At 69.8% G+C, this 50,522-nt stretch carries 51 protein-coding genes, 5 tRNA genes and 2 pseudogenes (1 of these 58 only partly in view); 18 read left to right on the top strand and 40 right to left on the bottom strand.

Features of this window, described 5'->3' with window-relative positions; all coding sequences use genetic code 11:
* Nucleotides 1–133 (top strand): annotated as a pseudogene (locus tag ACZ7L9_RS18745) (IS982 family transposase); the annotation flags it as partial.
* A 19-nt stretch (nucleotides 134–152) separates the two neighbouring features.
* Here ACZ7L9_RS18745 and mutM read toward each other — a convergent pair.
* The 9 genes from mutM to ACZ7L9_RS18700 form a co-directional block, all read right to left on the bottom strand.
* Nucleotides 153–1,016 carry a bifunctional DNA-formamidopyrimidine glycosylase/DNA-(apurinic or apyrimidinic site) lyase gene (gene mutM / locus ACZ7L9_RS18740; protein ID WP_471416239.1) on the bottom strand — a complete coding sequence of 288 codons (864 nt, stop codon included), beginning with the start codon at nucleotides 1,014–1,016 and terminating at the stop codon, nucleotides 153–155.
* Nucleotides 1,017–1,098: 82 nt separating this feature from the next.
* Nucleotides 1,099–1,923, bottom strand: coding sequence for a ribonuclease III (gene rnc, locus ACZ7L9_RS18735; protein WP_471416238.1), 825 nt, complete (start codon nucleotides 1,921–1,923; stop codon nucleotides 1,099–1,101).
* Nucleotides 1,924–1,942: 19 nt separating this feature from the next.
* Entirely contained in the window at nucleotides 1,943–2,116 is a 174-nt protein-coding gene (rpmF, locus tag ACZ7L9_RS18730) for a 50S ribosomal protein L32 (protein ID WP_003965982.1), read from the bottom strand.
* 2 nt (nucleotides 2,117–2,118) lie between these two features.
* Nucleotides 2,119–2,790: a YceD family protein gene (locus tag ACZ7L9_RS18725; RefSeq protein ID WP_471416237.1), complete on the bottom strand. Its 672-nt coding sequence runs from the start codon at nucleotides 2,788–2,790 to the stop codon at nucleotides 2,119–2,121.
* 180 nt (nucleotides 2,791–2,970) lie between these two features.
* A complete protein-coding gene (locus ACZ7L9_RS18720; protein ID WP_471416236.1) occupies nucleotides 2,971–4,050 on the bottom strand; it encodes a cell division initiation protein in 1,080 nt (359 codons plus the stop codon).
* A gap of 109 nt (nucleotides 4,051–4,159) precedes the next feature.
* Nucleotides 4,160–4,639, bottom strand: coding sequence for a pantetheine-phosphate adenylyltransferase (gene coaD / locus ACZ7L9_RS18715; RefSeq protein ID WP_471416258.1), 480 nt, complete (start codon nucleotides 4,637–4,639; stop codon nucleotides 4,160–4,162).
* Between the two features lie 26 nt (nucleotides 4,640–4,665).
* Nucleotides 4,666–5,250, bottom strand: a complete 585-nt coding sequence (gene rsmD, locus ACZ7L9_RS18710) for a 16S rRNA (guanine(966)-N(2))-methyltransferase RsmD (RefSeq protein ID WP_471416235.1) — start codon at nucleotides 5,248–5,250, stop codon at nucleotides 4,666–4,668.
* Nucleotides 5,251–5,346: 96 nt separating this feature from the next.
* Complete coding sequence (gene recG / locus ACZ7L9_RS18705; RefSeq protein ID WP_471416234.1) at nucleotides 5,347–7,617, bottom strand: ATP-dependent DNA helicase RecG; 2,271 nt, start codon at nucleotides 7,615–7,617, stop codon at nucleotides 5,347–5,349.
* Nucleotides 7,618–8,070: 453 nt separating this feature from the next.
* Nucleotides 8,071–9,690 carry a DAK2 domain-containing protein gene (locus ACZ7L9_RS18700; protein WP_471416233.1) on the bottom strand — a complete coding sequence of 540 codons (1,620 nt, stop codon included), beginning with the start codon at nucleotides 9,688–9,690 and terminating at the stop codon, nucleotides 8,071–8,073.
* A gap of 260 nt (nucleotides 9,691–9,950) precedes the next feature.
* On the opposite strand from ACZ7L9_RS18700, the gene rpmB reads away from it, so the two are divergent.
* Nucleotides 9,951–10,136, top strand: coding sequence for a 50S ribosomal protein L28 (gene rpmB, locus ACZ7L9_RS18695; RefSeq protein WP_030928661.1), 186 nt, complete (start codon nucleotides 9,951–9,953; stop codon nucleotides 10,134–10,136).
* An 86-nt stretch (nucleotides 10,137–10,222) separates the two neighbouring features.
* On the opposite strand, the gene thiD is transcribed toward rpmB, so the two are convergent.
* Nucleotides 10,223–11,029, bottom strand: coding sequence for a bifunctional hydroxymethylpyrimidine kinase/phosphomethylpyrimidine kinase (gene thiD, locus ACZ7L9_RS18690; RefSeq protein WP_471416232.1), 807 nt, complete (start codon nucleotides 11,027–11,029; stop codon nucleotides 10,223–10,225).
* Between the two features lie 9 nt (nucleotides 11,030–11,038).
* Nucleotides 11,039–12,010: a thiamine-phosphate kinase gene (locus ACZ7L9_RS18685; protein WP_383751448.1), complete on the bottom strand. Its 972-nt coding sequence runs from the start codon at nucleotides 12,008–12,010 to the stop codon at nucleotides 11,039–11,041.
* Nucleotides 12,011–12,337: 327 nt separating this feature from the next.
* On the opposite strand from ACZ7L9_RS18685, the gene ACZ7L9_RS18680 reads away from it, so the two are divergent.
* Nucleotides 12,338–12,571, top strand: a complete 234-nt coding sequence (locus tag ACZ7L9_RS18680) for an Lrp/AsnC family transcriptional regulator (RefSeq protein WP_093899132.1) — start codon at nucleotides 12,338–12,340, stop codon at nucleotides 12,569–12,571.
* A gap of 20 nt (nucleotides 12,572–12,591) precedes the next feature.
* A complete protein-coding gene (locus ACZ7L9_RS18675) occupies nucleotides 12,592–13,074 on the top strand; it encodes a DUF3515 domain-containing protein (protein WP_471416231.1) in 483 nt (160 codons plus the stop codon).
* A gap of 48 nt (nucleotides 13,075–13,122) precedes the next feature.
* Here ACZ7L9_RS18675 and ACZ7L9_RS18670 read toward each other — a convergent pair whose 3' ends face one another.
* The 3 genes from ACZ7L9_RS18670 to ACZ7L9_RS18660 form a co-directional block, all read right to left on the bottom strand.
* Nucleotides 13,123–14,280 (bottom strand): D-alanine--D-alanine ligase family protein, encoded by a 1,158-nt coding sequence (locus ACZ7L9_RS18670; RefSeq protein WP_471416230.1) that lies wholly within the window; start codon nucleotides 14,278–14,280, stop codon nucleotides 13,123–13,125.
* Between the two features lie 104 nt (nucleotides 14,281–14,384).
* Nucleotides 14,385–15,395 carry an NAD(P)H-dependent glycerol-3-phosphate dehydrogenase gene (locus ACZ7L9_RS18665; protein ID WP_471416229.1) on the bottom strand — a complete coding sequence of 337 codons (1,011 nt, stop codon included), beginning with the start codon at nucleotides 15,393–15,395 and terminating at the stop codon, nucleotides 14,385–14,387.
* Nucleotides 15,392–16,144, bottom strand: a complete 753-nt coding sequence (locus ACZ7L9_RS18660; RefSeq protein WP_471416228.1) for a lysophospholipid acyltransferase family protein — start codon at nucleotides 16,142–16,144, stop codon at nucleotides 15,392–15,394. The genes ACZ7L9_RS18665 and ACZ7L9_RS18660 overlap by 4 nt, the downstream gene beginning before the upstream one ends.
* 149 nt (nucleotides 16,145–16,293) lie before the next feature.
* Between ACZ7L9_RS18660 and cofC the strand changes: the two genes are divergently transcribed.
* Both cofC and ACZ7L9_RS18650 read left to right on the top strand, forming a co-directional pair.
* Entirely contained in the window at nucleotides 16,294–16,977 is a 684-nt protein-coding gene (gene cofC, locus ACZ7L9_RS18655) for a 2-phospho-L-lactate guanylyltransferase (protein WP_471416227.1), read from the top strand.
* Between the two features lie 10 nt (nucleotides 16,978–16,987).
* Nucleotides 16,988–17,191 (top strand): hypothetical protein, encoded by a 204-nt coding sequence (locus ACZ7L9_RS18650; RefSeq protein WP_351074089.1) that lies wholly within the window; start codon nucleotides 16,988–16,990, stop codon nucleotides 17,189–17,191.
* Nucleotides 17,192–17,285: 94 nt separating this feature from the next.
* On the opposite strand, the gene ACZ7L9_RS18645 is transcribed toward ACZ7L9_RS18650, so the two are convergent.
* From ACZ7L9_RS18645 to leuC, 4 genes are all read right to left on the bottom strand, one after another.
* A complete protein-coding gene (locus ACZ7L9_RS18645; RefSeq protein WP_471416226.1) occupies nucleotides 17,286–17,939 on the bottom strand; it encodes an HU family DNA-binding protein in 654 nt (217 codons plus the stop codon).
* 143 nt (nucleotides 17,940–18,082) lie between these two features.
* Nucleotides 18,083–18,310 (bottom strand): SCO5555 family protein, encoded by a 228-nt coding sequence (locus ACZ7L9_RS18640; protein ID WP_471416225.1) that lies wholly within the window; start codon nucleotides 18,308–18,310, stop codon nucleotides 18,083–18,085.
* Between the two features lie 104 nt (nucleotides 18,311–18,414).
* Nucleotides 18,415–19,008, bottom strand: coding sequence for a 3-isopropylmalate dehydratase small subunit (leuD, locus tag ACZ7L9_RS18635; protein WP_471416224.1), 594 nt, complete (start codon nucleotides 19,006–19,008; stop codon nucleotides 18,415–18,417).
* Nucleotides 19,009–19,013: 5 nt separating this feature from the next.
* The gene (gene leuC / locus ACZ7L9_RS18630) at nucleotides 19,014–20,438 is read right to left on the bottom strand and encodes a 3-isopropylmalate dehydratase large subunit (protein WP_471416223.1); all 1,425 of its coding nucleotides are present in this window, start codon (nucleotides 20,436–20,438) and stop codon (nucleotides 19,014–19,016) included.
* A 175-nt stretch (nucleotides 20,439–20,613) separates the two neighbouring features.
* Here leuC and ndgR point away from each other — a divergent pair, with 175 nt between their 5' ends.
* Nucleotides 20,614–21,330 carry an IclR family transcriptional regulator NdgR gene (gene ndgR / locus ACZ7L9_RS18625; protein ID WP_030928691.1) on the top strand — a complete coding sequence of 239 codons (717 nt, stop codon included), beginning with the start codon at nucleotides 20,614–20,616 and terminating at the stop codon, nucleotides 21,328–21,330.
* 150 nt (nucleotides 21,331–21,480) lie between these two features.
* Here ndgR and ACZ7L9_RS18620 read toward each other — a convergent pair.
* The 7 genes from ACZ7L9_RS18620 to ACZ7L9_RS18590 all read right to left on the bottom strand — a co-directional run bounded on the left by ACZ7L9_RS18620 (nucleotide 21,481) and on the right by ACZ7L9_RS18590 (nucleotide 24,011).
* Nucleotides 21,481–21,553 (bottom strand) — tRNA-Glu (locus ACZ7L9_RS18620).
* Between the two features lie 25 nt (nucleotides 21,554–21,578).
* Nucleotides 21,579–21,650 (bottom strand) — tRNA-Gln (locus ACZ7L9_RS18615).
* 12 nt (nucleotides 21,651–21,662) lie between these two features.
* A tRNA-Glu gene (locus tag ACZ7L9_RS18610) sits at nucleotides 21,663–21,735 on the bottom strand.
* Nucleotides 21,736–21,795: 60 nt separating this feature from the next.
* Nucleotides 21,796–21,868: transfer RNA gene (locus ACZ7L9_RS18605), tRNA-Glu, on the bottom strand.
* A gap of 25 nt (nucleotides 21,869–21,893) precedes the next feature.
* Nucleotides 21,894–21,965 (bottom strand) — tRNA-Gln (locus ACZ7L9_RS18600).
* Nucleotides 21,966–22,052: 87 nt separating this feature from the next.
* Entirely contained in the window at nucleotides 22,053–22,772 is a 720-nt protein-coding gene (locus ACZ7L9_RS18595; protein WP_471416222.1) for an HAD family hydrolase, read from the bottom strand.
* 123 nt (nucleotides 22,773–22,895) lie between these two features.
* A complete protein-coding gene (locus ACZ7L9_RS18590; RefSeq protein ID WP_471416221.1) occupies nucleotides 22,896–24,011 on the bottom strand; it encodes a YeiH family protein in 1,116 nt (371 codons plus the stop codon).
* Between the two features lie 85 nt (nucleotides 24,012–24,096).
* Between ACZ7L9_RS18590 and ACZ7L9_RS18585 the strand changes: the two genes are divergently transcribed.
* Nucleotides 24,097–25,026, top strand: a complete 930-nt coding sequence (locus ACZ7L9_RS18585) for a LysR substrate-binding domain-containing protein (RefSeq protein WP_471416220.1) — start codon at nucleotides 24,097–24,099, stop codon at nucleotides 25,024–25,026.
* Between the two features lie 21 nt (nucleotides 25,027–25,047).
* Here ACZ7L9_RS18585 and ACZ7L9_RS18580 read toward each other — a convergent pair.
* The 4 genes and pseudogenes from ACZ7L9_RS18580 to ACZ7L9_RS18565 all read right to left on the bottom strand — a co-directional run.
* Nucleotides 25,048–25,233: pseudogene (locus ACZ7L9_RS18580) on the bottom strand (HAD family hydrolase); the annotation flags it as partial.
* A gap of 17 nt (nucleotides 25,234–25,250) precedes the next feature.
* Complete coding sequence (locus tag ACZ7L9_RS18575; protein WP_471416219.1) at nucleotides 25,251–25,940, bottom strand: type I restriction-modification enzyme R subunit C-terminal domain-containing protein; 690 nt, start codon at nucleotides 25,938–25,940, stop codon at nucleotides 25,251–25,253.
* A gap of 48 nt (nucleotides 25,941–25,988) precedes the next feature.
* Nucleotides 25,989–26,186: a DUF397 domain-containing protein gene (locus ACZ7L9_RS18570; RefSeq protein ID WP_471416218.1), complete on the bottom strand. Its 198-nt coding sequence runs from the start codon at nucleotides 26,184–26,186 to the stop codon at nucleotides 25,989–25,991.
* A 12-nt stretch (nucleotides 26,187–26,198) separates the two neighbouring features.
* Entirely contained in the window at nucleotides 26,199–27,101 is a 903-nt protein-coding gene (locus ACZ7L9_RS18565; protein WP_471416217.1) for a helix-turn-helix domain-containing protein, read from the bottom strand.
* A gap of 92 nt (nucleotides 27,102–27,193) precedes the next feature.
* On the opposite strand from ACZ7L9_RS18565, the gene ACZ7L9_RS18560 reads away from it, so the two are divergent.
* Together ACZ7L9_RS18560 and ACZ7L9_RS18555 are read left to right on the top strand one after the other, a co-directional pair.
* Nucleotides 27,194–27,523 (top strand): hypothetical protein, encoded by a 330-nt coding sequence (locus ACZ7L9_RS18560; RefSeq protein WP_471416216.1) that lies wholly within the window; start codon nucleotides 27,194–27,196, stop codon nucleotides 27,521–27,523.
* A 152-nt stretch (nucleotides 27,524–27,675) separates the two neighbouring features.
* A complete protein-coding gene (locus ACZ7L9_RS18555; protein ID WP_471416215.1) occupies nucleotides 27,676–28,593 on the top strand; it encodes a DUF3800 domain-containing protein in 918 nt (305 codons plus the stop codon).
* A 63-nt stretch (nucleotides 28,594–28,656) separates the two neighbouring features.
* On the opposite strand, the gene ACZ7L9_RS18550 is transcribed toward ACZ7L9_RS18555, so the two are convergent.
* The 5 genes from ACZ7L9_RS18550 to ACZ7L9_RS18530 form a co-directional block, all read right to left on the bottom strand.
* Complete coding sequence (locus tag ACZ7L9_RS18550) at nucleotides 28,657–29,028, bottom strand: PIN domain-containing protein (RefSeq protein WP_471416214.1); 372 nt, start codon at nucleotides 29,026–29,028, stop codon at nucleotides 28,657–28,659.
* Nucleotides 29,025–29,288, bottom strand: coding sequence for a hypothetical protein (locus tag ACZ7L9_RS18545; protein WP_471416213.1), 264 nt, complete (start codon nucleotides 29,286–29,288; stop codon nucleotides 29,025–29,027). Before ACZ7L9_RS18545 ends, ACZ7L9_RS18550 begins: the two co-directional genes overlap by 4 nt.
* 77 nt (nucleotides 29,289–29,365) lie before the next feature.
* Nucleotides 29,366–30,838, bottom strand: a complete 1,473-nt coding sequence (gene gltX, locus ACZ7L9_RS18540) for a glutamate--tRNA ligase (RefSeq protein ID WP_471416212.1) — start codon at nucleotides 30,836–30,838, stop codon at nucleotides 29,366–29,368.
* The gene (locus tag ACZ7L9_RS18535; RefSeq protein ID WP_471416211.1) at nucleotides 30,831–31,607 is read right to left on the bottom strand and encodes a fumarylacetoacetate hydrolase family protein; all 777 of its coding nucleotides are present in this window, start codon (nucleotides 31,605–31,607) and stop codon (nucleotides 30,831–30,833) included. The genes gltX and ACZ7L9_RS18535 overlap by 8 nt, the downstream gene beginning before the upstream one ends.
* Nucleotides 31,608–31,704: 97 nt before the next feature.
* Nucleotides 31,705–31,893, bottom strand: coding sequence for a hypothetical protein (locus ACZ7L9_RS18530; protein WP_384458540.1), 189 nt, complete (start codon nucleotides 31,891–31,893; stop codon nucleotides 31,705–31,707).
* Nucleotides 31,894–32,474: 581 nt separating this feature from the next.
* On the opposite strand from ACZ7L9_RS18530, the gene ACZ7L9_RS18525 reads away from it, so the two are divergent.
* The 8 genes from ACZ7L9_RS18525 to ACZ7L9_RS18490 all read left to right on the top strand — a co-directional run bounded on the left by ACZ7L9_RS18525 (nucleotide 32,475) and on the right by ACZ7L9_RS18490 (nucleotide 42,948).
* On the top strand, nucleotides 32,475–36,236 hold the full coding sequence (locus ACZ7L9_RS18525; RefSeq protein ID WP_471416210.1) for a sensor histidine kinase: 3,762 nt from the start codon (nucleotides 32,475–32,477) through the stop codon (nucleotides 36,234–36,236).
* Nucleotides 36,237–36,659: a roadblock/LC7 domain-containing protein gene (locus tag ACZ7L9_RS18520; RefSeq protein WP_003966009.1), complete on the top strand. Its 423-nt coding sequence runs from the start codon at nucleotides 36,237–36,239 to the stop codon at nucleotides 36,657–36,659.
* A 132-nt stretch (nucleotides 36,660–36,791) separates the two neighbouring features.
* Entirely contained in the window at nucleotides 36,792–37,199 is a 408-nt protein-coding gene (locus ACZ7L9_RS18515) for a DUF742 domain-containing protein (RefSeq protein ID WP_003966010.1), read from the top strand.
* Nucleotides 37,180–37,761: a GTP-binding protein gene (locus ACZ7L9_RS18510; protein ID WP_072487286.1), complete on the top strand. Its 582-nt coding sequence runs from the start codon at nucleotides 37,180–37,182 to the stop codon at nucleotides 37,759–37,761. The genes ACZ7L9_RS18515 and ACZ7L9_RS18510 overlap by 20 nt, the downstream gene beginning before the upstream one ends.
* A 347-nt stretch (nucleotides 37,762–38,108) precedes the next feature.
* Nucleotides 38,109–41,249: a nitrate- and nitrite sensing domain-containing protein gene (locus ACZ7L9_RS18505; RefSeq protein WP_471416209.1), complete on the top strand. Its 3,141-nt coding sequence runs from the start codon at nucleotides 38,109–38,111 to the stop codon at nucleotides 41,247–41,249.
* 10 nt (nucleotides 41,250–41,259) lie between these two features.
* Nucleotides 41,260–41,673, top strand: a complete 414-nt coding sequence (locus ACZ7L9_RS18500) for a roadblock/LC7 domain-containing protein (protein WP_073771622.1) — start codon at nucleotides 41,260–41,262, stop codon at nucleotides 41,671–41,673.
* Nucleotides 41,674–41,762: 89 nt separating this feature from the next.
* Entirely contained in the window at nucleotides 41,763–42,386 is a 624-nt protein-coding gene (locus tag ACZ7L9_RS18495) for a DUF742 domain-containing protein (protein ID WP_471416208.1), read from the top strand.
* A complete protein-coding gene (locus tag ACZ7L9_RS18490; RefSeq protein ID WP_014048542.1) occupies nucleotides 42,367–42,948 on the top strand; it encodes a GTP-binding protein in 582 nt (193 codons plus the stop codon). Before ACZ7L9_RS18495 ends, ACZ7L9_RS18490 begins: the two co-directional genes overlap by 20 nt.
* Before the next feature lie 99 nt (nucleotides 42,949–43,047).
* Here the strand turns inward: ACZ7L9_RS18490 and ACZ7L9_RS18485 are convergent, their stop codons facing one another.
* From ACZ7L9_RS18485 to ACZ7L9_RS18460, 6 genes are all read right to left on the bottom strand, one after another.
* Nucleotides 43,048–43,251, bottom strand: a complete 204-nt coding sequence (locus ACZ7L9_RS18485; protein WP_471416207.1) for an acyl-CoA carboxylase subunit epsilon — start codon at nucleotides 43,249–43,251, stop codon at nucleotides 43,048–43,050.
* A 66-nt stretch (nucleotides 43,252–43,317) separates the two neighbouring features.
* Entirely contained in the window at nucleotides 43,318–44,901 is a 1,584-nt protein-coding gene (locus tag ACZ7L9_RS18480) for an acyl-CoA carboxylase subunit beta (protein ID WP_471416206.1), read from the bottom strand.
* A 153-nt stretch (nucleotides 44,902–45,054) separates the two neighbouring features.
* Entirely contained in the window at nucleotides 45,055–46,290 is a 1,236-nt protein-coding gene (locus tag ACZ7L9_RS18475; protein ID WP_471416205.1) for a carbohydrate ABC transporter substrate-binding protein, read from the bottom strand.
* Nucleotides 46,287–47,306 (bottom strand): hypothetical protein, encoded by a 1,020-nt coding sequence (locus ACZ7L9_RS18470; RefSeq protein ID WP_471416204.1) that lies wholly within the window; start codon nucleotides 47,304–47,306, stop codon nucleotides 46,287–46,289. The genes ACZ7L9_RS18475 and ACZ7L9_RS18470 overlap by 4 nt, the downstream gene beginning before the upstream one ends.
* Entirely contained in the window at nucleotides 47,306–48,712 is a 1,407-nt protein-coding gene (locus ACZ7L9_RS18465; protein ID WP_471416203.1) for a hypothetical protein, read from the bottom strand. The genes ACZ7L9_RS18470 and ACZ7L9_RS18465 overlap by 1 nt, the downstream gene beginning before the upstream one ends.
* 36 nt (nucleotides 48,713–48,748) lie before the next feature.
* Nucleotides 48,749–50,522 carry the 3' portion of a serine/threonine protein kinase gene (locus ACZ7L9_RS18460; RefSeq protein WP_471416257.1) on the bottom strand. It continues 293 nt past the right edge of the window, so only the last 1,774 of its 2,067 coding nucleotides appear in the window; its start codon lies off the right edge, out of view — the gene reads right to left on this strand; its stop codon occupies nucleotides 48,749–48,751.

Raw genomic sequence — 50,522 nt, 5'->3', positions numbered from 1 at the left:
GCACGGCGGACGGACCTTCGAGGGCGTCGCCGTCCGCGTCGCCCAGCGCATCCTCGCGATGGCAGCCGCGATCTGGCGCAACCACAAGACCGGCGCCCCGACCATGCGGTCGCTGATCGCATTTGATCACTGAACACATCGGACTTACTCGCCTAGGTGCGTGGCGGCCGCTGGCAGCGCGGGCAGAAGTAGCTGGAACGGTTCATCCACGCTTGGCGGCGTATCGGCGTACCGCAGCGGTGACACGGCTCGTCCTCCCGCCCGTACGCGTCGAGGGAGCGGTCGAAGTAGCCGGACTCGCCGTTCACATTGACGTAGAGGCTGTCGAAGCTGGTGCCGCCCTGGTCGAGCGCCGCGTTCATCACGTCGCGGGCGTGGCCCAGCAGCTCGGCCGACTTGGGGCGGGTGAGGGTCGAGGTCGGGCGGTCGTAGTGCAGCTTGGCGCGCCAGAGCGCCTCGTCCGCGTAGATGTTGCCGACTCCGCTGATCAGCGACTGGTCGAGCAGGGCGCGCTTGATCGTCGTACGGCGCAGTCGCAGGGCCGCGTGGAACGCCGTGTCGTCGAAGGCCGGGTCCAGGGGGTCGCGGGCGATGTGCGCGATGGTGTCGGGCAGCCCGTCGGTGCTGTCGGCGGCGCATTCGTGGAGCGAGAGCCCCCCGAACGTCCGCTGGTCGACGAAGCGCAGCTCGGTGCCGAGCGAGTCCTGGAAGCGGATCCGGATGCGCAGATGCTTCTCGTCGGGGGCGTCCTGCGGCTGTACGAGCAGTTGGCCGCTCATGCCGAGGTGGCCCAGCAGCGAGCTCGACGCATCGTTCAGCGGCACCCAGAGGTATTTGCCGCGCCGCATGGCCGGGCCGAGGCGGGCGCCGCCCAGCCGGGCCGCGAAGTCCACACCGCCCGCGAGGTGGCGACGGACCGCACGCGGGTGCAGCACCTCGACGTCTCCGACGATCCGGCCGGTGACCCAGCGCTCAAGACCCCGCCGTACGACTTCGACCTCGGGCAGCTCGGGCACGGTGTGGCTCCTCAGGGACGTTTCCAGGGTATCCGGGCAGCGAAAACCCCCCGATGCGCTGGGCACCGAGGGGATTTCCGGGTCAGGCGGGAGCGACGTCCGGGGACGGCGACGGGTCGGCAGGGGTGTCGGCGGCCCCTCCGCCGGCAGCGGCCTTCGCCGCTGCCTCCCTCGCTTCCGCGGCGGCGCTGATCTCGCGCCAGGCGGACTCCGCCGCCTGCTGCTCCGCTTCCTTCTTGCTACGGCCGGTGCCGGTGCCGTACGAGACACCACCGACGCGAGCAGCAGCAGTAAAGGTCTTCTCGTGGTCCGGGCCGGTCTCCGTGACGAGGTACTCGGGGACGCCGAGGCTCTCGCTCGCGGTGAGTTCCTGGAGGCTGGTCTTCCAGTCCAGGCCGGCACCGAGGTTGGAGGACCTGTCGATCAGCGGGTCGAAGAGCCGGTGGACCAGCTCCGAGGCCGCGCTGAGGCCCTGGTCGAGATAGACCGCGCCGATCACCGCTTCAAGGGTGTCGGCGAGGATGGACGCCTTGTCCCTGCCGCCCGTGCCCTCTTCACCGCGGCCGAGCCGGATGAAGGAGCCGAGTTCGAGGCCGCGGCCCACTTCCGCAAGTGCACGCGAGTTGACCACCGCGGCCCGCAATTTGGCCAGCTGGCCTTCGGGCAGGTCGGGGTGGGTGCGGTACAGCGTGTCCGTGACGACCAGGCCGAGCACCGAATCCCCGAGGAATTCGAGCCGCTCGTTGGTCGGCAGACCGCCGTTCTCGTACGCGTACGAACGATGGGTCAGCGCACGCACCAGAAGGGCGGACTCGAGGTGATACCCGAGCCGCCCTTCCAGAAGCGTGTGGGACGAGGCTGTGTTGACGTTGTCTGCCTGCTTCTTGGCGTTGGACAACTCAGACATCGGGCCTCTCACCAGCCGCTCAGACCTCGAGGACCTGGCGCTTGTTGTACGTGCCGCAGCTGGGGCACGCGATGTGCTGCAGCTTCGGCTCCTGGCAACGCTCGCACGAAACCAGGGTGGGGACCGCAGCCTTCCACTGCGACCGGCGGTGGCGCGTGTTGCTGCGCGACATCTTCCGCTTCGGAACAGCCACGGCTACTTCTCCTGCTTCTCGTCGACGCCCGCTTCGGCGCCGCCCATGTTGTCCTTCTCGCCGTCCTGAACGGTGTCGGCGAGTCCTTGCAGTGCCGCCCAACGGATGTCGACGGCATCGTGGTGGTGACCGGGATTCTCGTCCAGCCTGATTCCGCATTCGGAACACAGGCCGGCACAGGACTCCCGGCACACCGGCTGCATCGGCAGTGCGAGCACCACCGCATCGCGCAGCACTGGTTCGAGGTCGAACAGGCCGTCCTCGATGAAGAGCCTGTCCTCGTCTTCATCGGCGTCGTCGGCCGGTTCCGCCTTGTGGCTGCGGCCCCGGTCATCGGCGTCAGGGTACGAGAACATCTCCTGGAAGTCCGCCGCAACCTCGTGGCGCAGCGGCTCCAGACACCTTACGCACTCCCCCTCGGCCGACGCACGGGCGGTGCCTGTGACAAGCACCCCCTCCATGACCGATTCGAGACGGAGTTCCAGCTCCACGGGTGCGCCTTCCGGCACACCGATGACCTCGTCGATGCCGAGGGCCGGTGAGCCGGGTGCGTCCACCGTGCGGGTCAGCCGCTGCAGGGCACCGGGACGCCGACCCAACTCGTGCGTGTCGAACACGAGGGGGTTTCGGTGGTCGAGGTGGCCGTTCAGGGCTTTTCCTGCTTTCGAAATCATGTGCATCACACAGCGTGGGGAGGGCCGCCCGGTTTCGGATGCGAAACGGGCAGCCTGAATCGCGGACATACGCGACCGAAGGGTCCAGGATACTGGACGCGTCGCCCAGCTCCCAATCCGGTCCAGCGGACTCCTGTGCGGCCCGGACCGGCGTGGCGACCGGATCGTGGTCGCGAACGGTCAGCGTTCCTGCTCGTACCGGCGCAGCTGGTCCAGGTCGATCATGCTGGTGTCGAACAGGCTGGTCTCGTCGAGGGCGCTCTCGCCCTGTGGCTGGAGCGCCTGCTGGGGCTGCATGGGCTGCTGCTGCCAGCCGTCGTACCCCTGGACCGGGATCTGGACCTGGGCCTGGCTCTGGTCGTAGCCCTGTTGCTGATAGGCGGCGTACGGGTCGGGCTGCTGCTGGTAGCTGTAGACGTCCTGCTGCGGCTGCTCCTGGTACGCGTACGTCTCCGCGTAGTCTGGCCGGTCCTGGGCGGGGTAGTGCGGCTGGAGTTGCTGATGGACCGGCTGCGGCTCCGGGGTGGCGAGCTCGGCGAGGCCGGCCCAGTGGTCCTCGTCGCTCATGCGGACCTGGTTGCCCGCCGCGTCCTGGGCGGCCATGTGCGCGCCGAGCTCGTCGGTGGCGACCCGGCCGTGCAGCTTCTGCCGGCCGCGGCCGACCGCCTCCAGGGTCTTGGCGAGCACGGCCTCGAAGGCGCCGAGCTTGGTGTCCACGTACTCGTCGGCGCGGCGCTGGAGCGTGGCCGGGTCCGTGCTGCGCTCGGGGGCCTCGGCGAAGTCCGGGTCCTCGTATCCCTGCTCGTCGAAGGCCTGGCCGCGGCCGAGGAGCTTCTCGCGGCCCCGATCGACGGAGCCGATGGTCTTGGTGAGGACGACCTCGAAGTTGGCGAGCTTGCTGTCGACGTACTCGTCGGCCTCGGCGCGGACCTCCTCGGCCTCCCGGCGGGCCTCGCCGAGGATGCGGTCGGCCTCGCTGCGGGACTGCAGGGCGACCTCGGTCCCGGAAATCAGCGAGGCGCGTTCGGCGTGTGCGGCCTCGATGATCCGCTCGGCCTCCTGACGGGCCTGCTCGGCCAGCTGCTCCCGGCCGCCGATGAGCTCCTGGGCGTGGGCGAGCGAGCCGGGCAGGGCCTCGCGCACCTCTTCGAGCATCGCGAGCAGCTCGGCGCGGTTGACCACGCACGAAGCCGACATGGGCATGGACCGGGCGCTCCCGACCACCTCGACGATTTCGTCGAGCTTCTTCTGCACGTCCACCGTGTGCTCGCCACTCTCTACAGCCGATTGGAGACGGACGGGACGACTGTACGGCCAGTCGGCGCCCGCCCGACACCTGGTGACGGTCCGTCAGATACTCGGCGCCGGATCAGCGCTCCCGCAGGCGCTCCACGAGGGCTGCGTGGACCACCGGGGGAAGCAGGTGAGAGACGTCGCCGCCCCAGGTGGCGACCTCCTTGACCAGGGAGGACGACAGGAAGCTGTAGGTGGGATTGGTCGGTACGAAGAGCGTTTCGACGCCGGAGAGGCCGTTGTTCATCTGGGCCATCTGCAGCTCGTAGTCGAAGTCGCTGACGGCCCGCAGGCCCTTCACGATCGCCGGGATGTCGCGCTGCTTGCAGAAGTCGACCAGGAGGCCGTGGAAGGACTCGACCTGGACGTTGCCGAAGTCCGCCGTGACCTGGCGGATCAGGTCGATGCGCTCGTCGACCGTGAAGAGGCCCTTCTTGGACTGGTTGATCATCACCGCGACATATACGACGTCGTACAGCTTCGAGGCGCGTCCGATGATGTCGAGGTGTCCATTGGTGATGGGGTCGAACGACCCCGGGCAGACGGCGCGGCGCAACTTGATTCCCTCGCTCTCCGGTCCGGTCATCGTGCGTCTTCGCACGTAGAGGCGGCGCGACCGTACCAAAGCGTTCCCTCGCCGTAGCGACGGGCCCGCAGTGGCTCGAATCCCTTGGGCCAGTTGAATTCTCCGCCTCTGGTGCTGCGTTCCACGGTGACGAGCGCATCGGCTGCGAGCCACCCCTGGGCACGGAGTGTGAGCAGTATCTCGCCGAGATCGTCGTCGGTCACGGCGTACGGCGGGTCCAGGAACACCACGTCGTAGGGCTCCGCGGGGGCCGACCCTGTCACGATCTGTTCGGCTTTGCCGGTACGGACTTCGGCACCGGGCAGGCCGAGCGCGCGGACGTTGTCCCGGACGGTTCGGACGGCCCTGGGGTCGGTCTCGACGAGCAGGGCGTGGACGGCGCCGCGCGAGAGCGCTTCCAGGCCGACGGCTCCGGAGCCGGCGTACAGATCCGCGATACGGGTGCCGTGGAGGCTGCCCAGGAGGGCTTCCCAGGTGGAGAAGAGGCCCTCGCGTGCACGGTCGGAGGTGGGGCGGGTGCCGGTGCCGGGCGGGACGGCCAGGAGGCGTCCGCCGGCCGAGCCGGCGATCACGCGGGTCATGGGTGTCTGGTCCTCGGTTCGTGGGTGGCCCGCAGGATGCTGCGGCGCCGTGGCATCCACGATATGGCGTCGCGGCGGATCGGGCCCACGCACCCGTCAACCCTTGTCGAGGTACTGTTCGCGCTCCTTGTCGAGCAGTGCGTCCAACGCGGTCCGCAGCTCCGGCAGGTGTTCCAACTCCGGGTCGGCGGCGACGGTCGCCGCGGCCTCCTCCCGGGCGGCGGCGATGACCTCCTCGTCGTCGATGACGGTGAGCATCCGCAGCGAGGAGCGGACCCCGGACTGGGCCTGGCCCAGGACATCGCCCTCACGGCGCTGTTCGAGGTCGATCCGGGACAGTTCGAAGCCGTCGAGGGTGGCGGCGACGGCGGACAGGCGGGCGCGGGCCGGACTCGCCTCGTGGGCCTCGCTGACCAGCAGACAGAGTCCGGGGGCGGAGCCGCGGCCGACCCGGCCGCGCAGCTGGTGCAGCTGGGAGACCCCGAACCGGTCGGCGTCCATGATGACCATCGCGGTGGCGTTGGGGACGTTGACCCCGACCTCGATGACGGTGGTGGCGACGAGGACGTCGACCTGGCCCGCGGCGAAGCGGCGCATCACGTCGTCCTTGTCGTCGGGGTTCATCCTGCCGTGCAGCACCTCGATGCGCAGCCCGGCGAGCGGGCCCTTGGCGAGCTGTTCGGCGATCTCCAGGACGGCGAGCGGGGGGCGCTTCTCGCCATCCTCCTCGGCCGCCTTCTTCTTCCCCTTCTTCCCTGCCGCCTCGTCCTCGGCGTCGTCTCCGATGCGGGGGCAGACCACATAGGCCTGGTGCCCGCTCTCCACTTCCTCCCGGACCCGTTCCCAGGCGCGGCTGAGGAAGTGCGGTTTGTCCTTGGCGGGGACGACGTGGCTGGCGATCGGCGAGCGGCCGGCGGGCAACTGGTCCAGTACGGAGGTCTCCAGGTCACCGAAGACGGTCATGGCGACCGTACGGGGAATGGGGGTGGCGGTCATGACCAGCAGGTGCGGCGGCTGCTTCCCCTTGGACCGGAGCGCGTCGCGCTGTTCCACCCCGAAGCGGTGCTGTTCGTCGACGACGACCAGGCCCAGGTCGTGGAACTGCACCTTGTCCTCGATCAGCGCGTGCGTACCGATCACGATCCCGGCCTCACCGGTGACGAGGTCGAGCAGCGCCTGACGGCGGGCCGCGACGCCCATGGAGCCGGTGAGCAGCACCACCTTCGTGCCCTGCTCGGAGCCGCCCGGCATGCCCGCCCGTCGCCCGCCGCCACCCTTCTGGGGAGGCGCTTCGCGCCACAGTCCCCAATTCTCGGCCAGCTCGCCCATCATTTCGGTGATGGACCGGTGGTGCTGCTGGGCGAGCACCTCGGTGGGCGCGAGCATGGCGGCCTGTCCGCCCGCGTCGACCACGCCGAGCATCGCACGCAGCGCGACCAAGGTCTTCCCGGAACCGACCTCGCCCTGGAGGAGCCGGTGCATAGGGTGCTCGGTCGCCAGGTCGTCGAAGATCTCCTTGGAAACCTTGCGCTGGCCGTCGGTGAGGGTGAAGGGCAGCTTGGCGTCGAAGGCGTCGAGCAGTCCGCCGTGGGCGGGCTTCCGGGCGACCGCCGGGAGCTGGGTGTCCGCGTATCTGCGGCGGGCCAGCGCGACCTGGAGGACGAAGGCCTCGTCCCACTTCAGCCGGTCCCTGGCCTGGGCGATGTCTGCCTTGGTCTGCGGGCGGTGCACCTTCAGCAGCGCCTCCGGGAGCGGGGTGAACCCGCGGCCCTCGCGCAGACTCGGCGGCAGCGGGTCGACGGCATCCCGCGCGCTGGGCAGCACGGTGTCGACGGCCTTGGCGATCCGCCACGAGTCCAACTGCTTGCAGGCCGGGTAGATCGGCAGCAGTCGCCCGGCGAAGGCGTCCACCGCTTCCGTGGCCTCGGCCCCGTCGATGGACTCGGCGTCCAGTAGCTGGTACGTGGGGTGAGCCAACTGCATCTTGCGGTTGAAGACGGAGACCTTGCCCGCGAACATCGCCCGCCGGCCGGGCAGCAGTTCCTTGTGCGGCTTGTGGACGCCATGGCCGAAGAAGACGAGCTGGAGACGGCCGCTGCCGTCGGTGAGGGTCACTTCGAGGCGCTTGCCACGGCCGTTGTTGAACATCATGATGCGGGCGTCGGCGACCTGGGCGACCACCGTCACATGCTCGTCCAGCGGGAGGTCGGTCAGCGCGGTGAGCCGGCCGCGCTCCTCGTACCGCCGCGGGTAGTGGTGCAGCAGATCACCGACCGTGTGCAGGTCGAGATGGTCGGCCATCACCTTCGCGGTGGCTCCGCCGAGCAGCTTCTTGAGGGGTTCATCGAACGCAGACACGCGATCCATTGCACACCACACCACTGACAGATGTCGGGCGGGCACCGCCCGGAACGCCGGAATACCCTGGTCGCGGGCCGCCGCCGGGACCCGATGACGCCGGGCTGCCGTGGTGCGCTGTCGACTAAGACCGACCGGCAAATGGGGGGCGGAGTTCGTCACGGCGCTCGGAAGGCCCGGTCGTACCTTTGGCTCGCCGAAATCCTCCGTGCCACCGGACAGTTCGAGGACGACCAGGCATGCGCCGGACGCCTCGCACCGGGCGGACGAGTCGGGCGAGAGCGCGACGCTCGGGGTCCACACCCGCCATCAGCTCGGCGGGCGGGGCTGCTTCGGCTGGGCAGGCCGCGGAGGCGGCTGCCGGACGCGTCCGGCGCCCGAGGGGCCCGCGCGTCCGGTGCTCAGGTGCCGAGATCGGGCGCGTCCGGCGCTCGATGGCACCCGCGTCGGCCGCGCGCCGCCCTACTCCACGCCGATCAGCAGCGGGGCGCACTGGTGGCCGCCCCGGTACACCACCGTGTCGACCGCGAGATAGCCCTCGCGTACGTGCTCCTCCAGCGCGTCCGCGAGGCTGTCGGGGACGTCCTCGCCGAGGACCAGGGTGACCAGTTCGCCGCCCGCCGCCAGCATGCGGTCCAGCACGTTACGGGCCGTTTCCGGTACGTCCTCGCCGATGACCGCGACGTCGCCGTCGATCAGGCCGAGGATGTCGCCGGCCTGGCAGATGCCCGCCATGGTCCAGGACTGCCGCTCGGCGACGGCCAGTTCGGCGTAGCGGGTGGCGCCGGCCGCGGCGGTCATCGCGACCACGTCCTCGTCGAAGCTGCGGTCGGGTTCGTGGACGGCGAGGGCCGCGATGCCCTGAACGGCGGCCCGGGTCGGGATCAGGGCGACCCTGACCCCCTCCGCGCGGGCCTGTTCGGCGGCGGCAGCGGCGGTGTGGCGCAACTCGGCGTCGTTGGGCAGCAGGACCACCTCGCGGGCGTGCGCCCGGCGGATCGCGTCGACGAGTTCGCCGCTGGCGGGCGGCTCCCCGGGGCGCGCCAGGACCGTCGTCGCCCCGGCCTCCTTGCACAGGCCGCGGAGCCCGTCGCCGGGAACCACCACGACGACCGCGCGCTGCACAGGCTCGGCGTGGGGGTGCACCCGGTCCGCGCCGAAGTGGGTGATCCGGATGCGGTACGGCCGCCCCGCCTCGACGCCGGCCTCCACCGCCGCACCCGCGTCGTCGACATGCACGTGGACGTTCCACAGCCCGTCGCCGCCCACCACCACGAGCGAGTCGCCGAGTCCGTCGAGCCGGGTCCGCAGCCGGTCCACGGCGCCGTCCGTGGCCTCCAGCAGGTAGATGACCTCGAAGGCCGGTCCGCCCTCCGCGTCGGACACCGCGCAGTCGTCCGGCACCGGAAGCACGGGCGCGGCCACGTGACGGCGCTCGGGCGCCCGCCCGGAGACCGCTTCGACGAGCGCCCCGAGCACGGTCACCAGGCCCCGTCCCCCGGCGTCCACGACGCCCGCGCGCCCGAGGACGGCGAGTTGTCCGGGGGTTGCTTCCAGGGCCGTCCGCGCTCCCTCGTACGCCGCTTGTGCGACCGCCGCGGTTCCGGCGTCGTCCGCCGTGCGTCCGGCGGCCTCGGCGGCGGCAGTGGCCACGGTGAGCACGGTGCCCTCGACGGGGTGGGCGACGGCCTGCCGGGCGGCGGCCGCGGCGCTCGTGAGCGCCCGGCGCAGGTGGTCCGCGCCGTGCCCGCCGGCCAGCACCCCGGCCATCCCGCGCAGCAACTGGGCCAGGATCGTGCCGGAGTTCCCGCGGGCACCGATCAGCGCTCCGTGCGCCATGGCCCGTACCACGTCGGCGGCGACGGGCACGGTCGTGCCGGTCTCGTGGGCGGCGAAGACCGCTTCGACGGCCTGGTTCGCGGACTCGACGGTCAGATAGAGGTTCGTACCGGTGTCCCCGTCCGCGACGGGGTACACGTTGATCGCGTCGATCGCCTCGCGCTCCCGGCCCAGCGCCTCCAGCGCCAGTGAGCACCAGGTACGCACCGCGACGGCGTCCATCTCGTCGGCGGTCTGCGGCACCTGTCGGTCCTCCTCGAAGATCGGCCGTGGGTGGCCGGCTGCACCGCAGAGTAGTCCCCGCGCGCCGGGTCCGGCGGCGACAGGGGCGGGACGGGGGGCGGCGGAACCCATGGTAGTTTCGTTCTACCGACGCGGCCGTTGTATGCTGCTTCGGTTGCCCGACGAGAGTCGGGCCATTCCCCCGGTGCCGCCACTTCAGTCAAATGAATCCGGCGCGCCGGAATTCACTGTAAGTGCACCTGAAGTCTTTGGAGTGACCCGTGGCTGCCAACTGCGACGTCTGCGGCAAGGGGCCGGGCTTCGGCAACAACATTTCGCACTCGCACCGCCGTACGTCCCGTCGCTGGAATCCCAACATCCAGCGCGTGCGTGCCGTGGTCGGTCGGACGCCGAAGCGGCTCAACGTCTGCACCTCGTGCATCAAGGCCGGCAAGGTCGCGCGCTGACGTTCCCGTCGTAGCGCAGCCTTCCGGTTGCCCAAAAAGCCGGTCCATCTCGATGGACCGGCTTTTTGCTGTGCTGCGGGGCGTGCTCACCCAGTGCGCGTCCGCCAGCCGTGGTCGACGGGACCGATCCCGGCGCCCAGCGGGAATCCGGCCGCGATCGCGCCGGTGACGTACGCCTTCGCGCCCCGTAGGGCCGTGGGCACGTCCTGGCCCAGGGCCAGTCCGCAGGCGATCGCCGAGGCGAGCGTGCAGCCGGTGCCGTGGGTGTGCCGGTTGTCGTGCCTGGGTTCGCGCAGCCAGTGCTCCGCGGTGCCGTCCGTCAGCAGATCGACGGGCTCGCCGGGCAGATGCCCGCCCTTGATGACGACCCAGCGCGGCCCGAAAGCCAGTATCCCGGTGGCGGCCTGCCGCATCCCGGTCTCGTCCGTGACGTTCACGCCGGTGAGCTGCGCCACTTCGTCCAGGTTCGGGGTGGCGACCGTGGCGACCGGCAGCAGTTTCGTCCGTACGGAATCGAGCGCCTCGGCGGCCAGCAGCGGATCTCCGTGCTTGGAGACCCCGACCGGGTCCACGACGACCGGGGCCGCGGTGCCCGCGAGGAGTTCGGCCACGGTTTCCACGAGCGCGGCCGACGCCAGCATGCCGGTCTTCACCGCCTGCACACCGATGTCGTCCACCACGCTGCGGTACTGGGCGCGTACGGCCTCGGCGGGCAGTTCCCAGGCGCCCTGCACACCCAGCGAGTTCTGGGCGGTGACGGCGGTCAGCACGCTCATTCCGTGCACGCCGAACGCGAGCATCGTCTTCAGATCGCCCTGAATGCCCGCACCACCGCCGGAATCGGATCCGGCGACGGTGAGCACACGGGCGGGTACGGCAGCAGATCGGGGCATACGCCGAATCTACTGGGCGTCCTCGATGCCGCCGAAATGGTCCCAGCCGCCCTTGCTGGTCCAGGGCGCCCCGTCGACCGTCACCTGCGGCAGCGCCGAGGGGTTGAGGACCTCGCCGATCACCTTCCAGCGGGCGGGCAGTTTCACGTCCGGCGGGAAGGTGGCGACGATCGCGTGGTCCTCTCCCCCGGTGAGCACCCATTGCAGCGGGTCCACGCCGACGGCCTGCCCGATGTCGGACATCTGCGAGGGGATGTCGATGAGTCCGGAGCGCAGATCGATCCGGACCTTGCTGGCCTCCGCGATGTGCCCGAGGTCGGCGACGAGTCCGTCGCTCACGTCCGTCATCGCGGTGGCGCCGAGCCCGGCGGCCGCCGGGCCCGCGTGGTACGGCGGTTCGGGGCGCCGGTGGGCCTCGACGAAGGCGCGGGGCGAGCGGAAGCCGCGGGAGAGCACGGCGTACCCGGCGGCGGACCAGCCGAGCCAGCCGGTGACGGCGACGACGTCGCCGGGCTGGGCGCCGGACCGGGTGACCGGTTCATGGTTGCGCAGATCGCCGAGTGCGGTGATCGAGACGGTGATCGTCTCGCCGCGCACCACATCCCCGCCGACCACGGCCGCGCCGGCGACCTGGCACTCGTCACGGATGCCGTCCATCAGCTCACCGGCCCAGGTGACCGGGAGTTCGGCGGGGACGACCAGGCCGAGCAGCAGCGCGGTGGGCACGGCACCCATGGCGGCGATGTCGGCGAGGTTCTGGGCGGCGGCCTTTCGGCCGACGTCGTACGCGGTCGACCAGTCGCGGCGGAAGTGCCGCCCCTCCAGCAGAATGTCCGTGCTGGCCACGACCCTGCGGTCGGGAGCGGACACGACCGCGGCGTCGTCGCCGGGGCCGAGCCGTACCGCCGGAGTGGTGGTGAGCCGGGAAGTCAGCTCCCTGATGAGCCCGAACTCCCCCAACTCGCCCACGGTTCCCTTCACCGAGTCTCACCTCTCATCTATCGCGCCGGACGTCCGTCCGGGCTGCTTCGGCGGCCGGGGGTCCGGACCGTGGACCGGCCGCCGCCGCAGAGAGCAGTCTGCACCGGTTCCCATCGCCATGCCCGTCCCCCTTTCGCCCCGTCGCGCTTGCGGTCGCGGGCCGTCTCTGCTGTCGGTACTGTCAAGAGATACGTCAACTTGTGCTGTGTGTGCGCCACGCTGTGGACGTCAACCGCCCCGCAGGTCTCCCCGCGGCCCGCGGCAACGCGATACCGTGGCGTCCCTTTCCCATCCCCACACGATCCTCGTGGCCGCCCTGGAGGTTCCGTGGTACAGGCGTACATCCTTATTCAGACCGAGGTGGGCAAGGCGTCGACCGTCGCCGAGACCATCGCCAAAGTTCCGGGAGTGATACAGGCAGAGGACGTCACCGGCCCCTACGACGTGATCGTGCGTGCCCAGGCCGACACGGTCGATGAACTCGGTCGCATGGTGGTCGCCAAGGTCCAGCAAGTGGAAGGCATCACGCGAACCCTGACCTGCCCGGTCGTTCATCTGTAGTCCCCGTCTACGCTGGGCCGGTGACATCATCGCGCCGCTTCCGCCATCCCGTGTTTCTCGGTCCGTCCGTTGCCGCGCTGCTGCTGGCCGCGGCGGGCTGCTCCTCAACGGACGCCGCCGCGTCGATCACGGTACCCACACCGTCTCCGGAAGCCGCAGCCTACTGCCGCGCACTGCACAAGGAGCTGCCGAAGACCGTCGCCGGACTCGGCCGCGATGACAGCGGGACGGAGTCCGAACTGATCGCCGAGTGGGGGGACGGAGCGATCGTACTGCGCTGCGGTGTCCCCCGGCCCGCGAAGATGGACGACCCCATGGCGAAGGGGACCGAGGCGGACGGCGTCAACTGGCTGCTGGAGCAGCCGGACGACGCCGGTCCGCGTTTTACGACCACCCTCCGCAAGGCGTACGTCGAGGTGAGTCTCTCGACGGCGTACGCGCATGACGCGAGCCCGTTGGCCGCGTTCGCCCCGGCGATCACGAAGACGGTGCCCAGCCTGTAGGGCGTACCCTCCGCGAGGGGGTGCACGCCCTACGGCACGGGACTCGTCTCAGCGCAGGCCGGTCGGCCGGTTCAACGCGGCCTGGATCAGCCGGTCCACCAGCTCCTGGTAACTCACACCGCTCTCCTGCCACATCCGCGGGTACATGGAGATCGGAGTGAAGCCCGGCAGGGTGTTGATCTCGTTGATCACGAAGCCGCCGTCCTCGGTGAGGAAGAAGTCGGCGCGCACCAGGCCCTCGCAGGACACGGCTTCGAATGCCTCGACCGCCAGCCGCTGGACCTCGGCGGTCTGCTCCTCGGTGAGCGGGGCAGGCACGATCCCGGAGGCCGAATCGATGTACTTGGCCTCGAAGTCGTAGAAGTCGTGCGAGGTGACCGGCGGGATCTCGGCGGGCACGCTGGCGCGCGGGCCGTCCTCGAACTCCAGCACCCCGCACTCGATCTCGCGGCCCCGCAGCAGCGACTCGACGAGGAACTTGGGGTCGTGGCGGCGGGCCTCCTCGATCGCCTCGTCGAGACCGGCGAGGTCGTCGACCTTGGTGATGCCGATGGACGAGCCGGCCCGGGCGGGCTTGACGAAGAGCGGCCAGCCGTGGTCCCCGGCGAAGTCCACGATGCGCTTGCGGGCGGCGGACGGGTCCGTGTCCCATTCTCGGGCGCGCACCACTACGTACGGGCCGACCGGCAGTCCGAACGAGGTGAAGACCCGCTTCATGTACTCCTTGTCCTGGCCGACGGCCGAGGCGAGCACCCCGGCGCCGACGTACGGCACTCCGGAGAGCTCCAGGAGCCCCTGCAGGGTGCCGTCCTCGCCGTACGGGCCGTGCAGTACGGGAAAGACGACGTCGACCTCGCCGAGTGCCTTGGGGACCGAGCCGGGCTCGCTGTACACCACTTCACGGCTGCCGGGGTCGACGGAGAGCACCACGCCGCCCTCTGTCGACTCGGCCAGCTGCGCCACATCGGGCATCCTGCGGTCCGTGATGGCCATGCGGTCGGGCTCGTCGGCGGTGAGGGCCCAGCGGCCGTCCGTCGTGATGCCGATCGGCAGGACGTCGTACTTGGTCCGGTCGATGGCGTTCAGGACGGCGCCGGCCGTGACGACCGAGATGCCGTGTTCGGAGCTGCGGCCGCCGAACACGACGGCCACGCGCGGCTTGCGGAGCTGCTGCTCCGGGCTCTGGGGGAGGTTCTCGCTGCTCATATCGCGTTGAGCGTACCTGCTGGTACCCCTCGCGTCAGCGTGGCCGGGGCCGCTGGAGCGGTGTGTGCGAACGTTCACCGCCCCGCGCGCCTCGGTGCCTGTCGTCAGCGGCGCTCGGGCTTCGCGCTGCGCGACATCAGCTCGCTCAGCGCGACCACCGGCGGCTTGCCCTCGTGGACGATGCCGACGACCGTCTCGGTGATGGGCATGTCGACGCCGTGCCTGCGGGCCAGATCGAGCACCGATTCACAGGACTTGACGCCCTCCGCGGTCTGCTTGGTGACCGCGATGGTCTCCTGGAGCGTCATTCCGCGGCCGAGGTTGGTGCCGAAGGTGTGGTTGCGCGAGAGCGGCGAGGAGCAGGTGGCCACCAGGTCGCCGAGGCCCGCGAGACCGGAGAAGGTCAGCGGGTCGGCGCCCATGGCGAGGCCGAGCCGGGTCGTCTCGGCGAGGCCCCGGGTGATGAGCGAGCCCTTCGCGTTGTCGCCGAGGCCCATGCCGTCGGCGATGCCTACGGCGAGACCGATGACGTTCTTGACCGCGCCGCCGAGTTCGCAGCCGACCACGTCGGTATTGGTGTAGGGGCGGAAGTACGAGGTGTGGCAGGCGCTCTGGAGGCGCTGGGCCACGGACTCGTCCTGGCAGGCGACGACGGCCGCGGCGGGGCGGCGTTCGGCGATCTCCTTGGCCAGGTTGGGGCCGGTGATGACGGCGACGCGGTCCGGGGTGACTTTGGTGACGTCCTCGATGACCTCGCTCATCCGCTTCGCGGTGCCGAGTTCGACCCCCTTCATCAGCGAGACGAGGACAGTGTCGGAGCCGAGGTGCGGGGCCCAGTCGGCGAGGTTGGCGCGGAGGGTCTGCGAGGGCACCACGAGCACGGCGTAGTCGGCGCCGTGCAGCGCCTCGGCGGCGTCGGTGGTGGCCCGGATCGACGCGGGGAGTTCAATTCCCGGCAGGTAGTCCGGGTTGGTACGGGTCGTATTGACGGCCTCGGCGACTTCGGCCCGGCGGCCCCAGAGGGTGACGTCGCAGCCGGCGTCGGCGAGAACCACGCCGAAGGCCGTACCCCATGAACCGGTTCCAAAGACGGCTGCCTTTGCGGGGTGCGTCACTTGGGTCCCTTTCCTTCGGCCTTGCGCCGCTGTTCTGCACGGGCCCTGCGGTGATCGTACGGCTCCGCGGGGGCCTTCTCGCCCCGTACGATCTCCAGCTGCGTGGTCACCGCGGCCATGATGACCTCGGTCGCCTCGCGCAGGAGCTCGGGCGTCGGCTCCTCGTCGTAGAAGCGGGAGAGATCGACGGGCGGTCCGGCCTGCACCTGGAGGGTCTTGCGAGGGAAGAGCCGGAGCTTGTTCTCCTTGGCGTACGGCGGCATCACGAGGTTCGCGCCCCACTGGGCGACCGGGATGACCGGGGCCTTCGTCATCAACGCGACGCGGGCGGCGCCGGTCTTGCCGGCCATCGGCCACATGTCGGGGTCGCGGGTGAGGGTGCCCTCCGGGTAGAAGGCGACGCATTCACCGCGCTCGATGGCGTCGACGGCGGCCCGGAAGGCGTCCAGTGCGTTGGTCGTCTCGCGGTACACGGGGATCTGTCCGGTGCCGCGCAGCATCATTCCGACAAAGGGGGTCTTGAAGAGGCCGGCCTTCGCGAGAAGCCGCGGCACACGGCCGGTGTTGTACTGGAAGTGACCGTAGGAAAGCGGGTCCAGGTACGAGTTGTGATTGACCGCAGTGATGAATCCGCCGTCGGCCGGGATGTTTTCCATTCCCTGCCAGTCACGCTTGAACAGAACCACCAGCGGCGGTTTTGCGATCACCGCCGCCAGGCGGTACCAGAAGCCGATTCTGCGGCGGGACACTCGGACACCTTCCTCTATGGACCTGAACTCTGCCTGGCTACCGACGGTCAAGTCTCGCCCCAGGCCCCTGCTCTGTCGAGAACACCGTACGCCCCGCTTTCGGGGCCGACCGTACGCGTTCTCGCACCGGCAGGCGAGAATAAGCGGCGATGCGCATCGAGAGGGAGTTCGCCACGAACACCGACCCGGCCGGTTCTTGGACCCTGGTCGTCCCATTGAAGCCCTTGGCCCGGGCCAAGAGCAGGCTCGCGCCCGCGACGGGTGCCGCGCTGCGCCCGCGCCTCGCCCTCGCGTTCGCCCGGGACACCGTGGCCGCGGCCCTGTCCTGCCGGGCGGTCCGGGATGTGGTGGTCGTCACGGACGACACGGCGGCAGGGGCGGCTCTCGCGGCCCTCGGGGCGGGCATCGTGCCCGACGTACCGGATCGCGGGCTCAACGCCGCCCTGGCACACGGTGAGCGGACCGTGCGGGCCGGGCGGCCCGGGGCCGCGGTCGCCGCTCTCAACGCGGATCTGCCCGCGCTGCGCCCCGCGGAACTGGCCCGGGTCCTCGATTTTTCCGCCGCTTTTCCTCGCGCATTTGTCACCGACGCGGCAGGAATCGGAACAACATTTCTTTCGGCTGCGCCGGGAGTGGAATTGCGTCCGGATTTCGGCGGCCATTCCCGGGCTCGGCACCTGGACTCCGGCGCCGTGGAAATCACGCTGACCGGCATCGATTCGGTCCGCCAGGACGTGGACACCGGCGACGATCTGCGCGCGGCACTGGCCCTGGGCACCGGCCCGCACACCTCGGTGCACTGGGCCGCGGGGGTCTCCTCGCCGGACCGATAGGCTTCCGTACATGCAGGCGACCTCGTACACGTACGACCCCGAGACCCGCACCGGCAGTGTGCTGCTCGACGACGGGACCCCGGTGGAGTTCGACGCCCGGGCCTTCGACGCGGGCGGGCTGCGGCTGCTGCGTCCGGGGCAGCGGGTGCGGATCGAGGGCGTCGGCGAGGGGGCGGATCTGCGGATCACCCTGGTGACCCTGCAGACGTTCTGAACGGCTGCGCGCGCTCTGCCCGCAACAGCCCGCGGGCCGGGCTCCCCGAGGGGAGCCCGGCCCGGCGCGTGTGGGCAGCTGTGCGCTGCCGGCCTCACTTCTTGCGTGCGGTGGCCTTCTTCGCCGTGGTCTTGCGCGCCGTGGTCTTCTTCGCGGGCGCCTTCTTCGCCACGGCCTTCTTGGCAGGCGCGGTCTTCTTGGCGGCCGCCGCCTTCTTCGCCGCAGCGGCCGTGGCCTTCTTCGCCGCTGCCGTGGTCTTCTTCGCCGCCGGAGCGGCCTTCTTCGCGATGGCCCTCTTCGCCGCGGTGGTCTTCGCGGCGGGCGCGGCCTTCTTGGCGGTGACCTTCTTCGCCACGGCCTTCTTGGCGGCGGCCTTCTTGGCGGCCGCCTTGGTCGTCGCACGGGCGGAAACACCGCCGGTCAGGCTGCCCTTGGGCGCCTTCTTCACGGCCACCTCGCCCTTGGGGAGCTTCTTCGAGCCGCTCACCAGGTCCTTGAAGCCCTGTCCCGCGCGGAAGCGGGGAACCGAGGTCTTCTTGACCCGCACCCGCTCACCCGTCTGCGGGTTGCGGGCGTAGCGGGCGGGGCGGTCGACCTTCTCGAACGAGCCGAAGCCGGTGACCGAAACCCGGTCGCCCGCGACAACCGCACGGACGATCGCGTCGAGCACCGCGTCAACGGCGTCCGCGGCCTGCTGACGGCCGCCGACCTTGTCGGCAATCGCTTCTACGAGCTGCGCCTTGTTCACGTCTTCCCCTTCGGAGACATTGCCAGAACGAAAGTGTTCAAGCGTTTTCGCACGTTAGGCAGATATATACCGCAAATCAAACACGAAACGGGCTAATCACCCTAGTGCCGCAACGAAGTCGACCGCTGCACAGTTCCGCAGAGTCAGTCACCTTCGGGGAATCGGCCCTCATCGAGGTCCTTCATCAACCGGTCCAGACGCCTTGCCGCGTCCGGGAGATCGTGCTTCGCCGCGGCCGTGATGACCAACAGCTTCCGGGACAGCGCCATCCTTACGCCCTCCGGGACTTGCAGTGTGCGCACTCTTGTGTGCGCTTCCTTCAATCGGTCGGCGACTTGGCCGTAAAGCCTGAGTTGGCTGTCGCGTTCCATGCACCGATTGTGCCATCTGGGGCGAGTTGTCGCCCGAGGGGGTCTCAACAAGCGACTGCGCCCCCTACCAGAAGGCAGGGGGCGCAGTCCTGGAAACGCGCTGCTCAGGCGCGAATTGTACGTGGCTTGAAGCTCGGCCTCGCCGCCTCATAAGTCGCGATGTCCGCTTCGTTCTGAAGGGTGAGGCTGATGTCGTCCAGCCCGTTCAGCAGGCGCCAGCGGGCGTTCTCGTCGAGCTCGAAGTCGGCGGTGATGCCCGCGGCGCGGACCTGTCGCGCCTCCAGGTCGACGGTGATCTCGGCCGTCGGGTCGGCCTCGGTCAGCTCCCAGAGCGCGTCGACGGTCTTCTGGTCGAGTACGACGGTCAGCAGCCCGTTCTTCAGCGAGTTGCCGCGGAAGATGTCGGCGAACCGGGAGGAGATGACGGCCTTGAAACCGTAGTTCTGCAGCGCCCACACGGCGTGTTCGCGGGACGATCCGGTACCGAAGTCGGGACCGGCGACCAGCACCGTGGCACCGTTGCGCTCGGGACGGTTGAGGACGAAGTTCTCGTCCTTGCGCCAGGCTTCGAAGAGTCCGTCCTCGAAGCCGTCGCGGGTGACCTTCTTCAGCCAGTGGGCGGGGATGATCTGGTCGGTGTCGACGTTGCTGCGGCGCAGCGGGACGGCCCGGCCGGTGTGTGTGGTGAAAGCTTCCATGATTCTCAGACTCCGGCGGGCGTACGGGCTTCGGACAGGTCGGCGGGCGAGGCCAGGTGGCCCAGCACGGCGGTGGCGGCGGCGACCTGCGGGGAGACCAGGTGCGTGCGGCCGCCCTTGCCCTGCCGGCCCTCGAAGTTGCGGTTCGAGGTGGAGGCGGAGCGCTCGCCGGGGGCCAGCTGGTCGGGGTTCATGCCGAGACACATCGAGCAGCCCGCGTGCCGCCATTCGGCACCCGCGGCGGTGAAGACCTTGTCCAGGCCCTCCGCGACGGCCTGCAGAGCGACCCGGACAGAGCCCGGGACGACCAGCATCCGTACGCCTCTCGCGACTTTGCGGCCGTCCAGGATCGCGGCCGCGTTACGCAGGTCCTCGATCCGGCCGTTGGTGCAGGAGCCTACGAAGACGGTGTCCACGTTGATGTCGCGCAGCGGCTGGCCGGCGGTCAACCCCATGTATTCCAGGGCCTTTTCGGCGGCGTTGCGCTCCGAGGCGTCCTCGTACGAAGCCGGGTCGGGGACGTTGGCCGACAGGGGCGCGCCCTGGCCGGGGTTGGTGCCCCAGGTGACGAACGGCGCCAGTTCGGCGGCGTCGATGACGACCTCGGCGTCGAAGACCGCGTCGTCGTCGGTGCGCAGCGTCTTCCAGTACGCGACGGCGGCGTCCCAGTCCTCGCCCTGCGGGGCGTGGTCGCGGCCCTTCAGGTAGTCGAAGGTGGTCTCGTCCGGGGCGATCATGCCCGCCCGGGCGCCGGCCTCGATCGACATGTTGCAGATGGTCATCCGGGCCTCCATCGAGAGCTTCTCGATGGCCGAGCCGCGGTATTCGAGGATGTAGCCCTGGCCGCCACCGGTGCCGATCCGGGTGATGATCGCCAGGATCAGGTCCTTGGCCGTGACATCGTCGGGCAGTTCGCCGTCGATGGTGATCGCCATGGTCCTGGGGCGGGCCATCGGCAACGTCTGGGTGGCCAGCACGTGCTCGACCTGGCTGGTGCCGATGCCGAACGCCAGCGCGCCGAAGGCACCGTGCGTGGACGTGTGGGAGTCGCCGCAGACGACCGTGGTGCCGGGCTGAGTGAGACCCAATTGCGGACCGACCACGTGCACGACGCCCTGCTCGACGTCGCCCAGCGGGTGCAGCCGCACGCCGAACTCCGCGCAGTTCTTGCGCAGGGTCTCCAACTGGGCGCGGGAGACCGGGTCGGCGATCGGCTTGTCGATGTCGAGGGTCGGGGTGTTGTGATCCTCGGTGGCGATGGTGAGGTCGAGGCGCCGCACCGGGCGTCCGGCCTGCCGGAGGCCGTCGAAGGCCTGGGGGCTGGTCACCTCGTGCAGCAGGTGCAGATCGATGAAGAGGAGGTCGGGCTCACCTTCGGCGCGCCGGACGACATGGTCGTCCCAGACCTTCTCCGCGAGTGTCCTACCCATCGCTTTCCCTCCGGCCGGCGTCTTCGCCGGCCCAACTAGAGATTCGGTGCGCCGCCGTCCGGACCCCCGTGCGGGGCGGTGGCTACGGGGCCGTTGTGTGGCCGCCCGTACAGGTTCGCAACTTCCGCCGAAAATTGAACTTGCGTTTCACAGAGTGAGACGGGAGTATCGTCGTATGGACAACTCTAGCGGCGTCGGCGTTCTCGACAAGGCAGCTCTGGTATTGAGCGCCCTGGAGTCCGGTCCGGCCACCCTCGCCGGGCTGGTCGCGGCGACCGGGCTCGCACGACCCACGGCCCACCGACTGGCCGTGGCACTGGAACACCACCGGATGGTGGCGAGGGACATGCAGGGCCGTTTCATTCTCGGCCCCCGGCTGGCGGAACTCGCGGCGGCGGCGGGCGAGGACCGTCTGCTGGCCACGGCGGGACCGGTGCTCACCCACCTGCGGGACATCACGGGCGAGAGCGCGCAGCTCTACCGGCGCCAGGGCGACATGCGGATCTGCGTGGCGGCGGCGGAGCGGCTGTCCGGCCTGCGGGACACCGTGCCGGTCGGCTCCACGCTCACTATGAAGGCCGGCTCGTCGGCCCAGATCCTGATGGCCTGGGAGGAGCCGGAGCGCCTGCACCGCGGCCTCCAGGGCGCCCGTTTCACGGCGACGGCGCTCTCGGGAGTACGGCGCAGGGGCTGGGCCCAGTCGATCGGCGAGCGCGAGCCGGGCGTCGCCTCGGTCTCGGCGCCGGTGCGCGGCCCCTCGAACCGGGTGGTCGCCGCCGTCTCGGTCTCCGGACCGATCGAGCGGCTGACCCGGCATCCGGGCCGGATGCACGCCCAGGCGGTCATCGACTCGGCGGCGAGGCTGAGCGAGGCCCTGCGCCGCAACGGCTGACGTCCATCCCCCTCCAGGCCGCCCCAGCGTCGTGGCGGCCTTCATCAAGTCCCGGTACAAACCGCGCACTTGACGGGGCGACATACCCCGAGGAACACAAGCAGAAGGGCCCCTCACCGAAGTGAAGGGCCCTTGCCTGCCGTGCTGTTGTACCCCCGACCGGATTCGAACCGGCGCTACTGCCGTGAGAGGGCAGCGTGCTAGGCCGCTACACAACGGGGGCTTGTTACTACTCTTGCATTTCTGCGCTGGGCTACCAGGACTCGAACCTAGAATGACGGTACCAGAAACCGTAGTGTTGCCAATTACACCATAGCCCATGGTGTTACAAGTACCCCCGACCGGATTCGAACCGGCGCTACTGCCGTGAGAGGGCAGCGTGCTAGGCCGCTACACAACGGGGGCCCTAGCGATCCTGCATCGAGAGCGTGGGTGCGACCCAGATGATCTCGCGGGAAGGATCTGTACCCCCGACCGGATTCGAACCGGCGCTACTGCCGTGAGAGGGCAGCGTGCTAGGCCGCTACACAACGGGGGCTTGTTACTACTCTTGCATTCCTGCGCTGGGCTACCAGGACTCGAACCTAGAATGACGGTACCAGAAACCGTAGTGTTGCCAATTACACCATAGCCCACCAAAACTCAACCCCTGGAAGGGATTTTGTTCGGCTTGCGCTTCCCGTTCGGATCTTCCGTCCCGCTCGGGCGGCGCAGGAAGAACATTACCCGAAGGTGTCCGGCGCTCCAAAACGGGTATTGCCCGCCAGCAGGCCGGGCAGCTGATCGAGCCCGCTGATACGGACGAGTTCGGGCCGGCCGCCTCGGCCGCCCCGGTCCAGCCAGATTCCCATCAGCCCCGCGGCGACCGCACCACCCGCGTCGATGTCCGGTTCGTCCCCCACGTACGCGACCTCCTGCGGCTCCAACGCAAGCGCGTCGCAGGCGGCGTGGAAGGCGCCGGCCTCGGGCTTGGAGACGCCCAGTTCCACGGCGCACACCACGGCCTCGAACCGCTCCCGCACGCCGAGCGTGCGGAGCTTGCGGTCCTGGTTGTGGATGCTGGAGTTCGACAGCACCCCGTGCCGGAACCCGTCCGCCAGCCGGTCCAGGGCGGGCACCGCGTCAGGGAAGAGCGACCAGGCGGCCTCGTAGTGGGCCACGTGCCGAGCAAACCAGTCGTCGGCCTCGCCGTCGTCCAGCGCCCGCGAGAGGAACTCCCGGACCCGGTCCCGGCGCTGTCCCCGGAAGTCCGTCTCCCCGTCGGCGAACCGCCGCCAGTGCACATCGGTGAGAGCCCGCCACGCGACGAGGGCCTGCTCGACGGAGTCGTATCCGCCGGGCAGGCCCTCCTGTTCGAGGTGCTTGCGCATGCCGACGCGGTCGGCACCCGTGTAGTCGAAGATCGTGTCGTCGATGTCCCAGAGAACGGCGCGAATGACCATGCTCCCGAACCTACCCGGAGCCTGCTTCCGGTCCACCACCCCAGCCCCGCCGGAGAGTTGACAACCGTCAACTCCACGTGGCGAAGAGCGGGCGCCACGGCGCCGGGGCCCGGTGTGGCTCGCTCAGGTGGTGAGCAGGACGCCCGCGTAACTCACCGACGCGATAACCACCCAGGAGGCGAGGCCGAGCATGGCCGTCCTGGCTCCGGACCGGGCGAGCGACGGCAGATGTACGGCGCTGCCGAGACCGAACAGTGCCGCGGCCAGCAGAAGTTCCTGCGCGGTGTCGGCGGCATCGAGCACACCGGCAGGCAGCACACCCGTGCTGCGCAGGGCCGTCATCGCCAGGAAGCCGATCACGAACAGCGGTATCAGGGGCGGGCGGCGGGTGCCCACCGCCTGTCGGCCGTCGGCCGCTTCGTGGGCCCGCCGCCGGTAGGCCACAGCGACCCCGGCGACCAGCGGTGCGAGCATCGCCACCCGGATCAGCTTGACCATCACGGCCTCGCCGAGCGCGGTCGGTCCGGCCGTCTGGGCGGTGGCCACGACCTGGCCGACGTCGTGGACGCCGGCGCCCACCCAGCGGCCGAACTGAACAGCGTCCAGGCCCAGCGGATGGTGCAGCAGCGGCAGGACCGCAATGGCGAGGGTCCCGCACAGGGTGACCAGCGCGACCGAGGTCGCCACGTCGGCCGCGAGCTGCTCGTCGTCGTCCTCCTTGCCGAGCGCGCCGCTGACCGCGCCGATGGCCGAGGCGCCGCAGATCGAGTAGCCGGTGGCGATCAGCAGCGGCTGGTCGCCGGGCAGGCCCAGCTTCCGGCCGAGCCACCAGGTCCCGAAGAAGGTCACGAGGACCACGCCGAGCACCATGGTCACCGTCGCCCAGCCGAGCCCGAGCACATCGCCGATGCTGAGTTTCAGCCCGAGCAGCACGATGCCGGCGCGCATCAGCCGCTTGCCCGCCGTCGAGAGCCCTGCACGGCCCCGGCCGCGTACGAACGAATGCACCCCGGGAAGATGCGCCGCCACGACCCCGAGCACGACGGCGGCGGTCAGCATCGGCACGGCGGGCAGCAGGGCGTGCACCCCCTCGGCCAGCCCGAGCCCGACGACGGCGAGCGCGAGGCCGGGAGCGTTGCGGCGCACCGGGCCCGCTGCGGACGCGCTGCCTCCGCGTGACGGCTTCGCCGACTGTCGCCCGGGGGGTGGTGACTGGGGGTGTTCCGTGTCCAGAGTCATGATCACCAGCGTGCTGGGGATCCGCGCCGCCCGGTAGACGCGAATCGGAGCCCAGGTCATAGGGTTGCCCTATGAAGGGTTTCCTATGAGCGAGCGCGGCGAGAACCGGGACAGCGGGCAGCGCCCGCTGCCCGACCTGCAGTCACTGCAGCTGCTTGTCACCGTGGCGGAGACCGGCAGCCTGGGCAGGGCGGCGGCGCGGCTGCTCATCAGCCAGCCGTCGGCCAGCGCGCGGATACGCACGCTGGAGCGCCGTCTCGGGCTGCAGCTCCTGGACCGCTCCACCGCGGGATCCCGCCTCACCCCGGCCGGAGCGGTGGTGACCGACTGGGCGCGGGCGGTGCTCGAACAGGCCGCAGCGCTGGTCGAAGGGGCCGCCGCGCTGCGGTCGCGGCAGGACAGCCGACTGCATGTCGCCGCCAGTCTGACCATCGCGGAAGAGCTGATGCCCGGCTGGCTCGTCACCTTGCGGGACAGCGCCCCGGACGCCCACGTCGGGCTGACGGTGACCAACAGCTGGGGCGTGGTCGAGGCACTGCGCCGCGGGGGCTGCGATCTGGGTTTCATCGAGGGCCCGCAGGTCCCCGACGATCTGCACCGCTCAGCGGTGGGGCGTGACCGGCTCGCGGTCGTGGTGGCTCCCGGCCACCCCTGGACACACCGTCGCAGCGACCTGACCGGACGTGAGCTGGCCGACACCCCGCTGCTGCTGCGCGAGGCGGGCTCCGGTACCCGGGAGACGCTGGAGCGGGCGCTGCGTCCGTACGACGGAATCGCCGTCCCGGTCCTTGAACTCGGTTCCACCGCCCCCCTGCGCAGCGCGGCAGCCCGGGGTCTGGCCCCCGCGGTGCTCTCCGCGCTCGCCGTGCGCGAGGACGTGGCATCGGGCCGCCTGGTTGAGGTCGAGGTCAGCCCCGCTGTGCGGCTGGACCGCGTCCTGCACGCGGTCTGGCCCAAGGGCCGCGAACTACCGGAGCCGGCCCTTCATCTGCTCCGGGTGGCCAAGCACCGGTAGTGCGCAGGCAGAGGCAGGGGCGCCGACGGCGAAGCCGGCCCACCGCACATCCGGGATGGTCTTCCACGCGTCGAGGGCCTGCCTGAGGGAGGCGTATCCCTCAGGCAGCCCCTCGGCCTCCAGGTGCATACGCATGCCGACGCGGTCCATGCCGGAGTAGTCGAAGATCGTGCCGTCGATGTCCCAGAGCACGGCGCGGATCGGCATGTCACCAGCGTATGCGTCTACGCGGCCAGCATGGTGGGCTTTGCGGTGCTTTGCAGGCCGATGAAGACAATCTTGAGGTCATCGATCTGCTCAAGAGAGAACAGGTCGTCCGGGCCGCCGGGCGCACGGTCATGGAAGGGGCTGCCGACTTCGTACAGATCCCCGACGTCGAGCACACCACGCTTGGTGACCACATCGACGATGAGCATGATGAAGTCCAGCTGCGCGGCGCTCAACTGCATTCCTGCGATGAAGCCCTCGAAGGCCCGCTGGGCGGCCTGCCGGTCCAGTCCGCACAGAGTGCGGACGAACAGACCAAGACCTCCCGTGGCCCGGACCTCGTCAAGATCCTCGGGCGAGGCCACCGCCTCGGCAAGGAAGATCTCCTCCAGACCGGCCAGTTCGTCTTCGGTGATCTGCTCGTTGTGACGCAGCTTGTAGACGGTCGGTTGGTCCTCGTGACGCAGCAGATATGCGCGGGCCTTCTGGCGGAACCTGTGCTCGTCCGCGCCTGTCGGCATGTCCTTGATATCCGCCTCGGAGATCTCGCCGAACTCGTCCTCGAAATCGGTGTAGACGATCTTCCGCCTGGCCTTGGCGTCCACCAGTTTCGCCAGCCCTCGCAGCCTTCTGCGCAGGTCTTCCAGCATCGGCAGAGTGGCGTCCTGCCACCACTCTTCGCCCGCTACCGCCTCCAGCAGCTCCAACTGTTCGGCGACGGCCGGAATATTGGTCTTCCCGAGCAGCAGCCTCGCTCAGGGTTGCATCCCAAGGCTCTCGTTCTCCTTGATCGATGCGACCAGAGCGGACAGGCCAGCCCGGGTTGCGACGAGTATCACGTCCGGGTCGTCGCTCTCACGCAACCGGAGCGTGCCGTCGGGTGCGGTGGCAACGTTGACACAGTTCGCTCCCTCATTGCTGTACGAGGACTTCTGCCAGTTGTAAGCGTGCATGGTTCCGGCGTCTCACAGACTCTTGGCGATCTTGTGGATGAAATCACGGCTCTTGGCCTCACTGAGCGCACACCGCTCCATGCGGTCCAGGACCGCCCGGTAGCGAGCAAGCTGCGCCTCCGCATAGAGAAGGTCGCACCCATGATCGGAATCCAACAAGACCGTGTCCAGTTGTGGCACGGGGCCGCTTGCATACGTGATCGGCTGACCGGACACGGGGAAGTCGGCCCGTTCGAACGGGATGGCCAGGATCGTCACATTCTCCTGCTCTCCCACATGGACCAAGTGCTCCAACTGTCCGCGCACAACGTCCGGACCACCCACCCCCATACGAAGCGCTGCCTCGTGGATGACTGCTGTGTACGGCAGGGACGATGTCTCATAGAGGACGCCTTGCCGCCTCACACGGAAAGCAGATCTGTGCTCAACCTCGTACGGCTGGAGCACCGGAACGTTCTGGGTGTAGGACGCTCGCGCCTGCTGAGCTGTTTGCAGAAGACCAGGCATGGAGACAAGCACGGCAACCCTCAGGGCCGTCGCCTCCGCCTCAAGCTCTGCAACCTCCACAAGGGCCACAGGCAGCAGTTCTCGGTACTCATCCCACCAGTTACGTCCTCGCCGCCCCGTCATGTTGCCCAGCGCCTCGATCAGCGCAGCGTCTCCACATGCGTAGCTGTGCGCCATGGCTCGCACACGATCCGCGCTCACGCCGTAGCGCCCAGCTTCGATCATGCTCATCCTGGCTTGCTGAATGCCAATGCGTGCGGCCGCCTCCGTCGAACTCAACCCAGCCTGCTCGCGCAACTTTCTCAGTTCCGCACCAAGGCGCCGCTGGCGCAGCGTCGGCGGCGTGGAAGCAGCCACCACATCCCCTCTCCACCCACGGTCGCCCTTGTCCCCCACATCAGTGAACATGCAAGGTATTCCTAAGTTTTCGCGATAGATCTATCGCGATTCCGATAGCGTTCTATCACGCATCAACTCCTCTCGGTGACAGGAGACTTCGCATGACCACCGTATCCCCGCAGCCCCCCAACCCCGCCCCTCCCGACAGCTTCGCCGACGAGATCCGCGCCCTCGTAGAAGCCACCGCGCCCCGCCTCTTCGCCGTGGTCGAGCAGTTCCGTACCTCCGACGGCGATCACGATGCCCGCGTCGCCGCGTGGGGACTCGCGCACGACGACGGGAGCGCCCAGGTCACCGCCGTGGACGGCGGGTTCCGGATGTCGCTGCGCACTCCTGACCGTGCTGCCCACATGATCTCCATGCGCCCCGGAAGCGTCGGCTGCCTAGTATGGCCCGGCTCGGCAACTGCCCCTCTCACTCCAGAGGGTTGAACCCGGTCAACTCAGAGCGACGTCGCGCTTGCCCCTGTGCTCCGGCACCTGGCAGCATCGGAAGCAGCAAACAAAACATCGCGCATATGGCTGCGCAGACCCTGTGGCCGTCCCTTCGGGGGCGGCCACAGACGTGTTTCAGGGGAGGTTCGGTGCATCTCTGCTACATCGACGAGGCCGGTAACGGGCAGACGCTCGATCCGGCCAAGCCGGATGCGCCGCCCGTACTCGTCATCGGCGCATTCACTGTTCCCCGCTCCCAAGTCAAGGAGCTGACCTGGGACTTCCTCAACGTCAAGAAGCACTACCGGCCCCAGTTACAACACGTCATGCATCTGTCCGAGCTGATCCAGCACGAGATCAAGGGGTCCGACGTCCGCAAGAACCTGCGGGCCGGCAACCGCAACTGGCGCCGGGCCGCGATGGAACTCGTGTCGCCCCTGCTCGACATACTGGAACGCCACGACGCACGGCTCCTCGCCCGCGTCTGGGTCAAGGAGGAGGGACTCGCCTTCAGCGAGTCCGGTGTCTACCCGACCTCCGTGGGTTCGTTGACCGAGACGTTCCAGGCTCAGCTGGCCCACGAACATTCACGCGGGATGATGGTCCTCGACAGCCGTACCAAGGTGAAGAACGCGCCCAACGTGCACTGCGTGACCACCCGCAAATACCGCACGGGTGGGGACGGTCTCCGGGGGATCATCGAGTCCCCCGTCTTCGGTCACAGCGATACGCACACCCTGTTGCAGGTCGCGGACCTGGTGGTGTCGTCCTTGCTGTTCCCGATCGCCTGCCATGCCTATCTCAACGACCTCACGTGGAACGTGCACTGCGACGGCGCCTACGCGCCGCTGCGGGAGGAGTTCGGTGAGCGTCTGAAGAAGCTCCAGTTCCGCTACCAGGATCCGAGCAGGAAGTGGCGCGGCGGCATCGTGGTCTCGGACCGGCGCACCGCACAGTCGTCCAGCCTCATGTTCGGTGCCGCGAAGTCTGACGCGACGGGCTCGATGCCACCCGCAATGATTCCGGGACAGCAAGCGAGCGGCAAGGCTCTGCCGATCGTCCAGTAGCGAGCACGGCGGGGGGTCGGCAGCCCGCTGGCTGCCGACCCCTCATGCAGGCATTACCGACGCTCAGGGCTTGCCGATGTCGACGGCCCACACCCCCGTCCCGATGTACGCCTCGGGGGTTGCTGTCAGCAACAGGCTCTCCGGCTCACCCGACGCCGCCGCATACACCGCGTGCGCATGCTGCCAGTCGACACCCGCCGACACAGCCTGTTCAACGGCGGCTGCCGCGGCGAAGTCCAGTGGCAGGAATTCCACCGCAGGCAGGGCTCCCATGTGCGCGGTGGCGCCAGGCAGTTCAAGACTCGCCGCCAGCAGGCAGAGCGCGGGGACGTGCGCACGCTGGCCGGGCTCGTCCGCCCCGATCACCGCGACCCCGGAAAGCATCCGATGCCCTCGGCAGAGCGCGAGCACCGCCGTATGGTCGAGAACGATCACCGACGCTCACCGAGCCGCCGGGCCACGAGATCCGCCCGCCATTCCTTCGCGGCTCGCAGATCCTCGTCCGAGAGGTCCACTCCGAAATTCGCGCGAACATATGCGACAGCACGCGCTGTCCGCTCAGCCTGCTCCGACTCCGTAGGCGTGGCCGCGACCACACGCTCGACGTACGCACGCGTGCTCATGCCGCGCTCTTCCGCCAGGGTACGGAGGCGATCCCTTATGCCTTCGTCGATCTTGATCGTGGTGTCAGCCATGAAGCAAGGATACAAACGAATACCGATGGGGTGGCTGCTCTGTGGGAACAGCCACCCCATCGTGTGACGCGAAGCCGCTACGCGGCCAGCTTCGCCAGTGCCGCGTCGATGCGGGCCAGGGTCTTCTCGCGGCCCAGGATCTCCAGGGACTCGAAGAGCGGCAGGCCGATCGTGCGGCCGGTGACCGCTACGCGGACCGGGGCCTGGGCCTTGCCGAGCTTGAGGCCGTGCTCCTCGCCCGCGGTGAGGATGGCGTTCTTCAGGGCGTCCGCGTGCCACTCGGCGTCGACCAGCTTGGCGCGGGCGGTGGCGAGCAGGGCGTCGGAGCCCTCCTTCATCGCCTTGGCCCAGGACGCCTCGTCGGTCGCCGGCTCGTCGAGGAAGAGGAAGTCGACGTTGGCGGTGATGTCCGAGAGGACCGTGACCCGGGTCTGGGCGTGCGGGGCGATCGCCGCGAACTGGTCCGCGTCGAAGGCCTCCGGGGCCCACGGGGCGAACGGGGCCTTCAGCCAGGGGCCGCAGGCCTCGGTGAACGTCTTCACGTCGAGCATGCGCAGGTGCTCGGCGTTGATGTGCTCGCACTTCTTCAGGTCGAAGCGCGCCGGGTTGGCGTTGACGTCCTTGATGTCGAACGCGGCCACCATCTCCTCGACGGAGAAGATGTCGCGGTCCTCGGCGATGGACCAGCCGAGCAGGGAGAGGTAGTTGAGCAGTCCCTCGGGCAGGAAGCCGCGCTCGCGGTAGAGGTTGAGCGAGGCCTGCGGGTCGCGCTTGGAGAGCTTCTTGTTGCCCTCGCCCATGACGTACGGGAGGTGACCGAAGGCGGGGGTGCCCTTGGCGATGCCCAGCTCGATGAGCGCCTTGTAGAGGGCGAGCTGGCGCGGGGTGGAGGAGAGCAGGTCCTCGCCGCGCAGGACGTGGGTGATCTCCATCAGCGCGTCGTCGACCGGGTTGACCAGCGTGTAGAGCGGGGCGCCGTTGGCGCGGACGATGCCGTAGTCCGGCACGTTCTCCGGCTGGAAGGTCAGCTCGCCGCGGACCAGGTCGGTGAAGGTGAGCGCCTCGTCGGGCATCCGGAAGCGGACGATGGAGGTGCGGCCCTCGGCCCGGTACGCGGCGATCTGCTCGGCCGTGAGGTCGCGGCAGTGGCCGTCGTAGCCGGACGGCTTGCCGGCGGCGCGGGCGGCTTCGCGGCGGTCGTCGAGCTCCTCGGTGGTGCAGTAGCAGTGGTACGCGTACCCGCCGGTCAGGAGCTTCTCGGCGACATCCTTGTAGATGTCCATGCGCTGCGACTGCCGGTACGGGGCGTGCGGCCCGCCGACCTCGGGACCTTCGTCCCAGTCGAAGCCGAGCCAGCGCATCGAGTCCAGGAGCTGGTTGTAGGAGTCCTCGGAGTCGCGGGCGGCGTCGGTGTCCTCGATGCGGAAGACCAGGGTGCCGCCGTGGTGCCGGGCGAAGGCCCAGTTGAAGAGGGCGGTGCGGACCAGGCCCACGTGGGGGTTGCCGGTCGGGGAGGGACAGAAACGTACACGGACTGGTGCGTTAACCACGCTTGATCACCTTGTTGGTGAGAGTGCCGATGCCTTCGATGGTGACGGCGACCTCGTCGCCGACATGGAGGGGTCCGACCCCTGCGGGAGTGCCGGTGAGGATCACATCGCCCGGGAGCAGCGTCATGGCTTCCGTGATGTGGACGACCAGATCCTCGATCGAGCGGATCATCTCGCTCGTACGGCCCAATTGGCGTTGCTCGCCGTTGACCGTGGCCTGAATGGTCAGGTCGCTGGGGTCGAGGTCGGTCTCCACCCAGGGCCCGAGCGGGCAGGACGTGTCGAAGCCCTTGGCCCGGGCCCACTGCTTCTCGCGCTTCTGGGCATCGCGGGCGGTGACGTCGTTGGCGCAGGTGTAGCCGAAGATGACGTCCTTCACGCGCTCACGCGGCACTTCACGGCACATGCGGCCGATGACCACGGCCAGTTCGGCCTCGTGGTGGAGCTCATTGGAGAAGGAGGGGTACTCGATGGCGTCGCCGGAGCCGATCACCGAGGTGGTGGGCTTGAAGAAGGCGACGGGGACATCCGGCACCTCGTTGCCCAGTTCCGCGGCGTGCTCCGCGTAGTTGCGGCCGATCGCCACGACCTTGTTGGGGAGCACGGGCGGCAGGAGGCGGACCTTGCTCAGCGGGACCTTCGTGCCGGAGAGCTCGAACTCGGCGTACGGAATGCCCTTGATGATGTCGAGGACGAGACCATCGGGCCCGTCGCCCTCGACGGCGCCGAAGGCGACATTGCCGTCGATGGAGAACCTGGCGATGCGCACGGGATGCTGTCGCCCCTCACTTGCTTGCTGGCTGAAGACTGACGCTCCAGGCTAACGCGGGTGAGGGGGGACGACGTGCGCATTGCTCCGCGGTTGCCTACTCCGCGGCTGCGACGGTTGCCGGGGCTTCCATGAGGATGGTGCGGCGGGGGTTGGCCGTCTGGGTGGGCAGATCGAGCGCGTGCTCCGGCAGCTCCGGCGTCCGCAGCTCCTCGGCGTCCTTGAGGTGCGCCAGCGTGGTGCGCCGGGGGTTGGCAATGTTGCGGAACATCATCGTCGTCTTCATCTGCCGTTCGGACCCTGTCGGTACGGGCGCCGCCCGGAGGGGCGCCGGTTGTCGGATTTGCCATCCCTGTAAAGCGTCAGGCTAAACATCGAATTCCCTTCGGAAGCCTGGATGAGACGGCGATCAACGTGTGAGTTTTCTCACGACTGCGTCGACAATTACCTCATTTCGGGCGGCCGATCCCCCCGGAAGAAACGGACATTGCAGCACTGAATCAGCCATTCCGCTCCTGATTATGTCGACTGGGACACCCTTCACCCTTCGTCGATTCACCCGTAATGATCCACTTTGACCGCGAACATGCTCCACGGCTTGTTATGCAGCCATCACAACGCGTCATCCAGGTCACGGCCGGGTACGGGGCCCTTGTTGGAGATCCGGCACTGTGCTGGAATTCCACGCACCGCCGCGGGTTTTCAGGCCGGCGCGCAGGGGGCGCAACGCAGCGCCGAGTGGCGGCGGGAAGGGGAAGAGCGCCGGTCACTCACGACCACCATGGGGCGGATACAACGCCCCACGACGCCGACACCGTCCCATCCGCCTCGTGCGGAGGGACGCCTGGTCCAGAGGTTGCGACGCTAGTGCAGGGACGTTTCAAGAGGGATGGCAGCGCTGCGGCGGAACAGGAGCCGCAGGGCGGGACCGACCGCGGATCCTCGCCCCAGCACGCCCAGAACCCCGGACCGGCCTCGGCCGGCGAAAGCAGCGACCGTGACCGGGGTCCCGGTGCCACGGCGGCCGCCGGCACCGACCCGATCTCGTCGCTCAAGCCCCGGGGCTCCGTCAACACGGGCTCGCGAGTGGCTCTGCGCAACTGGCGCATCAGCACGCGTCTGGTCTCCCTGCTCGCCCTTCCCGTGGTCGCCGCGACCACGCTGGGCGGGCTGCGGATCAACGACTCGATGAACGACATGCAGCAGCTGGACCACATGCAGCTGCTGACCAAGATGACCAAGCAGGCGACCACGCTCGCCCAGGCGCTCCAGGAGGAGCGCGACCGCTCGGCCGGTCCACTGTCCAACGGGGTCAAGGCCGACGACTTCAAGGTCACCGAGCCCCGCAAGAAGACCGACCGGGCGAAGACGGCCTTCCTGGATGCGACGAACTCGATCGGCGACCCCTCCGGCGACGAGGCCCTTGAGGGCATCAATTCGAGCGTCCAGCAGATCGCCAGCCAGCTGACCAGTATCCGCGAGATCCGCAAGACGGCGTACGCCAAGGACACCCCGAGCCTCCAGACCGTCGACCAGTACAGCCAGCTGATCACCTCACTGCTGAGCCTCTCGCAGGACATGGCGCAGGCGACCAGCAACTCGGAGATGATCAAGCGGACCCGGGCACTGGCGGCCTTCTCCTCCGCCAAGGAGTACGCCTCGGTCCAGCGGGCGATCATCGCCGCGGCCCTGCCGGGCGGCAACGACAAGCAGCCGCACCTCGATGAGAACGACCAGCAGTTCGGCCGCGCCGCGCTGCGCAAGGAGACTTCGGCACGCCGTTCCTTCGCCGCCGTCTACGCGGCCACCGGCAACAACGCCGACGAGCTGACCGCCACGCTGGACGACGGCAACCCGGAGATCAAGGCCGCCGACACCTACGCGAAGAAGGTGCTGGACAGCCCCTCGGGGATGACCGGCATCCCGAAGCGCTCCTACCTGGACTGGTACGACCAGAGCTCCACCAAGATCCAGGCGATGAAGACCATCGAGGAGACCCTCCTCAGCGACATGGAGGGCAAGGCCCGCGAGCTCCGCGACCAGTCGAAGAGCGAAGCGATCATCAGCGGTGCGCTCATCCTGCTGGTGCTCGGTGTCTCGCTGGTCGGTGCCTTCGTCGTCGCCCGGTCGATGATCCGCTCGCTGCGGCGGCTGCAGGACACCGCTACGCGCGTCGCACAGGACCGGCTGCCCGAGCTCGTCAAGCAGCTCTCCGATGCCGACCCGCAGGACGTCGACACCTCGGTCGAGTCGGTCGGTGTGCACTCCCGGGACGAGATCGGCCAGGTGGCCGCGGCCTTCGACGACGTGCACCGCGAGGCGGTCCGCCTCGCCGCCGAGCAGGCCCTTCTGCGGGGCAACGTCAACGCGATGTTCACCAACCTCTCGCGCCGCAGCCAGGGCCTCATCCAGCGTCAGCTCTCGCTCATCTCCGAACTGGAGTCGCGCGAGGCCGACCCGGACCAGCTGTCCTCGCTCTTCAAGCTCGACCACCTCGCGACCCGCATGCGCCGTAACGGCGAGAACCTCCTCGTCCTCGCGGGCGAGGAGCCGGGCCGCCGGTGGACCCGCCCCGTCCCGCTGGTCGACGTGCTCCGGGCCGCAGCCTCCGAGGTGGAGCAGTACGAGCGCATCGAACTGGCCGCGGTGCCCGCCACCGAGGTCGCCGGCCGCGTCGTCAACGACCTCGTGCACCTGCTCGCCGAGCTGCTGGAGAACGCCACGTCGTTCTCCTCGCCGCAGACGAAGGTGCGGGTCACCGGTCACGCGCTGCCCGACGGGCGGGTGCTGGTCGAGATCCACGACACGGGTATCGGCCTCTCCCCCGAGGACCTCGCGGCGATCAACGAGCGGCTCGCCTCGCCGCCCACCGTCGACGTCTCGGTCTCCCGCCGCATGGGTCTGTTCGTGGTCGGCCGGCTGTCCCTGCGTCACGGCATCCGGATCCAGCTGCGGCCCTCCGACTCCGGTGGTACGACCGCGCTGGTCATGCTGCCCGTCGATGTGGCGCACGGCGGCAAGCAGCCGGCCCCCAAGCAGGGGCCGGGACAGCAGTCCGCCCCCGGCGGCATGCTCGGCGGTGCCGGCGGTCCGGGGCAGGGCAACGGTTCCCGTCCCGGCGTCGGCGGCGCTCCGGCGGCCCCGGCCGGCCGGCTCGCCTCGGGTCCGGGCGCCGCGCGTGGTCAGGTCGGTGCGGGCTCCGGTCCGCGCGCCGCGCTGCCCTCGCGGGACGGCGGACCCCGCCGGCCGCAGAACCAGCAGGGTCAGCCGGGTCAGCAGAACGCCGGCTTCCAGTCCACCGGACCGGCCGACTCCGGTCCGTCGGACGACGCGCGCCAGGAGCCGCAGCGTCAGGGCGGCGGCCTCGCCGGTGCTTTCGGCAACGGCGCCCGGCTCGGTGCGCGCGGCCAGGGCGACGGAACGGGCCGTACGGACTCCGGACGGGCCGACCTGTTCGGCCAGAACCGCCAGAACCAGAACCGCCAGAACCACAACGACCAGAGCTACCACGACCAGGACCGCAACGACCAGCAGGGACAGGCCGACGGCCCGGCCCCGTGGGGGGCGCCGCAGCCGCAGCAGGCCCGGCAGAACCCGGCCGGCCAGAGCGGCTTCCCGCGGTCCGGCGGTCCGGTCGAAGCCGGACGTCAGCTGCCGCCGGTCGGCGGTCCGCGTGCCGAGCTGCCCGGTGGCTATCCCCAGCCGCAGCGCTCGCAGACCACCAGCTGGGGCACCGACGAGCCGTCCGCGCCGCGGCGCACCCCGCTGGACGCCCCGCGCGGCCACGAGGAGCCCGAGTCCACCGGCCAGTTCCAGCGGCCGATGAGCCCGCCGCTCGCCCCGCGGCCGGCCATGGACGACCGGCAGGGCCCCGGCTCCACCGCCGAGTTCGCCCGCCCGGACTTCTCCGGTCCGGCCCCGCAGGCTCCGTCGCCGCTGGACCCGGCGAGCACCTCGCAGTTCGCCCGCCCCGACTTCGGCCGGCCGCAGCCCGCGCAGGACCAGGACCTGCCGGCACCGCGTCAGCGCGACCGGGACAACGGGGACTTCGGTGCTCCGCGTCCGCCCGTCGCGCCCCACGGTGACGGGCAGTACCGTCCGGCACTGCCGCCGCAGCCGCAGCCCGAGGCGCTGCCGCCGGCCGGGCCCGGGGACGGTCGTACGCCGCTGTACGACACCCTGGAGACGAACTGGTTCCACGGCCCGCAGCAGGGCGGTCAGCAGCCGCCCGCCGAGCCGCAGCCGCCCACGTCCGCCCCGCAGCAGCCCGGCCAGGAGCTTCCCGCTCCTGCGCCGCACCGCACCGGAGCCGACGGCGGCGGCACCACATCTTCCTGGCGCCCCTCGCCGAACGACGAACTCGTACGGCAGGCGGAGCGGGTCAAGAAGCCCGCGGCGGGCGGAGTCACCACTTCCGGACTGCCTCGCCGGGTACCTCGCGCCAATCTGGTTCCGGGCACCGCCCAACAGCAGAACCATCAGTCCGGTCCTCAGGTGTCGCGTGCGCCCGATGATGTGCGCGGGCGGTTGACCAATCTCCGCCGGGGCATCCAGCAGGGACGGCAGGCCAACAACGGCCAGTCGACCGGCAGTTTTCCACTCGGCCCCACTCACCAGCAGGAGCGTTAGTTGAGCCCGATGAGTCAGGCCGCGCAGAATCTGAACTGGTTGATCACGAACTTCGTGGACAACACCCCCGGGGTGTCGCACACGGTGGTGGTCTCCGCCGACGGACTCCTGCTGGCCATGTCCGAAGGTTTCCCCCGTGACCGCGCCGACCAGCTGGCGGCCGTCGCCTCCGGTCTGACCTCGCTGACCGCGGGCGCCTCGCGGATCTTCGAAGGCGGCGCCGTCAGTCAGACCGTGGTGGAGATGGAACGCGGGTTCCTCTTCCTGATGTCCATCTCCGACGGCTCCTCGCTGGCCGTTCTCGCCCACCCGGACGCCGACATCGGTCTGGTCGGGTACGAGATGGCCCTCCTGGTCGACCGGGCGGGCACCGTCCTCACCCCGGACCTCCGTGCCGAGCTCCAAGGCAGCCTGCTCCACTAGGCGGCCGCGGATCGATGACAGATTCGATTGCCCCAGGTAATGCCCTCATCCCTCACCCGTCAGGCCGCTTAGAGCCCCCACCGGCCCCTTCAGACGGCAAGCCGACACTCTGCTGTCACGCCCGGAGGATTCATGACCCCGCCACCCGCCTCACCCGATCCGTACGGCGCACTGCACCACGCGTCGTACGACGGTGAAGGCGACCAGCCGCTGGTCCGTCCGTATGCCATGACCGGCGGCCGGACCCGGCCCCGCTACCAGCTCGCGATAGAGGCGCTGGTCTCCACCACGGCCGACCCCGCGCATCTGGGGACGCTGCTCCCCGAGCACCAGCGGATCTGCCACCTCTGCCGTGAGGTCAAGTCGGTGGCCGAGGTCTCGGCGCTGCTGTCGATGCCGCTCGGTGTGGCCCGGATTCTTGTCGCGGACCTGGCGGAAGCCGGCATGGTGGCCATCCACCAGCCGGGCAATGGAGAGGCCGGCGGCGCGCCGGATGTAACACTGCTCGAAAGGGTGCTCAGTGGACTTCGCAAGCTCTAGTGGCGGTGCTGCCCGAGCCACCACCTCGGCGAAGATCGTGGTGGCGGGGGGCTTCGGCGTGGGTAAGACCACGTTCGTCGGTGCCGTCTCGGAGATCAACCCGTTGCGCACCGAAGCCGTGATGACGTCCGCGTCCGCGGGCATCGACGACTTGACGCACACCGGTGGCAAGACGACGACGACCGTCGCGATGGACTTCGGCCGCATCACCCTGGACCAGGACCTGATCCTGTACCTCTTCGGTACGCCCGGACAGGACCGCTTCTGGTTCATGTGGGACGACCTGGTCCGCGGCGCCATCGGCGCCGTCGTCCTCGTCGACACCCGCCGCCTCGCCGACTGCTTCCCCGCCGTCGACTACTTCGAGAACAGCGGACTCCCCTTCGTCATCGCCCTCAACGGCTTCGACGGGCACCAGCCCTACACCCCCGACGAAGTCCGCGAAGCCCTCCAGATCGGGCCGGACACCCCGATCATCACGACGGACGCGCGACACCGCGCAGACGCCAAGAGCGGTCTGATCACGCTCGTGGAGCACGCGCTGATGGCGCGGCTGAAGTAGCCACAAGTCTGTATTGACATACGGCAGTTACCGTAACTAAACGGGGGCGGGCTGTGTCCTTTGACACGATCCGCCCCCGCGTTCATAACGTTTCGACAGAGAATTGTCCTGCGTTCAACACCCGATGCGTTCAATCGGTATCGCTGCGCTCACATGAGCCCCGCCTTTTGGCGGGGCTCGTTCTTTATGCCCGTTTTATCTGAGGCTTGGACCACTCGGAATGGCTGGTTCCGACTGTTTGGAACGCGACCGGTCCCCGTGCTGGAATTCGACGAACTCCCGAGTAGTACGGCCCTGAACGAAACACGGCACAACGTAGGTGCCGACGCCGAGAGGTTGTTGGTCGAGTGAGGCGAAGCAACGAGGGCTCCGTGGCGGAGCCGGAGCGGGGCGTTTTCACCCCGCCGCCGCGCGCCGCGGCGTCGCCCGCCGATATGTCCCGAGCTGCGAAGTCCGGGGGCAGCTCGAGCCGGCTTTCCCCGCGCAACTGGCGGGTGCCCACTCGGCTGAACGCGATCCTCCTGATCCCGGTGCTGGTCGGCCTGGTCATGGGCGGCTTCCAGGTGAAGGGCTCGATCGACACCTGGCGGGAGGCGCAGGAGGCCGAGAAGACCGCACTGATCGTGCGCGCGGCCTCCGCGTACGGCCAGGCACTCCTCAATGAGCGTGACCTCTCCGCTCAGCCCCTGCTGTCGAACAAGCGGGACGCCACCGTCATCGGCGAGGTCCGGGCGACCACCGACGCCGCCGCGGCCAAGTTCGACACGGCCGTGAAGGACATGCCCAAGAAGCAGGGCCTGGAGCGGCGCCTGCAGCTGTTCCGGCTGGAGGAGCCCAAACTCCCCGAGCTGCGCAAGGCCGCCTTTGCCGAGGGGATGGACCCGGTGAAGACGGAAGAGGGTTATGTCCAGGTGCAGCACTCCTTGATGGAGTTCTGCAACGAGCTGGGTCTGGGCACCGGCAACATCACCAGTTATGGCCGTACGGTCTACGCGATCGAGCTCGCCAAGGCTGCAGAATCGCTTCAGCGCTCCATCGGTATGCACCTGCTGGTGCGTCCGAGCCAGGAGAGAGCCACGTTCGACGCCCAGGTCAAGGCCTTCGGCTCGTACAACTACCTGGAAAAGATCGCCCTCCAGGAGTTCGTCTCCGGCGGCACGGAGGCCGACGCGGCCCGGCTGAAGCAGGTCATGACCGCGCAGTCGGCCGACGGCGCGAAGAAGCTGAAGAAGGCGAAGGAGCAGGCCGACGCCGCGGGGATCCCGTTCGTCGCGCCGCCCAGTGTCGACGGCTCGGTCTTCGACGGCATGGCCCAGCAGATCGGGGAGGGGAAGTCCCCCCAGAAGCTGGCCGCCAAGGGCATCACACCCGAGACCTGGATGGCCGCCGCCACCGCCAAGTTCGACGGTTACACCACGGTCGAGGACGAGCTCGTCGACAAGGCCGTGACCGAGGCCGCGGACATCTCGTCCAGCGCCAGGAACGACGCCTTCATCAACGCGGCCGTCGTGATCGTCGCCCTGCTGGCCGCCTTCGTCCTGGCCGGGCTGATGGCGCGGCAGATGAGCCGCTCGATGCGCCATCTGCGCACCGCCGCCTTCGGCATCGCCGAGCAGCGGCTGCCGATGCTGGTCGACCAGCTCTCCAGGACCGATCCGGGCCGGATCGACACCCGCGTCCAGCCGATCCCGATCGACAGCCGCGACGAGATCGGCGAGGTCGCCCGCGCCTTCGACCAGGTGCACCGCGAGGCGGTCCGGCTGGCGGCCGAGCAGGCCATGCTGCGGGGCAACGTCAACGCGATCTTCACCAATCTGTCGCGTCGCAACCAGTCGCTGATCGAGGGCCAGCTGACCCTCATCACCGACCTGGAGAACAACGAGGCCGACCCGGATCAGCTGGAGAGTCTCTTCCGGCTGGACCACCTGGCCACCCGGATGCGGCGCAACGGCGAGAACCTTCTCGTGCTGGCCGGCGAGGAGCCCGGCCGCCGCTGGAACCAGCCGGTTCCGCTGGTCGACGTGTTGCGCGCCGCCGCCTCCGAGGTGGAGTCGTACGAGCGCGTCGAGCTCTCCGGGGTGCCGGAGACCGAGATCCACGGCCAGTCCGTCACCGACCTCGTGCATCTGCTGGCCGAGCTGCTGGAGAACGCCACCACGTTCTCCTCGCCGCAGACCAAGGTGCGGGTCACGGCGACCAGGCTGCCCGACAGCCGCGTGATGATCGAGATCCACGACAAGGGCATCGGTCTCACCGCCGAGGACTTCGCCGACATCAACCACAAGCTCGCCAACCCGCCGACCGTGGACGCCGCGGTGTCTCAGCGGATGGGCCTCTTCGTGGTCGGCCGGCTCGCCGACCGGCACGGCATCCGGGTCCAGCTGCGCCCCTCGGGCGAGCAGGCCGGGACCACCTCGCTGGTCATGCTGCCGGACGCCATCACCCACGGTGGCGGCGGCGAACCGGACGCCGCACAGGACGACTTCACCGTCTCCTCGATCATTCCGCAGCAGCAGGGCTTCGAGCAGCCCGCGCCCCCGCAGATGCGCACGGCGGCGGAGCTCGGCTTCGACGACTCGCGTTACGAGCAGCCGTCGGCGGGCGCCCCGCAGCTGGACCCGGTGGGCCGTTCGCTGATGCGTGAGGAGCGTCGGGCCGCGCTGGAGGCGCAGGCGACGGGTGAGCACCCCCAGTTCGCGCAGGATCCGTACGCCGGGAACGGATATGCCCAGGAGCCGCAGCAGTACGAGCAGGCTCCGTACGAGGGTGGTTACGCCCCCTACGGCGGTGACGCAGGCTTCGCCGAGCAGCCCGGCCACACCCGGCAGGGCGGCTATGCGGAGGCGGCATATACGACCGGCGAGACCGCGCAGCCGTCGCCCGAGGAACCGTTCGCCCCTCAGCCCCACCAGGACGAATGGGCGAATCAGGGCGCGTATCAGGATGCGTACGTGCCGCCTGCGCGGGTCCAAGCGGAATCTGCCCCGAGCGCCCCCGCCGAGCCTCAGGAACGCGTAGGCTTCGACCGTCCGGGGCCCACCCCGAACTCCGGCCACGAACTGACCGAAGCCGGTCTGCCGCGCCGGGGCGGTCAGCAGCACTGGCAGCCCACCGGCCGCGGGAACAACCGGCCCGCAACCGCACAGCAGGAACTGCCGCAGCAGCAGGAACTGCCGCAGCAGCAGCCGTCCGCACCGCAGGACGAGAACGCCTCCGACGACTGGCGCTCGACGAACGACGAGCGCTGGGAGCGGGCCGAGAGGCTCCGGGAGCCGAAGGCGGGCGGGGTCACCCCGTCCGGGCTTCCCCGGCGGGTACCCAAGGCCAATCTGGTCGAGGGTACGGCGGAGCAGACCCTGCAGGGCGGCCCTCAGGTCTCCCGCGCCCCCGAGGACGTCCGCGGCAGGTTGAGCAACCTGCGGCGGGGCGTGCTGCGGGGACGTAACGCGGGTTCGGACGCAAGTAATACCTACAACCAGGAGCGTTAGTGTGAGCCCGATGAGCCAGGCGGCGCAGAATCTGAACTGGTTGATCACCAACTTCGTGGACAACACCCCCGGGGTGTCGCACACGGTGGTGGTCTCCGCCGACGGACTCCTGCTGGCCATGTCCGAAGGATTTCCGCGCGACCGCGCCGACCAGCTGGCGGCCGTCGCCTCCGGTCTGACCTCGCTGACCGCGGGCGCCTCGCGGATCTTCGAAGGCGGCGCGGTGAATCAGACGGTTGTGGAGATGGAGCGCGGATTCCTCTTCATCATGTCCATTTCCGACGGATCTTCACTGGCCGTTCTCGCCCATCCGGACGCCGATATCGGTCTTGTCGGGTACGAAATGGCCCTTCTTGTCGACCGCGCGGGCGGCGTCCTCACCCCGGACCTCCGCGCCGAACTTCAGGGAAGTCTTCTTAACTAGCAGACAGACAGTGCGTTTCGCGCCACCGCACCATAAAGTGCGGTGGCGCGGACCCACTGGGATCGGGACCGGCAGGCGTAGGAGGAATCGTGGCAACACCCCCAGGCGGACACCGGTACGACGGTGGCCAGAACGTACCGGGTGAGCACGGGGACAACCGGTTCAACTTCCCCTCCACACCCAGCAGGCAGGGCGCCCAGCAGCCGTATCAGCCCTACCAGCAGCCGCAGCAGCCGCAGCAGCAGCCGTACGGCGCCCGGCAGGGCTCCGGGTGGCACCCGCAGCGGCCGCACCGTTTCGACTCGCCCCAGTCGCCCCGCATCCAGCCCGTGCAGCCGCGGCAGGCCCCCGAGCCGGCCGCGCCGGCCGCACACAATCCGCTGGTCCGTCCGTACGCCATGACCGGCGGCCGGACCCGACCGCGCTACCAACTCGCCATTGAGGCGTTGGTCAGTACCACGGCCGATCCGTCCCGGCTGCAAGGGCAGTTGCCCGAGCACCAGCGGATCTGCCGGCTGTGCTTCGAGATCAAGTCGGTCGCCGAGATTTCGGCACTGCTCTCGATCCCGCTCGGCGTTGCCCGGATCCTCGTAGCCGACCTGGCTGAGGCCGGACTCGTCGCTATCCATCAGCCCGGCGGCGACGAGTCCGCCGGCGGCCAGCCAGATGTGACACTGCTCGAAAGGGTGCTCAGTGGACTTCGCAAGCTCTAGCGGCGGAGCGGCCCGCTCCACTACCTCCGCGAAGATCGTGGTGGCAGGGGGCTTCGGCGTGGGTAAGACCACGTTCGTCGGTGCCGTTTCGGAGATCAATCCGCTGCGCACCGAAGCCGTGATGACGTCCGCGTCCGCGGGCATCGACGATCTGACGCACACCGGGGACAAGACCACCACGACGGTGGCGATGGACTTCGGCCGCATCACCCTGGACCAGGACCTGATCCTGTACCTCTTCGGTACGCCCGGACAGGACCGCTTCTGGTTCATGTGGGACGACCTGGTCCGCGGCGCCATCGGCGCCGTCGTCCTCGTCGACACCCGCCGCCTCGCCGACTGCTTCCCCGCCGTCGACTACTTCGAGAACAGCGGACTCCCCTTCGTCATCGCCCTCAACGGCTTCGACGGGCACCAGCCCTACACCCCCGACGAAGTCCGCGAAGCCCTCCAGATCGGGCCGGACACGCCGATTCTCACGACGGACGCGCGGCACCGCGCAGACGCCAAGAGTGCGCTGATCACGCTCGTGGAGCACGCGCTGATGGCGCGGTTGCGTTAGCGGTCCTGCGGGGGCCCGGCAGACATGCGGAAGGCCCCGCACTCCTTCGGGAGTGCGGGGCCTTTCGGTGTGGCGCTTCGTCCTGGGGCCGAAGAGGACTCAGCCCTGCCAGGAGTGCGGGGCGCGGAAGCCCGGGGTGCGTTCCAGGCGGCGCCAGCCGGCGGTGTTGCGGCCGCGGTGGGCGGGGGGCGCGGCGGGCTGGGCGGCTGCGCGGGCGAGCAGGACCGCGGTTATGGCGGCCAGCTCCTCGGGGTCGGCAAGACCCTTCTCGACACGCAGCACGGACTCGGTGGCAGTGCTCATGGGCGGTTTCTCCGTCTTCTCGGCAGGTCTTCGCGGGTCCGGCAGGGTTGCTGCGGGGGCCGCGGACTACTGCGGGGGGTTGCCGTGCTTGCGGGACGGCAGGTCGGCGTGCTTGGTGCGGAGCATGGCGAGCGAGGCGATCAGCACCTCGCGGGTCTCGGCGGGGTCGATGACGTCGTCGACCAGGCCTCGCTCGGCGGCGTAGTACGGGTGCATCAGTTCGGCCTTGTACTCCTTGACCATGCGGGTCCGCATGGCTTCCGGGTCCTCGGCGTCGGCGATCTGCCGGCGGAAGATGACGTTGGCGGCGCCTTCGGCGCCCATCACCGCGATCTCGTTCGTCGGCCAGGCATACGTCAGATCCGCACCGATGGACTGGCTGTCCATCACGATGTACGCACCGCCGTAGGCCTTGCGCAGGATCAGCGAGATCCTCGGCACCGTGGCGTTGCAGTACGCGTAGAGCAGCTTCGCACCGTGCCGAATGATTCCACCGTGCTCCTGATCGACCCCGGGCAGAAAGCCGGGTACGTCCAAAAGAGTGACGATGGGGATGTTGAATGCATCACACATCTGGACGAACCGGGCCGCCTTCTCCGACGCCTCGATGTCCAGGACACCGGCGAGGGACTGCGGCTGGTTGGCGACGATGCCGACGACCTGGCCGTCCAGACGGGCCAGGGCGCAGATGATGTTGCGGGCCCAGCGCTCGTGGATCTCCAGGTAGTCGCCGTCGTCGACGAGCTCCTCGATGACCTTGTGCATGTCGTACGGGCGGTTGCCGTCGGCCGGCACCAGGTCCAGCAGGACGTCGCCGCGCCGGTCGGCCGGGTCGTCGCTCGCCACGGCGGGCGGGTTCTCCCGGTTGTTGGACGGCAGCATCCCGATCAGGTAGCGGACCTCGGCGATGCAGGTCTCCTCGTCGTCGTACGCGAAGTGCGCGACGCCCGAGGTCTCGGCGTGCACATCGGCGCCGCCGAGGCCGTTCTGGGTGATCTCCTCGCCGGTGACCGCCTTCACGACGTCCGGTCCGGTGATGAACATCTGGGAGGTGTCGCGGACCATGAACACGAAGTCGGTGAGCGCCGGGGAGTAGGCCGCGCCGCCCGCGCACGGGCCGAGCATCACGCTGATCTGCGGGATGACGCCGGAGGCCCGGGTGTTGCGCTGGAAGATGCCGCCGTATCCGGCGAGCGCGCTGACGCCCTCCTGGATACGGGCGCCCGCGCCGTCGTTCAGCGACACCAGCGGGGCGCCGGCCGAGATGGCCATGTCCATGATCTTGTGGATCTTGGTGGCGTGGGCCTCGCCCAGGGCGCCGCCGAAGATCCGGAAGTCGTGCGCGTAGACGAAGACGGTACGGCCGTCGACCGCGCCCCAGCCGGTGATGACACCGTCGGTGTACGGCTTCTTCTCCTCCAGGCCGAAGCCGGTCGCCCGGTGTCGGCGCAGCTGCTCGACCTCCTTGAACGAGCCCGGGTCGACCAGCAGCTCGATGCGCTCACGCGCCGTCAGCTTGCCCTTGGCGTGCTGCGCCTCGGTCGCCCGGTCACTCGGTCCGCGCCGGGCCTGCTCGCGCAGTGCCAGCAGTTCGGCCACACGGCCACGGGTGTCGCTCGGCTCGCCCGGGGTTTCGTCCACAACGGTCATGTACCGACCCTACGAAGCCCGGCAAGAAAATCCCGCCGTCGACTCCGCACAGTCTACTGACCCGTTTCCTGGCGGAGCCTGACAGAAGTCCGGACTCATGCAGGCGATGTACCAGCCCCCGTACCTCCGTCTTTGTAAGGGTCCGACAAGGACTCACTGTGGTCTGCTGCACACCCTTGTCAGCCTCGGGGTGTCCGCCGGTTGGGCGTTCTGCACCTTCTGGATCGCCTCCAGACGCTCCCGCACCGGGTCGCCGGGGTGAGCCATGGTCAGCAGCACGGCCTCGTAGAAGGCATCCCGCACGGCGGCCGGCATGACGTCGGAGGCGTCCAGGCAGAGCGGCACCCGATGGTCGGTGAGCCGGGCGCTGATCTGCTTCTCGACCTCCCCGTTCTTGGCGTGCACGGCGGAGTTCGGCGAGAATACCCCGGCCTTGCGGCCCCACTCCTCCTGGGCCTCGCGGGAGGTGAGCCGCCGGAGCAGATCGCGGGCCTGGCCGGACCGGCCGAACAGGGCGGCGAAGTCGGCGGACACCTCACGGCCCTTCATCGAGGGGCCGCCGGGCAGCAGCGGCGCGGAGTCCGTGAAGGCGGCGCCCTCCTTACGGTCCCCGTAGAACGAACGGGCGAACGAGCCCTGGTGTTCCAGATCACAGCCGCCGCCGAAGAGCAGTCCGTGCCCGCCGGGGCTGCCCCGGTGGTCGAAGAGCAGTGCGCGCTCGGCGGCCGCCGGGTCCTGGGCCAGCAGCCCGGCCCACCTGGTCCAGGCGTTGATCACCGGAGCGTCCACCCAGGCGATGGCCCCGGTCGCCCAGCGCTCGTACAGCACCGGCCCCGCGCTCTGCAGGATCAGGTCCTCGATCCAGTCGCTGCCCGGCCAGCCGGAGGCCCCGTCGTCGCCCATGCCGACGCACCAGGAGGTCAGCGGCGCGGGGTAGGAGGGCGGGGGCCGGTCCTTGCGGTACCAGACGATGCTCTTGAGGTCGGCCTTGAGCGGCACCCACAGATCGTCGGCGATGCCCTGTGCCTCGGGCTGCCAGGGCTTGCCGTACTCCGTCGGCTCGTACAGGCCGCGCAGGGACCGCAGCCGGTTCTCGGCGGCGTACTCGACGAGTTCTCCGACGCCCGGCAGGATCGCGATGTCGGGCGGATTGCCCGCCTGCACCTCGGCGAGCAGGACTTCCCGGGTGGCGGCGGTGCCCTGGTAGGTGTAGGGGATGCCGAACCCGTTCAGGACGTCCTTGAACTGCTTCTCCTGGTTGTCGGTCCAGGGGCCGAGGATCGTGACCTCGGGCTGTTCGTCGCTGCCGCCCGGGGCGGCGAGCCCGCAGCCCGCCGCGGCCAGGAGCAGGGCCACCACGAGCAGGACGGCGCGGGCGCGCGGGATCATCCGGCCCTCCAGTAGTCGGCGTTGAGGCGTCGGCCGATACCGACGGCGGGCAGCAGGACGATCAGCGCACCGCCGCCCAGCGCCCCGTAGTAGGTCCAGCTCTGCCAGCCCTGGGCGGCGAGATCGGCGCGTACGCTCGCCGACTCGTCGGTGACGTACTGCTGGGACTTGGCCAGGTCACCGTCGGCGTGGGCCCGTCGCTCGAGCCTGACGAGCCCGGCGTGGGCGCTGTCCAGCCGCTGCTGGGTGTTCGTGGTCGCCCACAGCGGGAACACCGCCAGCACGACCGTGACCATCAGCGTGGTCAGCAGCCAGGGATCGAAGCTGCGCCCGCAGCGACGGCGCAGCACCCGGAGCGCGGACAGGGTGGTCAATGCCGTGGCCAGCAGGGCGAGTTCGGCGATCGCCCAGCCGGTCCGGCGAAGGGTGCCCAGGGAGCTGACGCTGTCGATCCGTTGCATCTGGTGTTCCTGGAGGACGTCGAGGCGGGGCACCACACCGGTGCCCTCGCGGCTGAGGATCGTCTCGGCCTCCGCGAACTTCTCCAGCTGCATCGGCTCGTCCGACACGTACTTCACCGCGCCCGGGGTGATGGAGCCGCTGTACGAGGTCAGCAGGCCGTTGACGGTTTCGAGCACCCCGCGGCCGCGGTCCCCGTCCAGCTGAACGTCGTTGAGCCGGGATAGGCCCTGGGCGGCGGCGGAGAGCTGGTTCTCGTACCGCGCGCCGGCCCCGACCACGCCGTCGATGTCGTGGCGGACGGAGAACTGGGCCTCCTGATGGGCGCGCAGCAGGGCGAGTTGGGTGGCGGCCACTCCCTGCACGGCGGGCGCGCCCCGGGTGCGCATCTCGCCCGCCGAGATCTGCACTTCGCGGTACGAGACGAGCAGGACGCTCATCGAGAGCAGGGCGAGCGCCAGCAACACGGTCAGATGCCGCTCCAGGAGCCGCCGGGTCCGTGACCCGCCGGACCGGCGGGTGCGCAGCGCGCCGATCCACCGGGTCGGCCCGGACATCACAGCCGCCTCCCGCAGGCGATGCAGAACAGGGCGGCGGGACCGGCCGGGTGATCGCACTCCGGACAGCGGGCCGTCGACCCGGCGGGGCTCTCGGACGGTTCCACCAGGTGTGCGGAGGCGATGCTCAGCCGCCCCCGGCGGACGGTGCCCCGGTCGACGGTCGGCCCGATCCTGACCCGCCCCTGCCGCTCGTCGACGATCTCGGCGACGTTGCGGACCTCGGCCCGTACCCAGGAGGCGCCGATCTCCGCAGCCAGCCGGACCGCGCGTCCGAACTGTTCCTCGGCCTCCGCACGCCGCTCCAGGTCGAGGGCGTCGTACGCACGCCTGAGGGCGGCCCGGATCTCGGTCGAGGCGTTCATGGCGTGGACGCTGCGGTCCGCGCCGCCCGCATGGCCGGCCGTGGCCTCGGCGGTTCCCGACGGCAGCCAGCGGACGACGACCGGTTCGGTGAGGTCGCCGACGGTGACCGTGGCGAGCTGGAGCGGCACCCCGAGCGGGTCGTTGCTCGCGTCCACCCGGAGGGTGAGGAGGTAGTCGCGGGTCTCCGGCTTCCACTGATGGGTGAGGAATTCCAGCCGGCGCGGATCGTCCCCGTCGCCGGCCGGTTCGAGCCGCTGCTGGCGGGGAGCGGTCTCGGTGAGCGTCACCTGGCGGACCGCCGGTCGTACCGTGACCGTGAGGGGAAGCGCGGGGCTGCGGATCCGGCGCAGTCGGACGACGGCCGCGGCGACGGCGGGGGCGAACGCATCGGGTCCGTACGCGGCGTCGCCGTGCAGCCGTTCGGCGACCGCGAGCAGCGGAGCCGGCTCCCAGGACTCCCCCAGCGCGATCACGTCCGCGGTGAACTCCCCTTCGCAGGCGGTGAGTTCGGTCCGCAATGCGCTGTCCTCGCGGTAGGCGTCGTCCTCGTCGCCGCGGCCGCTCCCGTCGGTGATCAGCACCAGATGCCGTACCGGGAGCTCGCATGCGGCGAACAGTTCGCGCGCCCCGGCCAGCCAGCGGGCGTATCCGGGCGGACGCCGCCCGGCGGCGGCCGCGGCGATCCGGCCGACGCTGAACGCGGCGTGGCGTCGGTCGTCCGGATCCGCGATCGCCAGGCGGCCCCGCAGCGGGTAGCACCGGGAGGCTTCGCCGCCCAGCACCGTGTAGGAGATTCCGTCCGGCAGCGCGCCCACGACGTCGGCCAGCGCGTCGACGGCCTCGGCGCGGCGCGAGGCGGCGACGTCCACCGCGATGACCAGGGCGAGTTCGACGGCCGGAATCGCGTCCCGGGGCCCGACGGCGACCGCCTCGACTCGCACATGGGCTTCGATCCGGACGTCGTCGCCCGGCGGATGCTTCTCGGGGACCTCGACGAGCAGACCGGGTTCGAGGCCGGGCGAGGGAGCGGTGCGGCCCATTGAACTGCCTCCAGTGATACGTCGTCGGGTTCGGGTTCAGAAGCGGGTCTGCGGGCGGACCGCGTGCGAGAGGTCGATCAGCCGCTCGTACTCGGCGGGTTTCTGGCGCTGCCGGGCCAGCCAGCGGTAGCACTGCTCCAGTTCCTCGCGCACGGCCCGTTCCCCGGGCACCGGCGGCGGGGGCAGTCCCCGGCGCCACCGGCCGCGCCGGGTGGCGGGGGCGGCGGCGCGGACGGCGTCGAGCATCCACTCGAACAGTTCGGTGCGCAGCAGCCGCGCCGCTTCGTCGCCCGGCACCACGGACGCCGGGTCCGGGCCGCCTTCGCGGAGCGGGACCGCGGCGAGACCGGCGTCGATCTCCCGCACCTCGGGCAGCGGCCGCGCCCCCGTCGCGAGCCGTGCCGCCCGGATGCGCAGCGCGGCCACCCGGGCGACGGCGTGGTCCCGCGACTCGTCGGGCACCAGGTCCAGGACCCCGGCCGCCGCTTCCCGGTCGCCGCGTGCCAGGGCCAGCCTGGCCAGGCCCAGCGCGGCGCCGACGTGCGAGGGGTTGCGGGCGTGCACGGCCCGGAAGAGTTCGTACGCCGACGGGGCCGCCCCGGCCGGGAGGTCCGGGCCGAGCTGTTCGGCGACGTACGCGAGCGCCAGCTTCGCCGCGTACTCGCCGGGCAGCGCCCGGTGGACGGCCGCGAAGTGCTCCAGGGCGGCCTCCAGCATCTGCCGCCGGTCGTCCAGCACATCGGCGCTGCGCAGTGCGACGAGCCCCCAGTGCCAGCTGAGCCGCCACTGCCGCACCGGGCCGGGCCCCGGTATGGCGTTCGCCTCCTGCACCTGCTCGCGCGCCTTGGCCAGCGCTTCCCTGCCCTCCTGGCCGAGCAGCAGCCGGGCGTTGTGCAGACAGATCTCCACCGACCGCTCCCCCTCGGCACGCTGGGTCAGCGGCCGGCCGGGGTCGTAGCTGCTGACCAGGAACCGGGCGGCCGCCGGGTCTCTGCGGTAGGGCCTCGGCACCGGCAGCCGCCGGGAGATCTCGGTGGGGGTGGGCAGCCCGGCGTCCAGGGCCGGGGCGTCGGGTGTCTCGTGGCGGCGGTAGAGGGGGCGGCGCAGCCAGTGCGTGGGGTCGGGCACGGAGCCCAGCCGGGCGCCGAGCAGTTCGGTGGACGGGGTGAAGTAGTCGGAGGGCTCGGGCTGGTCCCGTTTCCCGCGCAGTGCCCGGATCTCGCGCAGCACGCCGCGGAGCTGGCCGGCCATCTCGTCGGCGGTGGCGAACCGGCGTTCCGGATCGCGGGCCGTGGCTCGTTCCACCACCAGGCGGAAGGAGCTGATACCGAGGCCGGGTACGTCGTCGCCGACCGCCCAGCCCGCGAGTTCGGCCAGGGTCATCCCGACGGTGTGGATGTCGTGTGCGACGGTCAGCGGTCTGCCGTGGTCCGTCTCGGGGGCCGCGAATCCGGGGGTGATCACGGGGGGTGGCTCGGTGACCCCGCTCCTGCGCACCCCGCCGAGGTCGATGACCTTGATGCCGTCGTGCCGGTGGACGACGTTGGACGGCTTCATGTCCCCGTACAGGAATTCCATGCCGTGCAGATGGGCGAGGGCTTCGAGGATCTGACAGCCGTAGGTGATGACGTGTTCGATGTCGAGGACGAAGGTGCCCTGCCGGGTCGATTCGATGACCGCGGAGAGCGTACGGTCGCCGACGTCGTCCATCACGATGTAGCCGCCGGACACGGTTCCGTCGTCGCCGCGGGTACTGACGAAGTCCCGGATGCGGACGATGCGTTCGTGCCGGATGGCGACGAGGCTGCGG

Source organism: Streptomyces sp. NPDC111516, assembly GCF_055635345.1.
The sequence above is the reverse complement of the archived record's forward strand: the minus strand, read 5'-3'. Positions and strand labels throughout refer to the sequence as shown.

What these genes read in the sequence shown, in the direction of transcription:
- rnc (WP_471416238.1), bottom strand. Translation starts at nt 1,923, where the DNA reads ATGTCTGAGTTGTCCAACGCCAAGAAGCAGGCAGACAACGTCAACACA.
- ACZ7L9_RS18725 (WP_471416237.1), bottom strand. Translation starts at nt 2,790, where the DNA reads ATGATTTCGAAAGCAGGAAAAGCCCTGAACGGCCACCTCGACCACCGA.
- rsmD (WP_471416235.1), bottom strand. Translation starts at nt 5,250, where the DNA reads ATGACCCGCGTGATCGCCGGCTCGGCCGGCGGACGCCTCCTGGCCGTC.
- recG (WP_471416234.1), bottom strand. Translation starts at nt 7,617, where the DNA reads ATGGATCGCGTGTCTGCGTTCGATGAACCCCTCAAGAAGCTGCTCGGC.
- thiD (WP_471416232.1), bottom strand. Translation starts at nt 11,029, where the DNA reads ATGCCCCGATCTGCTGCCGTACCCGCCCGTGTGCTCACCGTCGCCGGA.
- ACZ7L9_RS18670 (WP_471416230.1), bottom strand. Translation starts at nt 14,280, where the DNA reads ATGAGCAGCGAGAACCTCCCCCAGAGCCCGGAGCAGCAGCTCCGCAAG.
- cofC (WP_471416227.1), top strand. Translation starts at nt 16,294, where the DNA reads ATGCGCATCGAGAGGGAGTTCGCCACGAACACCGACCCGGCCGGTTCT.
- ACZ7L9_RS18650 (WP_351074089.1), top strand. Translation starts at nt 16,988, where the DNA reads ATGCAGGCGACCTCGTACACGTACGACCCCGAGACCCGCACCGGCAGT.
- ACZ7L9_RS18640 (WP_471416225.1), bottom strand. Translation starts at nt 18,310, where the DNA reads ATGGAACGCGACAGCCAACTCAGGCTTTACGGCCAAGTCGCCGACCGA.
- leuD (WP_471416224.1), bottom strand. Translation starts at nt 19,008, where the DNA reads ATGGAAGCTTTCACCACACACACCGGCCGGGCCGTCCCGCTGCGCCGC.
- leuC (WP_471416223.1), bottom strand. Translation starts at nt 20,438, where the DNA reads ATGGGTAGGACACTCGCGGAGAAGGTCTGGGACGACCATGTCGTCCGG.
- ndgR (WP_030928691.1), top strand. Translation starts at nt 20,614, where the DNA reads ATGGACAACTCTAGCGGCGTCGGCGTTCTCGACAAGGCAGCTCTGGTA.
- ACZ7L9_RS18595 (WP_471416222.1), bottom strand. Translation starts at nt 22,772, where the DNA reads ATGGTCATTCGCGCCGTTCTCTGGGACATCGACGACACGATCTTCGAC.
- ACZ7L9_RS18590 (WP_471416221.1), bottom strand. Translation starts at nt 24,011, where the DNA reads ATGACTCTGGACACGGAACACCCCCAGTCACCACCCCCCGGGCGACAG.
- ACZ7L9_RS18585 (WP_471416220.1), top strand. Translation starts at nt 24,097, where the DNA reads ATGAGCGAGCGCGGCGAGAACCGGGACAGCGGGCAGCGCCCGCTGCCC.
- ACZ7L9_RS18570 (WP_471416218.1), bottom strand. Translation starts at nt 26,186, where the DNA reads ATGCACGCTTACAACTGGCAGAAGTCCTCGTACAGCAATGAGGGAGCG.
- ACZ7L9_RS18565 (WP_471416217.1), bottom strand. Translation starts at nt 27,101, where the DNA reads ATGTTCACTGATGTGGGGGACAAGGGCGACCGTGGGTGGAGAGGGGAT.
- ACZ7L9_RS18560 (WP_471416216.1), top strand. Translation starts at nt 27,194, where the DNA reads ATGACCACCGTATCCCCGCAGCCCCCCAACCCCGCCCCTCCCGACAGC.
- ACZ7L9_RS18545 (WP_471416213.1), bottom strand. Translation starts at nt 29,288, where the DNA reads ATGGCTGACACCACGATCAAGATCGACGAAGGCATAAGGGATCGCCTC.
- ACZ7L9_RS18530 (WP_384458540.1), bottom strand. Translation starts at nt 31,893, where the DNA reads ATGAAGACGACGATGATGTTCCGCAACATTGCCAACCCCCGGCGCACC.
- ACZ7L9_RS18515 (WP_003966010.1), top strand. Translation starts at nt 36,792, where the DNA reads ATGACCCCGCCACCCGCCTCACCCGATCCGTACGGCGCACTGCACCAC.
- ACZ7L9_RS18500 (WP_073771622.1), top strand. Translation starts at nt 41,260, where the DNA reads ATGAGCCAGGCGGCGCAGAATCTGAACTGGTTGATCACCAACTTCGTG.
- ACZ7L9_RS18485 (WP_471416207.1), bottom strand. Translation starts at nt 43,251, where the DNA reads ATGAGCACTGCCACCGAGTCCGTGCTGCGTGTCGAGAAGGGTCTTGCC.
- ACZ7L9_RS18480 (WP_471416206.1), bottom strand. Translation starts at nt 44,901, where the DNA reads ATGACCGTTGTGGACGAAACCCCGGGCGAGCCGAGCGACACCCGTGGC.
- ACZ7L9_RS18475 (WP_471416205.1), bottom strand. Translation starts at nt 46,290, where the DNA reads ATGATCCCGCGCGCCCGCGCCGTCCTGCTCGTGGTGGCCCTGCTCCTG.
- ACZ7L9_RS18470 (WP_471416204.1), bottom strand. Translation starts at nt 47,306, where the DNA reads ATGTCCGGGCCGACCCGGTGGATCGGCGCGCTGCGCACCCGCCGGTCC.
- ACZ7L9_RS18465 (WP_471416203.1), bottom strand. Translation starts at nt 48,712, where the DNA reads ATGGGCCGCACCGCTCCCTCGCCCGGCCTCGAACCCGGTCTGCTCGTC.